The 57,671-nt window shown below is 43.2% G+C and carries 52 protein-coding genes (1 of these 52 only partly in view); 5 read left to right on the top strand and 47 right to left on the bottom strand.

Going from position 1 to position 57,671, the window contains the following annotated elements; all coding sequences use genetic code 11:
* The 26 genes from LEP1GSC050_RS17720 to rfaE1 form a co-directional block, all read right to left on the bottom strand.
* Positions 1-426 carry the beginning of an HD-GYP domain-containing protein gene (locus tag LEP1GSC050_RS17720; RefSeq protein WP_010569693.1) on the bottom strand. It extends 759 nt beyond the left edge of the window, so only the first 426 of its 1,185 coding nucleotides appear in the window; the start codon lies at positions 424-426; its stop codon lies off the left edge, out of view.
* 15 nt (positions 427-441) lie between these two features.
* Positions 442-708, bottom strand: coding sequence for an EscU/YscU/HrcU family type III secretion system export apparatus switch protein (locus tag LEP1GSC050_RS17725; protein WP_010569694.1), 267 nt, complete (start codon positions 706-708; stop codon positions 442-444).
* Complete coding sequence (locus LEP1GSC050_RS17730; protein WP_010569695.1) at positions 696-1,505, bottom strand: hypothetical protein; 810 nt, start codon at positions 1,503-1,505, stop codon at positions 696-698. Before LEP1GSC050_RS17730 ends, LEP1GSC050_RS17725 begins: the two co-directional genes overlap by 13 nt.
* Positions 1,502-2,167, bottom strand: coding sequence for a ribonuclease HII (locus tag LEP1GSC050_RS17735; protein ID WP_010569696.1), 666 nt, complete (start codon positions 2,165-2,167; stop codon positions 1,502-1,504). The genes LEP1GSC050_RS17730 and LEP1GSC050_RS17735 overlap by 4 nt, the downstream gene beginning before the upstream one ends.
* Positions 2,168-2,173: 6 nt before the next feature.
* Complete coding sequence (gene rplS, locus LEP1GSC050_RS17740) at positions 2,174-2,602, bottom strand: 50S ribosomal protein L19 (RefSeq protein ID WP_010569697.1); 429 nt, start codon at positions 2,600-2,602, stop codon at positions 2,174-2,176.
* Positions 2,599-3,267, bottom strand: coding sequence for a tRNA (guanosine(37)-N1)-methyltransferase TrmD (gene trmD, locus LEP1GSC050_RS17745; RefSeq protein ID WP_010569698.1), 669 nt, complete (start codon positions 3,265-3,267; stop codon positions 2,599-2,601). The genes rplS and trmD overlap by 4 nt, the downstream gene beginning before the upstream one ends.
* Positions 3,257-3,775, bottom strand: coding sequence for a ribosome maturation factor RimM (rimM, locus tag LEP1GSC050_RS17750; protein WP_010569699.1), 519 nt, complete (start codon positions 3,773-3,775; stop codon positions 3,257-3,259). The genes trmD and rimM overlap by 11 nt, the downstream gene beginning before the upstream one ends.
* On the bottom strand, positions 3,768-3,998 hold the full coding sequence (locus LEP1GSC050_RS17755) for a KH domain-containing protein (protein WP_010419390.1): 231 nt from the start codon (positions 3,996-3,998) through the stop codon (positions 3,768-3,770). Before LEP1GSC050_RS17755 ends, rimM begins: the two co-directional genes overlap by 8 nt.
* The gene (gene rpsP / locus LEP1GSC050_RS17760; RefSeq protein ID WP_010569700.1) at positions 3,998-4,264 is read right to left on the bottom strand and encodes a 30S ribosomal protein S16; all 267 of its coding nucleotides are present in this window, start codon (positions 4,262-4,264) and stop codon (positions 3,998-4,000) included. Before rpsP ends, LEP1GSC050_RS17755 begins: the two co-directional genes overlap by 1 nt.
* A gap of 161 nt (positions 4,265-4,425) precedes the next feature.
* Positions 4,426-5,076 carry a ribulose-phosphate 3-epimerase gene (gene rpe, locus LEP1GSC050_RS17765; protein ID WP_010569701.1) on the bottom strand — a complete coding sequence of 217 codons (651 nt, stop codon included), beginning with the start codon at positions 5,074-5,076 and terminating at the stop codon, positions 4,426-4,428.
* Complete coding sequence (locus tag LEP1GSC050_RS17770; RefSeq protein WP_010569702.1) at positions 5,073-6,074, bottom strand: PASTA domain-containing protein; 1,002 nt, start codon at positions 6,072-6,074, stop codon at positions 5,073-5,075. Before LEP1GSC050_RS17770 ends, rpe begins: the two co-directional genes overlap by 4 nt.
* The gene (gene fmt / locus LEP1GSC050_RS17775; protein WP_010569703.1) at positions 6,071-7,015 is read right to left on the bottom strand and encodes a methionyl-tRNA formyltransferase; all 945 of its coding nucleotides are present in this window, start codon (positions 7,013-7,015) and stop codon (positions 6,071-6,073) included. The genes LEP1GSC050_RS17770 and fmt overlap by 4 nt, the downstream gene beginning before the upstream one ends.
* The gene (gene priA, locus LEP1GSC050_RS17780) at positions 7,015-8,958 is read right to left on the bottom strand and encodes a replication restart helicase PriA (protein ID WP_010569704.1); all 1,944 of its coding nucleotides are present in this window, start codon (positions 8,956-8,958) and stop codon (positions 7,015-7,017) included. The genes fmt and priA overlap by 1 nt, the downstream gene beginning before the upstream one ends.
* Positions 8,955-9,803, bottom strand: a complete 849-nt coding sequence (locus tag LEP1GSC050_RS17785; RefSeq protein WP_010569705.1) for a hypothetical protein — start codon at positions 9,801-9,803, stop codon at positions 8,955-8,957. The genes priA and LEP1GSC050_RS17785 overlap by 4 nt, the downstream gene beginning before the upstream one ends.
* Positions 9,796-11,139 carry a sigma-54-dependent transcriptional regulator gene (locus LEP1GSC050_RS17790; protein ID WP_010569706.1) on the bottom strand — a complete coding sequence of 448 codons (1,344 nt, stop codon included), beginning with the start codon at positions 11,137-11,139 and terminating at the stop codon, positions 9,796-9,798. Before LEP1GSC050_RS17790 ends, LEP1GSC050_RS17785 begins: the two co-directional genes overlap by 8 nt.
* Before the next feature lie 6 nt (positions 11,140-11,145).
* A complete protein-coding gene (locus LEP1GSC050_RS17795; RefSeq protein WP_010569707.1) occupies positions 11,146-12,939 on the bottom strand; it encodes an LIC_11548 family sensor histidine kinase in 1,794 nt (597 codons plus the stop codon).
* The gene (locus LEP1GSC050_RS17800; protein WP_040911918.1) at positions 12,936-13,202 is read right to left on the bottom strand and encodes an HPr family phosphocarrier protein; all 267 of its coding nucleotides are present in this window, start codon (positions 13,200-13,202) and stop codon (positions 12,936-12,938) included. Before LEP1GSC050_RS17800 ends, LEP1GSC050_RS17795 begins: the two co-directional genes overlap by 4 nt.
* Positions 13,177-14,139, bottom strand: coding sequence for an HPr(Ser) kinase/phosphatase (gene hprK / locus LEP1GSC050_RS17805; protein WP_010569709.1), 963 nt, complete (start codon positions 14,137-14,139; stop codon positions 13,177-13,179). Before hprK ends, LEP1GSC050_RS17800 begins: the two co-directional genes overlap by 26 nt.
* A 4-nt stretch (positions 14,140-14,143) precedes the next feature.
* Complete coding sequence (rpoN, locus tag LEP1GSC050_RS17810) at positions 14,144-15,574, bottom strand: RNA polymerase factor sigma-54 (RefSeq protein ID WP_010569710.1); 1,431 nt, start codon at positions 15,572-15,574, stop codon at positions 14,144-14,146.
* On the bottom strand, positions 15,571-16,296 hold the full coding sequence (gene lptB / locus LEP1GSC050_RS17815) for an LPS export ABC transporter ATP-binding protein (RefSeq protein WP_010569711.1): 726 nt from the start codon (positions 16,294-16,296) through the stop codon (positions 15,571-15,573). Before lptB ends, rpoN begins: the two co-directional genes overlap by 4 nt.
* 7 nt (positions 16,297-16,303) lie before the next feature.
* A complete protein-coding gene (locus LEP1GSC050_RS17820) occupies positions 16,304-17,641 on the bottom strand; it encodes an LptA/OstA family protein (RefSeq protein ID WP_010569712.1) in 1,338 nt (445 codons plus the stop codon).
* A 6-nt stretch (positions 17,642-17,647) separates the two neighbouring features.
* Positions 17,648-18,208 carry an LPS export ABC transporter periplasmic protein LptC gene (gene lptC, locus LEP1GSC050_RS17825; protein ID WP_040911971.1) on the bottom strand — a complete coding sequence of 187 codons (561 nt, stop codon included), beginning with the start codon at positions 18,206-18,208 and terminating at the stop codon, positions 17,648-17,650.
* Between the two features lie 86 nt (positions 18,209-18,294).
* Positions 18,295-19,149: a 3-deoxy-8-phosphooctulonate synthase gene (gene kdsA, locus LEP1GSC050_RS17830; RefSeq protein ID WP_010569714.1), complete on the bottom strand. Its 855-nt coding sequence runs from the start codon at positions 19,147-19,149 to the stop codon at positions 18,295-18,297.
* Complete coding sequence (locus tag LEP1GSC050_RS17835) at positions 19,146-20,765, bottom strand: CTP synthase (protein ID WP_010569715.1); 1,620 nt, start codon at positions 20,763-20,765, stop codon at positions 19,146-19,148. The genes kdsA and LEP1GSC050_RS17835 overlap by 4 nt, the downstream gene beginning before the upstream one ends.
* A 123-nt stretch (positions 20,766-20,888) precedes the next feature.
* Entirely contained in the window at positions 20,889-21,377 is a 489-nt protein-coding gene (rfaE2, locus tag LEP1GSC050_RS17840; protein WP_020987951.1) for a D-glycero-beta-D-manno-heptose 1-phosphate adenylyltransferase, read from the bottom strand.
* Positions 21,374-22,384, bottom strand: a complete 1,011-nt coding sequence (gene rfaE1, locus LEP1GSC050_RS17845; RefSeq protein WP_020987974.1) for a D-glycero-beta-D-manno-heptose-7-phosphate kinase — start codon at positions 22,382-22,384, stop codon at positions 21,374-21,376. Before rfaE1 ends, rfaE2 begins: the two co-directional genes overlap by 4 nt.
* A 54-nt stretch (positions 22,385-22,438) precedes the next feature.
* Between rfaE1 and LEP1GSC050_RS17850 the strand changes: the two genes are divergently transcribed.
* The gene (locus LEP1GSC050_RS17850) at positions 22,439-23,062 is read left to right on the top strand and encodes an LON peptidase substrate-binding domain-containing protein (protein WP_198012867.1); all 624 of its coding nucleotides are present in this window, start codon (positions 22,439-22,441) and stop codon (positions 23,060-23,062) included.
* Between the two features lie 50 nt (positions 23,063-23,112).
* Here LEP1GSC050_RS17850 and LEP1GSC050_RS17855 read toward each other — a convergent pair whose 3' ends face one another.
* From LEP1GSC050_RS17855 to LEP1GSC050_RS17865, 3 genes are read right to left on the bottom strand one after another with little or no spacing between them, the layout of a single operon-like run.
* Positions 23,113-24,366: a C40 family peptidase gene (locus LEP1GSC050_RS17855; protein WP_010569717.1), complete on the bottom strand. Its 1,254-nt coding sequence runs from the start codon at positions 24,364-24,366 to the stop codon at positions 23,113-23,115.
* Positions 24,363-25,676, bottom strand: coding sequence for a peptide MFS transporter (locus LEP1GSC050_RS17860; protein ID WP_010569718.1), 1,314 nt, complete (start codon positions 25,674-25,676; stop codon positions 24,363-24,365). The genes LEP1GSC050_RS17855 and LEP1GSC050_RS17860 overlap by 4 nt, the downstream gene beginning before the upstream one ends.
* Positions 25,649-26,206 carry a cob(I)yrinic acid a,c-diamide adenosyltransferase gene (locus LEP1GSC050_RS17865; RefSeq protein ID WP_010569719.1) on the bottom strand — a complete coding sequence of 186 codons (558 nt, stop codon included), beginning with the start codon at positions 26,204-26,206 and terminating at the stop codon, positions 25,649-25,651. Before LEP1GSC050_RS17865 ends, LEP1GSC050_RS17860 begins: the two co-directional genes overlap by 28 nt.
* Before the next feature lie 312 nt (positions 26,207-26,518).
* Here LEP1GSC050_RS17865 and LEP1GSC050_RS17870 point away from each other — a divergent pair, with 312 nt between their 5' ends.
* Both LEP1GSC050_RS17870 and LEP1GSC050_RS17875 read left to right on the top strand, forming a co-directional pair.
* Entirely contained in the window at positions 26,519-27,370 is an 852-nt protein-coding gene (locus LEP1GSC050_RS17870) for a flagellin N-terminal helical domain-containing protein (protein ID WP_010419434.1), read from the top strand.
* 144 nt (positions 27,371-27,514) lie between these two features.
* Positions 27,515-28,894, top strand: a complete 1,380-nt coding sequence (locus tag LEP1GSC050_RS17875; protein WP_010569720.1) for an MBL fold metallo-hydrolase RNA specificity domain-containing protein — start codon at positions 27,515-27,517, stop codon at positions 28,892-28,894.
* 69 nt (positions 28,895-28,963) lie between these two features.
* Here the strand turns inward: LEP1GSC050_RS17875 and LEP1GSC050_RS17880 are convergent, their stop codons facing one another.
* From LEP1GSC050_RS17880 to LEP1GSC050_RS17905, 6 genes are all read right to left on the bottom strand, one after another.
* A complete protein-coding gene (locus LEP1GSC050_RS17880) occupies positions 28,964-29,275 on the bottom strand; it encodes a hypothetical protein (RefSeq protein WP_010569721.1) in 312 nt (103 codons plus the stop codon).
* A gap of 258 nt (positions 29,276-29,533) precedes the next feature.
* Entirely contained in the window at positions 29,534-32,953 is a 3,420-nt protein-coding gene (locus tag LEP1GSC050_RS17885) for an efflux RND transporter permease subunit (protein WP_010569722.1), read from the bottom strand.
* A 13-nt stretch (positions 32,954-32,966) separates the two neighbouring features.
* Complete coding sequence (locus LEP1GSC050_RS17890) at positions 32,967-34,088, bottom strand: efflux RND transporter periplasmic adaptor subunit (protein ID WP_010569723.1); 1,122 nt, start codon at positions 34,086-34,088, stop codon at positions 32,967-32,969.
* On the bottom strand, positions 34,085-35,488 hold the full coding sequence (locus tag LEP1GSC050_RS17895; RefSeq protein ID WP_010569724.1) for a TolC family protein: 1,404 nt from the start codon (positions 35,486-35,488) through the stop codon (positions 34,085-34,087). Before LEP1GSC050_RS17895 ends, LEP1GSC050_RS17890 begins: the two co-directional genes overlap by 4 nt.
* A 40-nt stretch (positions 35,489-35,528) precedes the next feature.
* Entirely contained in the window at positions 35,529-36,017 is a 489-nt protein-coding gene (locus LEP1GSC050_RS17900) for a hypothetical protein (RefSeq protein WP_010569725.1), read from the bottom strand.
* Between the two features lie 36 nt (positions 36,018-36,053).
* A complete protein-coding gene (locus LEP1GSC050_RS17905; RefSeq protein WP_010569726.1) occupies positions 36,054-37,166 on the bottom strand; it encodes a CehA/McbA family metallohydrolase domain-containing protein in 1,113 nt (370 codons plus the stop codon).
* Between the two features lie 194 nt (positions 37,167-37,360).
* On the opposite strand from LEP1GSC050_RS17905, the gene LEP1GSC050_RS17910 reads away from it, so the two are divergent.
* Positions 37,361-38,308, top strand: a complete 948-nt coding sequence (locus LEP1GSC050_RS17910) for a glycosyltransferase family 2 protein (protein ID WP_010569727.1) — start codon at positions 37,361-37,363, stop codon at positions 38,306-38,308.
* Positions 38,309-38,380: 72 nt separating this feature from the next.
* Here LEP1GSC050_RS17910 and LEP1GSC050_RS17915 read toward each other — a convergent pair whose 3' ends face one another.
* Together LEP1GSC050_RS17915 and LEP1GSC050_RS17920 are read right to left on the bottom strand one after the other, a co-directional pair.
* Positions 38,381-40,027 (bottom strand): ArnT family glycosyltransferase, encoded by a 1,647-nt coding sequence (locus tag LEP1GSC050_RS17915; RefSeq protein WP_010569728.1) that lies wholly within the window; start codon positions 40,025-40,027, stop codon positions 38,381-38,383.
* Between the two features lie 330 nt (positions 40,028-40,357).
* Complete coding sequence (locus LEP1GSC050_RS17920) at positions 40,358-41,206, bottom strand: flagellin N-terminal helical domain-containing protein (protein ID WP_010569729.1); 849 nt, start codon at positions 41,204-41,206, stop codon at positions 40,358-40,360.
* Between the two features lie 253 nt (positions 41,207-41,459).
* Between LEP1GSC050_RS17920 and ispH the strand changes: the two genes are divergently transcribed.
* Positions 41,460-42,398 (top strand): 4-hydroxy-3-methylbut-2-enyl diphosphate reductase, encoded by a 939-nt coding sequence (ispH, locus tag LEP1GSC050_RS17925; protein WP_010569730.1) that lies wholly within the window; start codon positions 41,460-41,462, stop codon positions 42,396-42,398.
* A gap of 5 nt (positions 42,399-42,403) precedes the next feature.
* Here the strand turns inward: ispH and LEP1GSC050_RS17930 are convergent, their stop codons facing one another.
* The 10 genes from LEP1GSC050_RS17930 to LEP1GSC050_RS17975 form a co-directional block, all read right to left on the bottom strand.
* Positions 42,404-44,575, bottom strand: coding sequence for a DUF1577 domain-containing protein (locus LEP1GSC050_RS17930; protein WP_010569731.1), 2,172 nt, complete (start codon positions 44,573-44,575; stop codon positions 42,404-42,406).
* The gene (locus LEP1GSC050_RS17935; RefSeq protein WP_010569732.1) at positions 44,541-45,881 is read right to left on the bottom strand and encodes a sensor histidine kinase; all 1,341 of its coding nucleotides are present in this window, start codon (positions 45,879-45,881) and stop codon (positions 44,541-44,543) included. Before LEP1GSC050_RS17935 ends, LEP1GSC050_RS17930 begins: the two co-directional genes overlap by 35 nt.
* A gap of 1 nt (position 45,882) precedes the next feature.
* Entirely contained in the window at positions 45,883-46,245 is a 363-nt protein-coding gene (locus LEP1GSC050_RS17940) for a response regulator (protein ID WP_010569733.1), read from the bottom strand.
* A gap of 3 nt (positions 46,246-46,248) precedes the next feature.
* Positions 46,249-47,106, bottom strand: coding sequence for a CheR family methyltransferase (locus tag LEP1GSC050_RS17945; protein ID WP_010569734.1), 858 nt, complete (start codon positions 47,104-47,106; stop codon positions 46,249-46,251).
* Positions 47,106-48,200 carry a chemotaxis-specific protein-glutamate methyltransferase CheB gene (gene cheB / locus LEP1GSC050_RS17950; RefSeq protein ID WP_010569735.1) on the bottom strand — a complete coding sequence of 365 codons (1,095 nt, stop codon included), beginning with the start codon at positions 48,198-48,200 and terminating at the stop codon, positions 47,106-47,108. The genes LEP1GSC050_RS17945 and cheB overlap by 1 nt, the downstream gene beginning before the upstream one ends.
* A gap of 2 nt (positions 48,201-48,202) precedes the next feature.
* A complete protein-coding gene (locus LEP1GSC050_RS17955) occupies positions 48,203-49,816 on the bottom strand; it encodes a methyl-accepting chemotaxis protein (RefSeq protein ID WP_010569736.1) in 1,614 nt (537 codons plus the stop codon).
* 10 nt (positions 49,817-49,826) lie between these two features.
* Positions 49,827-50,270: a chemotaxis protein CheW gene (locus LEP1GSC050_RS17960; RefSeq protein WP_010569737.1), complete on the bottom strand. Its 444-nt coding sequence runs from the start codon at positions 50,268-50,270 to the stop codon at positions 49,827-49,829.
* Positions 50,267-52,795 (bottom strand): chemotaxis protein CheW, encoded by a 2,529-nt coding sequence (locus LEP1GSC050_RS17965; RefSeq protein ID WP_010569738.1) that lies wholly within the window; start codon positions 52,793-52,795, stop codon positions 50,267-50,269. The genes LEP1GSC050_RS17960 and LEP1GSC050_RS17965 overlap by 4 nt, the downstream gene beginning before the upstream one ends.
* A gap of 429 nt (positions 52,796-53,224) precedes the next feature.
* Positions 53,225-55,969, bottom strand: coding sequence for an ATP-binding protein (locus LEP1GSC050_RS17970; RefSeq protein ID WP_010569739.1), 2,745 nt, complete (start codon positions 55,967-55,969; stop codon positions 53,225-53,227).
* Between the two features lie 6 nt (positions 55,970-55,975).
* Positions 55,976-57,631, bottom strand: coding sequence for an acyl-CoA carboxylase subunit beta (locus tag LEP1GSC050_RS17975; protein ID WP_010569740.1), 1,656 nt, complete (start codon positions 57,629-57,631; stop codon positions 55,976-55,978).
* Between the last annotated feature and the right edge of the window lie 40 nt (positions 57,632-57,671).

The following is a 57,671-nucleotide window of genomic DNA, read 5'->3' on the forward strand; positions in this document are numbered from 1 at the left end:
AAGGCGGACGAAATCCGATAGACTCTCCGCTTGATCCCGAATTGGGCCGAAATCAAAAATTTTATCTTCTGCCGCCTTTCGATAAACGTCCTGGACGACGTTAAACGTGGATTTGTACAAACTGGAAAATTGAATTTTAATTCGATTTAAATTATCGTAGATCCCTTTTAACGGGAGTAGATCCTCATCGACTACCGTACTTACGATGATATCTTCGATCTGAGTTTCTAGAAAATCGGGATCGGCGATTAACTGCAGCGGATCTCCGTGAGTCAAGACCTCGGTAATTCCAAAGCGTTTTAGTCGTTCTAAGTCCGAGTCCGTAATGGGTGTATTGGAAGTGATAAAGAGATTTTCTTTGTCCAGATAAACCGGCTTAGAAAACCGCATTCCCGGCTTAAGTTCCGCAACACTTACTTTTTTCATTTTTTCAATTCCTTATTACATTTCACTTGGCACGTTTTCTACTAACAAGTATGCGAAAACAGCTGCAACTGCCCGATATAAATTCTCCGGAATTTCCTCTCCTAAGGGTAATGGGGATAAAGCTTCGGCCAATGGAGCGTTCGCTACGATTGGAATCTTATGACTCTCGGCTACCTGGCGAATTCGATCCGCTAAAAAACCTTCTCCGGTTGCTATGACTTTAGGAGCCGATTCGTTATCCGGGACGAACTTAAGAGCAATTCCTAATTTCACGCGTTCCATTCCCTCCTCTGATAGGAAGGTTTGTACGAAATTCTGACTTCTTGGAATCGTACACCGTATTCTTCCAGAAATTGCATGAATTTTTTCCGATTTTCTCCCATATGCAAGTACATTTTAAAGCTACTATAAGTGGCCCCTAGAATCAAGTCCGATGCATCCTTCTTTTTCCATTGAAGGCGGTATAGACTCGGGTCCCCTGTTTTGTTTTCAATTCGCAAAATAAAAACTTTGCCCTGAACATCCTCTCCCAAATATCCTTCCGCATGTCCATCTTTTGGAAGCTCCCAAGAAAAAACGAGGGTATCCGGCTTCCAATTTAGAAACGGAAAATACGTTTTAAGGAACGAAAGGATTCCTTCCTGGGACTGCGGACCATCCTCATGTTTTAGTAGTTTTTCCAAGGTTCCTAGTAACCCCGTTTTCGAAGGGGAGAGAATTTCGTTTGATTCCGGTTTCTCCGTTAGTCGTCTTTCTTGAATTCTCCATTTGGTGCCTTGGCTGGTCAGGAAGCGTTCCAATTTCAGCTCCTCCCCCTCAAGCAAGTGAGTTTCGGTACGAACTTCGTGAGTCTCGCCTTCCCAAAATAGTTTTGCTTTTCCGTCTCTACTTCCCTCTCTAACCCAGACTCTAAAAAACGGGGCTTCCTTCGATTCACCGTCAAACGTCTCAGGCGGTGAAATCAGATGTATGAATCCGATCGAGTCTACACTTCGGACCGGTTCCGCGTCGGGATTTCTGACCTGTGGTACCTTCGGAACTTCTCTTGGATTGAATGGAACGGGAGGGATTGGACTCATTGGAATTTCTTTGTAAAGGAGCGCCGGTGAATTCGACAGAGACCTAGGGTTCTGATCGCTTCCTCATGTCCGGCACTACCATACCCTTTATGCGATTCGAATCCGTATCCGGGAAACTTACCGGCAATTCCCTTCATCCAACGATCCCGAGTTACTTTTGCGATAATGGAAGCGGCCGAAATGCTTACAATACGGGAATCCCCCTTCGTATAATAATGAGACTTAGACGAAATGAACTTGGATTCAGGATATTTTGAAAAATTATAATTTCCATCGATAAGGAGAGTCAGTGAACCGCCTACTATCGCTATCGGCGTCCGAAGCGCCATTCTATAACACTTCCATATACCTTCAAGAACGGCTCGGTTGATTCCGTTGCGATCGATAAATGAGTGGGATACGAAAGTGTGACAGCAAATACTTGCTACATCCCTTATCTGAGAATAGAGCATTTCTCGTTTGGATTCGGAAAGTTTTTTGGAATCGTTCAATCCCGATAAGTTCTTACCGACCAGGATAGATTCTAGAATTTCCGGTGAAAATGCAACGAGTGCGAGCGATAAGGGTCCTGCATAAGGCCCCCGGCCCGCTTCATCAATCCCACAGGGAATCCCGTGGGGGAAAAAACGGGACTCTTCCGGCTCGAAGTTTCCCGTCGACAAGGGTTTTTATTCCGAAGCCGGAACTCCAGACGAGGTGGCCGCCGCGTCGGCAGCTGCTTGACGTTTTTTATCTTCTGCCACTAACGTTTTTCCGCCTTTCAGTTCGCGTATACGAGCAGATTTGCCGGAGCGTTCGCGAAGGAAGAAGAGCTTAGAACGACGAACTCGTCCTTTGCGGATCAGTTCGATTTTTGCGATTCGAGGTGAATACAGAGGAAATACTCGTTCGACACCAACGTCATAAGAAATGCGTCGGACGGTGAAAGATTTTCCGTTACCGCCGTTCGCGATAGAAATCACGACTCCCTCATACACCTGAATACGCTCTTTTCCGGATTCTTGGATTTTATAATGTACTTTAACGGTATCCCCGACATTGAAATTCAGGGTGCGGTTAGCGTCAGTGGGCAATCCGCCCTTAAGAAGTTCTTTCATAGATTCCTCGTTTTATCGGGGTTGATTCTCTTTCTGTTAGTTTCGCGCCAAGATTCAATTGCAGCGTGATTTCCGCTAAGTAGAACCTCGGGAACTTTCCACCCGTTATATTCGGAAGGCTTCGTATATTGGGGATACTCTAGTACGTCCCGATCATTATGCGACTCGTCTTCCAGACTTTCTTGGTCGCCCATAAATCCCGGCAAAAGCCTGGACACTGCATCTACTATACAAAGGCTGGCCAAATCTCCGGCTGAGATTACATAATTTCCAAGGGACAGTTCTATGTCAACAAGATGTTCGGTAACTCGATGATCCACACCTTCGTAGTAACCGGAGATCAGAGTGATAGGACCTCCTTTCTTTGCCAGCCTAACTGCAATTTCCTGTGTGAAGGGAATTCCGGACGGAGTCGTCATGATCACCAATCCTTTTTCCTTTCCTAAGGATTCTAGAGCGAGATGTACCGGCTCAACTTTTAATAGCATTCCCGGTCCTCCGCCGTAGGGAGTATCGTCAACTTTAAGATGTTTATTATTGGAATAGTCGCGGAGATGTACGATTTCGATCGAGAAAACCTCGTTTCGAATCGCTTTTTCTTGAAGCCCTTCGGCAAAGTACGATTGAATTTTCGAGGGAAAAAGAGTGATAAAGTTAAACTTCATCCCAGATCTCCGGATTCTTAAGAAATATTTTCCCTTCGGTCAGAAGTATCTTTCCAACAAACTGATCTATAAAAGGAACTAAAATCTCTTTTTCCCCTTCTCGAAACAATAAGATCGGATGTGCCGGGTTTTCCATGATATCCTCCAAAATCCAATTCAAATCCTCGCCGGATTCTGCAATACCGCGAAGACCTTGGAGTTCGAACAGATAATATTCATCTCCTTCACTCGCCGGAAATACAGAACGATCCACGAATACGCTTGCACCGGTTAATTTTGTAGAGTCTTCCGGTGTACTATAGTCCTGGAAACGAAGATGAATTCTACCAGAATGAATTTTCGTTTCCAATAATACGAGAGAAAGGTCCGGTTTACCGGGAAAACGAAGAATGACGGATAAGGGATGTTTGAGAGTCGGAAGGGAGCTTTCTTGGGCGACAAGCCGGATAAAACCCTTTAGTCCAAAGGGTTTCCCTAGCTTACCTGCAAGGATTTGGTTCTCAGTCAATAATTTCCAGGGAGATATTCTTACCTGCTTTAATGGAAGCAGCGGTCAAAATTGCGCGTAGAGATTTTGCAATCCTGCCGTTTTTACCGATCACCTTCCCCACGTCTTTCGGAGAAACCCTCAGTTCTAAGACTGTTTGCTCCTCGCCTTCTATTTCCGTTACGGAAATCTCCTCCGGAAAATCTACCAGGGAAGTTACGATGTAGCGGACTAGTTCTTCCATTACTTCTTAGCGGCTTGTTTGTATTCCGCCCAGATCCCCTCGTTCTTAATGAGGTTCAGCACGGTTCCCGTAGGTTGAGCACCCTTTTTTAGCCAATCCAAAACTTTCGTTTTGTCTAAAACGGTTTGTCCCTTGATTTCTGCCGGGTGATAATGCCCAAGAATATCAATGAATTTTCCGTCGCGCGGAGAGCGGCTGTCCGCTGCTACAACCCGGTAATGGGGGTTGTTTTTGGCTCCAGTTCTCTGTAATCTGATCTTAACCAAAATAAAAATCCTTCGTTGGATACGGTGGCAAACTGAAGCACAGTTTGCCTTAATAAGCCATTTTTTAGAGCCGTTACCGACTGTCAAGGTTTTACGGCATTATGTACCTTGTTTCGCTTTGCCTTAAGCGAAAGCCGATTTTCTATGGGGGCAGTTAGTCCTCAGATACCGGAAGCAAGTTTCTTTAAATTTTTTCCATTATCGTTCGGATGTCCGGACTTAAACAATCCAGCACCTACTACACAAATATCCACTCCGGCCTTTGCGAGCTCTCGAATATTCGAGTCGTTAATGCCCCCGTCTACTTCCAATTCAATTCGGTAAGGAGAGATCAGAGATTTTACTTTCTGAATCTTCTCGATACCCCCCTCGACGAACTTCTGGCCGTAGAAACCGGGTTCAACCGTCATAATCAGCACTAAATCGATATAAGGTAGTAGAGTTTCTAAGGCAGAAACTGGAGTGCCTGGATTTAAGGAAACTCCCACTTTGGGACCATTCTTCCTAATTTCTTGGGCTAGACGAATCGGGAATCTGGTCGTCTCCGCATGAAACGTAATGCAGTAGGGATCCAGTTCGTAGTACTTAGGAACATGATTTTCCGGTTTTTCTACCATTAGATGCACATCTAACGGGATCGAAGTCATGCCCTTTACTTCTTTGGTGATCGCTTCTCCAAAGCTGATTTGGGGTACGAAATTTCCGTCCATCACATCCATATGAATCAAATCGATGTTTTCTTGCCGGAAGGATGGGATCTGGGAGGAAAGCGAAGTTAGTTGTGTCGCTAAGATGGAAGCGGAGATTTTCAAAATTCGTTCTCGTAGTCTTTGGATTTTACTTTCGAGCCGGATTGATCCAATAAGACCAGGGTGACATCGCCTGCCCGATAAAATACAGTCTGGATTTTTTCCCCTTCTTGATACGGGGTTGCAGCGGATAATTCGACTTGTTTCGATTCGTCTTTTTGGTCTTTGAGAATTAATTTATAATTTCCATTGTCTCGGATCTTATATTCAAAGCTTTCATAGCCGCTTTCCACCCGATCTTCCGGTTCGAAATAAAATACTTTGAACCGATATTCGGAACCGATCTTTTGCACCGATTCGATTTTTCCGCTTTCGGGGCGAAATTTCGTTTCGACTATATCGGCTTTCGACGGAATTCCTGCCCGAGCTAACGTTCGTTGGGCAAACACGAAGGAGTCACCGGGTTTAAAATCCAGAGTCTGCGGCTCACCTTCTTTCTTTTTCGCAGGGGCTTTCGTGACTAACAGAAAGACTTTCTCCCGTGCAGTTGTATTTTTTCCGGCTTCAGGAATTTGATCTACGACCGTATCCGGAAGTTCACCTTCCTTAGGTTCCACATAGGTTACCCCACCTAGTTGAAGAGATACGTAAGTTTCTCCGGATAGGACTTTTTCAAGAGCGTTTTTGGCCGAAGCCAATGTTTGTCCTTTTAATTCGGGCATAATGAGTCGATCCAATCCGATATTCACCGTTAAGGATACTTTTGATCCGGCCTCTATTTCTCGACCTGGGCGGATGGATTGATAAATAATGATTCCGTCCGTTTTATCCGGATATCGTTTGGATTCGAGTCGAATCTTCAACTGAAGACGACTTAATTCATTATGCACTTCGTTATAGGACTTCCCGACGACATCTGGCATGACAACCAAAGTAGAACTTTTGGTTCGAACAAAAACGACGAGAAAGGCCGCGATAAAAAAAACGACCAAACCGAATGCGATAAAAAATAGATAACCTCCGATTGGGAGGTATTTGGAACGGAGTTCTTCCTGAGTCACTGGAACCGATCCTCTTCTGTGATGCGGAAGCCGTTCAGGAAATCCGCCGCGCTCATGCGGTTTTTATTCTCCGGTTGGAGAGAAATGATTTCCAAGAATCGACCATCTCCACACTGAAAAAGAAGGCCTTTTCTGTCCATTCGTTTCAATCTCCCTGGTACGGTAGGCGATTCTAAGATATCAGTCCAAGCAGTTTTGCGTAGAACTAGTCGTTTGTCTCGAAAATTGCAAACCGCTCCGGGATCGGGAGCTAGGGCGCGAATACGATTATGAACGTCAATTGCAGGAAGAGTAAAATCTAGGATTCGATCCTCCGATTTCAGTTTAGTACAGTAGGTAGCTTTAGAATGATCTTGCGCAATCGCCGGAAAGCATTCCGATCTATTTTCTTTAAGCAAGGACTTTAAACATTCGATCCCCGTTTGGGTAATCCGGTCCATTAGAGTTCCGGTATCATCTTCCATAGAAATCGAAATTTCTTTCTCTTGAATGATATCTCCTTCGTCCATTCCCTCCCCTATATATTGAATACTGATTCCAGTCTTCGAATATCCTTTCCAAAGGGCGGTTTGCACCGGCGATGCGCCCCGCAATTCAGGTAGAAGCGATCCGTGTAAGTTAATCGATCCGAATTTGGGAAATTGAAATACTTCTTTCGGAAGGATAGATCCGTAGGCAAAGACTACGTATAGCTCGGCTTGGAATCTGGAAAATTCTCGGACGGCTTTTTCCTTTTCCTTTTTAATCGATTCGAATTGAAATACCGGTAATCCTGCGCGTTGAGCGACTTCTTTTACGGGACTTGGACTCGGGGTTTTACTACGACCTTTTGGACGATCGGGGTTTGTTACGACGAACAGAATTTCGATATGTTGTTCTTCTAAGAGTGAAGAAAGAAGTTTAGCGGAATGTTCCGGTGTGCCGAAAAAAGCGATTTTCATCAGACGAGGTCCACTGGATTAAAATCCAATTCTAAGTAAACGTTTTTAGGGATTTTTATCGTTCTTACTTCCTCACGCAAGACGTCTCTCCATTTACTCGGAGTAGTCGTTTTGATGAGTAAATGATTCCGAAAGTTTTTATCTATCTTATAGAAAGGACAAGGTGCAGGGCCGAGAAGGATTGTGTGGAGGTCAGGAAGATGTCGTTTAATGATCGTAGAAGCTGCTTCGATCGCTTTCAGAGAAGCTTGTTCATCCGGCGATCTAGAGAGGATTCGGATAAGTCTTGAATACGGAGGATAGAACAGCTCTTTTCGAATCGGAAGTTCGGATTCGTAAAATTTTACGTAGTTCTGGTCAATTGCCATGCGAATGATCGGATGGTCAGGCGTATGAGTTTCTATAATGACTTCTCCGAGTAAATCGGCTCTTCCTGCCCGTCCTGCGACCTGGGTTAAGAGGGAGAAAACTCGCTCTCCAGCCCGGAAATCGGGCAGACCTAATCCAATCCCTGCATTTAAAACTCCTACCAAAGTAACTCTTCCGGCATCCAATCCTTTTGATATCATTTGAGTTCCGGTTAGTATATCGATTTCTCCATGAACGAGTCTGCCTATCACATCCGTCAACAAGGACCGATCCTGGATTGAATCTTGATCTAGACGTTCGATCTTGGAGCCGGGAAACGCCTCCAATAAATGTTCCTCCAATTTTTGGGTACCGGTGCCTAGTAATACTAACTTTTCTCCTCGGATTGCCTCTAGATGCGCCAAAGAATCCGTATAACCGCAAAGGTGGCAAATGACGGATCCTTTTTTATGAAAGCAGAGATGCGACGTACAGTTGGGGCATGGAACGTACGACTTTTCATTTTCTGAATATAATAAGGGGCTATAGCCTCGCCTATTTAATAGAAGGATTACTTGTTCCTTCTTGTCTAAACGTTGCTTTATTGCAAAGCCGAGTTCTGAAGTTATGAGTCGTGAGTCTTTCCGATTTTCCACGATCCTCACGATAGGCGGTTTTGCATTCCCCGGGCGTTTACTTAGAATCTGTAAACTGATTTTACCTGTGACAGCTAAGTGGTAGACTTCCAAGGCGGGAGTTGCAGAGCCCAAAACTAAAACAGCCTTGCTCTCCCTGCATCTTTGAAGAGCTACCTGACGAGCATGGTACCTGGGAGAGGAATGCTCTTTAAAAGAACCGTCATGTTCCTCGTCTATAACGATTAGACCGAGTCTTTGAACAGGGGCGAAGACTGCGGATCGTGTTCCTACCGCGATCCTCTTCTTTCCCAGCATTAAATCCATGTACGCTTTAAATCGTTCCGAAACTTTTAATGCGGAATGCAATAGTGCAACTTGTCCGGGAAACACTGCTTCCAGTTTTCGGATAATATGATACGTTAATCCGATCTCGGGAACCAGAAGTAAGACACCTTTATCGCTTTTCTTTAATAAATCCCCGATTAAATGTAAATAGATCTCCGTTTTTCCGCTTCCGGTAATTCCGAAAAGTAGATGAACTGCATCTTTGCCGAAATCGTCTTTAATATTCTCGAATGCTGTCTGCTGCTCGTCGTTTAACGGTAACGGTAGAGACTCAGTTTCTTCTCGATCGAAGGTAACTTTAGAATGCCTTCTTCCCTTGGGAATCATCTTATGTATGCACTCGCCCAAAGAGGAAAGATACTGTTCCTTCATCCAGTATGCGAGCTTTATCTGCTCGTCCGTGATGATAGGAATCTTATCGATGATTTTTTCGATCGGAAGAACCTTGTAGTTAGGCTCGTTGGAATGGACTGATATGACGATGCCCTCTTCTTTCCGACCTCTCAATTGCGCTCTAACTCGCACTCCGATAGGCGTTTCCGGGGGAACTTCGTAAGTGAAGGTGTCTTCTTGGATAGGAAGGTCAAAGGCGATTTCGGCGTAACGAATCAAATCCGATCCTTAACCTCTTGGTGAAATAGATTCAATTGCGAAAGAACGCTTTCTTTCACTTCGATTTCTTTTTTCTTCGCCTCCAGGAACTCCGAACTATTCGGCGAAGCTTCTTTTCTTTTTTGTTCCGACGAAAGAATCGCTTCAGGAGAACGTAATATAACCATGGGAATTCCCGGTTCGAACTCTACCGTCTTTCCAAGAAGCTTAGCTGCCTCTTCTTTCCCGAATGCCAACGTGGCCGCCGCGCCGAGCAATATAATACCTTTAATTCCTTCTTTTTGAACGGTTTCCTTTACATGAACTCGGCAATTTTCGACTCGTCGTTTCCAATCGAGTTCGCTCGACCGATCCTGAGAAAAAAGGCAGGCCGGATATTCTTGATAATAGAATTCCCGCATTGAAAATCCGAATTCCTTTTGGATCATCCGATCGAATAAATTCTCCGCTTCCGGCGTTCTGAAAATTCTTTGGGGTGAAGTCTTGGCATACGAGGGCTTGTTCGGCTGAAATTCTCCGGTATAATGAAGAACTAAAACTTTCTTTCTGCCGCGAACGATAAAATGCCGAACGGCGCTTAAGCGCTCCGGGCACAGTTTGCAGGAAAAATTCCTATCCTGTTCTTTCGGAGGTATTCTAACTTGAACTCCACGGGTTTGAGTTGGGACCCCTGATTCGGTCGATGTGTATCCAAAATTCCAATTTTCTTTCCAAACCAATTCCATTGTTTGAGGATCGGGTTCTCCTCGTTTTCGAAAAATCGGGAAATCCTCCTTCTTTATTAGAAATCTAAGGTCTTGTAGGATACTCTTCAATTCCTGAAGAAGAGTCGGTTGGCTAGTCATGGATATCCTCCGCTTGGATCCCAAGGGATTTCATTTTGCGGTAAAGATGCGACCTTTCTATTCCGAGAGTCTTGGAGGTCTTTGAGACGTTACCTTCGTTCATCTGCAAAGTTTTAACTATGTATTGCCTTTCAAATTCTTCCTTAGCTCTTTTGAAATCCCCTTTTTCGACCAGGTCGTTCGCCTTTAGGAAACCAGTCAGCGAATCTTTGACATCTTGGGATCGAATCGTATCTCCTACGGTCATAATGCAGAGACGTTCGACGACGTTTTTCAATTCTCTGATATTACCCGGCCAGAAATGATTCTCAAGAATTGAAATTGCCTCATTCTCAATTTTTTTAGGAGATAAATTATTCTCCGTTAAGGTGAGCGCGACGTAATAGTCGACAAGTAACGGGATATCGGATTTGCGATCTCGCAACGGGGGAATCACGATAGGAATTACGTTCAATCGATAGTAAAGGTCTTCACGAAACTTTCCTTCCTTGATCGCTTCTTCAACGGGTATATTAGTCGCGGCAATAATTCGAACGTCCACAGAAATTGTCTCCGTACTTCCCAGTTTTTCGAATCGCTGCTCTTGGAGAATTCTAAGAACCTTTGCTTGCGTGGATAAAGACATATCACAGATTTCGTCTAAGAATAAGGTTCCTCCGTTAGCGGCTTCGAATTTCCCGATTCTCGATTCGGTGGCTCCGGTAAAAGCTCCTTTCACATATCCGAACAATTCGGATTCGATTAGTTCTTCGGGAATAGCCGCGCAGTTTACTTCAACATATGCCAGATCTCTTCGTTTGGAGTTTTTGAATATAGTTCTTGCGACCAATTCTTTGCCCGTTCCGTTTTCTCCATAGATGAAAACGCGAGCATTCGTAGCTGCAGCCTGTGCTATTGCAAATTTCACCTTTTGTATTGCCGGAGAACTTCCTAAAATTTCATCATATTCCAGTTTCACTTCCGGAATTTCGACTCTTCCTTGGCCTACAATCGCTCCTTCTACGGCTTCCAATACCTTATTTATCGACAGCGGTTTTTCAAGGAAATCGACAGCCCCTTTCTTTGTCGCTTGTACGGCAAGTTCGATCGTTCCATGACCCGAAATCATTAAAACGGGCAATGTGGGATACATTTTCTTGCATTCGTCCAAAAGTGTAAGCCCATCTTCTTTTCCTAACCATACGTCTAAAAGTACAAGACCAGGCCGTTCGGATTTAAGTTGTTTCAAAAAAGATCTACCGTTCGCGAAATGTTCGACTTCGTAGTGCTCGTCCTCCAAGATATCCTTGAGGGATTTTCGGATTTCGAGTTCGTCGTCTACGATGAAAATTTTCATACTGGCTTAAGCAACAGGGAGTTCGATTCGAAATTTACAACCGCCCAGTTCGGATAAATCTACTGAGATATGACCGCTATGGTCAATCACTGTTTTTTGAACTATCGCGAGCCCTATTCCAGACGTATGTTCGTCCTTTGTCGAATAATATGGTTCGAATACTTTGGCTCGGTATTCACTCGGTATTCCCGTTCCGTTATCCTCCATCGTTAATACGACAGACTTTCGCATGATTCTTCTTTCGAGTCTGGTCGATACGCGAATTCTTCCTGCATTGGCTCCTAGTTCGCCTTTCGATTTCTTTCTCTCGATTGCCTCTACGGCATTCTTAAAGAGGTTATTCATTACCCCTAAAAACAGCTTTTTATCCAAAAATATTTCAGGTAAATTCTTAGATAGATTCAATTCTATTTGAATTCCCGGAGTATGCTCGTATAATTTTTCGCTCTCCAATATGATGGGTTCCAAATTCTGATTGATCAGTCTCGGCGCAGGCATCCTGGCGAATTCTGAGAATTCGTTTACTAAATGTTGTAGTATCTTCACTTGGCCGACGATTGTCTCGGTTCCTTTGTTTACGATTTCATGAAACGGTAACGGAACACTGGAATCCAATTTTCTCCTGATTCGTTCGGCTGAGAGTTGAATGGGAGTCAACGGATTCTTAATTTCGTGGGCCATTCTTTGGGCGACTTCTTTCCAGGCGGCTACCCTTTGGATATGCATCAATTCTCGATTTTTGGACTTTAAGTCCTTAACCATTTGATTAAAGGATTCCACTAATGCCCCTATCTCTCCTCCCTCCGTTAAAGGAAGATTAATATCGGTATCTCCCAGAGAGACTTTTTGGGTGGCGTTTGCTAAGTCGATAATCGGACGGGAAATTTTTCGGGCGAAAACTAAAGAGAAAAAAATCGAAAGAAGAAACACTACGATGATCATAAGGCTAATCGTAATTCTGAGTTCGTACGGAAGTTTTTCTTTTGCAAGATCCGCCTTATGATAATTCTTTCTTGTGTTTAAAATCGAATATGCTTTTTCCTCTTCTCCGACAAAGATTCTTTTTCCGATAAGAAGATATTTTGAAGGATCCGGAGACGGAACTTTTAGAAAATAATACGAGTGCGCCGGGCTTACGGAAAGATTCTCAAGAATGGATTCTCCATTGAGAGGTAGGAATCCGGAACGGTCAGGAGGTAACCTGAGCGAACGGTTTTCGATAATAGGAGTTTCACGCTCGTACCATCCTATATAATAGCCGGGGTTTGAAATTAGATTCAATTCATGGGCACGCAAAGTGAGAAGATTGGTGTTTGTATTTTCCTTTTTTACTAGATTTTGAAGCAGATGGGCCTTGATCAGTAGGTCCTTACGATCTTCCTGATATTCCTTCGTAATGAAATAATCTCCGGCATCCAAGGCCTGACCGATATCCAGCCCGTAAAATCCTTCGAATAGACGACTCGTAACGTTCGAGGAAAGGAAGAATACCGGAATGGACGGAAGCATCGCCACAAATAGAAAGGCTAAAGACAATCGATATCGAATTGAACTTCTCAATCTACCGGTTTCTAAATTTCTCTTATTCCTATATAAGTATGAAATTGCGAGAGCGAGAGCGAATAGAGGAATAGTGTAATAGATATACACTAACACTCGATCCACGAATGTAGATTCATCGGATCGTCGAAAATGAAGCAGTTCGGCTAAAATTATCGCAACTACGATGACGCCGCACAGGATAAAGAGATCGCGCAGATAGTAGCGATTTTCCTCATTCCTAAAAGGAAAAAGGTTCATATCGCAAAATCATCGGCCACAAGTCTGGCTAGAGCGTCGATCGCCTCTCCTTCTTTTTCCCCCGTAGCCTTGATGGAAAATTCTTGCCCGGGCGCTAACGCCAACATCATCAATCCCATGATACTCTTTCCGTTAACTTCAACGCCTTCTTTAGAAACCAAAACTTCGCAGGGAAATTTTGACGCACAATTTACGAAGACGGAGGCAGGGCGCGCATGCATGCCCGTGCTATTTTCATTAATTTTGAGGTGGATTTCTCTCAACTTTACCTTGCTGCAAATAAATATTTAATTTTTGACTGAATTCCGCCGCCGCATTTTTGCCTAATTTTTTTAGTCGCTGATTCATTGCGGCGGTCTCTACGATAATCGGAATATTCCGGCCTGGACGAACCGGTAGTTTGATCAAAGGAATTAAAACCCCTAGAACTTCCTCGGTGCGATTTTCCAATCCGGTTCTGTCGAATTCCTTATCATCCGACCATTCTTCTAGATGTATGATTAATTCGATTAGCTTATGGTCTCGTACGGATCCTATTCCAAATATATCTTTAATATTTAATATTCCGAGCCCTCTGATTTCCATATGATGCCGAAGCAGGTCCGAACAAGTACCGATTAAGTAACTTTCCGAAAGTCGTCTAATTTCAACCATATCGTCCGCGACAAGTCTATGACCTCGTTCGATTAATTCCAATGCGGTTTCGCTCTTCCCAACCCCGCTTTTGCCGGAAAGAAGGATTCCGATTCCGAAAACTTCTATTAAGACTCCGTGTCTCATCGTCCGAGGAGCCAGACTCCTGTCTAGAATTTGCGAGATTAAGGTGATAAATTTATGAGTGGAGACATCGGAAATCAGCAGCGGAATATTTAGACGATTGCAATATTCGATAAAGATCGGCGGAGCCGAATTCCCGTGCGTAAAGATAATACAGTTTAAATGAAAGTGGAAGAATTCGGTTGCAATTCTAGTTAAGCCGTCTCCTTCCCTGGAGATTAAATATGCCCATTCTCCTTTCCCGAAAATTTGAATGCGATCGTGAGCGAAGCTTTCGTAAAATCCGGTAAGAGAAAGCCCGGGTCGGTTTATTTCAGAGCTATGAATTCGGTTCTGCAGGCCGGCTTCTCCTGCTATCAATTTTAACCCGAGTTCGGGATGATCTTTGAGTATGTTAGCGACGTTAATTCCCGGGACGGACATCGACCTATCTTGCCTCCAAAGATTTAACTTTCTTTCTTTGGTTCGATGGAAGTATTCTTAAAATTTTACGGTATTTTGCAACCGTTCGTCTTGCGATTTCGATGCCTTTTTTCTCGATATGCTCGACAATTTCCTGATCGGATAAGGGATTTTCAGGATCTTCTTCTTTTACTAAATTCCGAATCATTTCATGTATCGTTTTGGAAGATTCCATTCCTCCTTCGGAGCTTTTGGATTTAAGCCCGGAAGAGAAAAACCATTTTAATTCTAGAATTCCCCAGGAAGTCTGAACATATTTGTTCGAAGTGATTCTAGATACGGTGGATTCGTGAAGTTCGAGTCGTTCCGCGATATCCTTTAGAGTAAGAGGCCTGAGAAAGCGAACTCCCTTACGAAAGAATTCGGTTTGGAGTTCGATAATTGCTGATACGACCCTATATAAAGTTTGCCGACGTTGATTGACGGAACGAATCAACCATTCGGCGGAACTTAATTTAGTGGAAATATACTCTCGATCCGAATCTTTTGCTCCCTTCTTTAAGAAACCCTTATATTCCTTATTAATTTTCAGCTTCGGAAGCCATTCGTCGTTTAGTAGAATATTGAATTCTCCGCCGATCTCCCTTACGATAACATCGGGAAGTATATAATCCGGTTTTTTAGGGGTATATAAAGTCGCGGGGAAAGGTTCTAGTTTCTTAATCTCCGCAGCCATTGCCTCTACATTTTCCACGGGAATTCCCATCTTTTTTGAAATTCCTTTATAATCCAACTTCTCCAAATCTTTCAAATGGTTTTCGATTAAGTCATGTAGCTTAGCGTCTTCGGGCTTTAAAATTTTAGCCTGAACCAATAATGTCTGTTGAATATCTTTCGCTCCAATTCCAAGGGGATCTAATTGGTGAATCTGATCCAACACCTTTCGAATCATCTTTATGCTGACTCCGATCTCTGCGGCCAGTTTGTCGTGAGTTTGAGGAATAAAACCTCGGTCGTCCAGCATGGAAATGAGCATTTCAGCTATCTCCATTTCCTTTCCTTTTAAGGAGGAAATGCGCAATTGCCAAAGAAGATGCTCCGACAAAGATTGAGTATTGGGAGAGGATTCGATATATTTTTGATTTCGATCGGATGCGTCTGACCCGCGTGTTTGGGGCCTATCTATACTAAATGATTCCTGCCAGCCGACATCCGTATTTTTAAGGAAATCGTTTTTTTCTTTTCTGCGAAGGTCGTCTACCGAATATAATTCCGGATTTTTGCTCCTTTCAGAAGAGGCTTCCTCTTCTAGCATAGGATTTTCCACCAACTCTGCACTGATTCTGTCCGCAAGTTCGACTGTTGAAAGCGGCAATAGCTCGATGGACTGGCGAAGGTCCTGAGTCATTACCAGTTTCTGAGTTTGCTTTTGGACGAGTTGGTGATTTAAATTCACAGTTTGAAATCCTCGCCTAAGTACATTCGCTTTGCTTCTTTATCGTTCACAAGTTCCTTCGGTGTTCCGGCGATCAGAATTTTGCCGCTATGCATTATATATGCTCTATCCGTTATTTTTAACGTCTCTCGCACATTATGGTCCGTGATAAGTATTCCTAACCCTTTTTCTTTTAGGCTATTGATTACCGTTTGAATATCCTTAACCGCTATAGGATCTACCCCTGCAAAAGGTTCGTCAAGAAGGATAAAGTCCGGATTCGTAACAAGTGAACGAGCGATTTCGCATCTTCTTCGTTCTCCACCCGAAAGCGTATACCCTTTTTGATTGGCAACGCGCATAATTTGAAGCTCTAACAGTAGTTCGTCTCTTCTTCTGACGATCTCACTTCTGGGAATTTTTAAGGTTTCTAGAATAGCTTCCAAATTTTCAGCGACAGTCAACTTACGAAAAATAGAAGCTTCCTGTGCTAAATACCCGACTCCTAATTTAGCGCGGGTATGCATCGGAAATTCCGTTACGTCTTGGTCGTCTATGAATACGTGGCCCGAGTCGGGTTGCACGAAGCCGACGGACATATAAAATGAAGTAGTTTTGCCAGCCCCGTTGGGACCTAATAATCCGACGACTTCTCCTTTCCGAATATCGAAGGTTACCCCGTCAACGACCTTGCGTTTATTATATATCTTTACGAGGTTCTGGCAACGGATTGTCGTACCCATGCGTCTCCTAATTTCCTAGATGGACTCCTTCCGTCAGGATCGCCCGGCCTTCCCTAGGATAAAAGAGGATTTTTCCCGCCCGTAAAATCTTGCCGGATCGATCTATCCTTGGATTCCCTTCCAGATAGATCGTCTCATCTTTTTCATAGTAAGTCGCATATTCGCCCATCGCTTGGGAGCCTTTTGCCTTTATGAACACATTCCCGCGTATTACGGTTTCGTCTTTATCAAGAAAACGTTCGAATTCTTGCGCCGTCATAGTAGTCGTAACAGCTCCGGATTTCGAATCTAAGAATTCCATCTTACCGTCGTCGGTAACATGCATATATTCTTCTTTGCGAAAGTAATCCAATACGTTTCCGGAAAGAATTAAATAATTCTCTCTGTCGTGGATCCGGACGTTTCTCCTTCCTCGAATCGTATGCGAATCCGTCCCTAAAGATTCCAATACGTCTGCGGTTATTTTTACGTTCTTTCTGAAAATAGTGGAGTTCCCCTTTAAACTAATCACTCTTTCCTTATTTTCGTCGTTGCTGCTCTCCAATCGATCGCCCTTTAGAATAGTAATAACCTTTTCCGTCGTTTCCTTACCCTCTTCCGTTTGTCGTTTCTCGTAGGAAGTCTGGAAAAGAACGGTATTTTGCTCCAATAGAATTCTATTCTCACTTGTATAGAAAGAAAGCTTCGTGCCTGTTAGATATCGATCTTTGGAGAGTAAAAATGGGTTCGGATCCGTAGTTATCACATTTTCGGATTCTTTAAACAATGCTTCCTTACATAAAATAGTTACATCAGGGTGAGTGATGATCACTCCGCCGATCAGCTTCGTGATTTTCGTACTAAGCTGCCTTTCGATCGTCTGAGCGGCAATTATAGTGGTTTTTCCGGTTTTATCCTTAAAGAATAACCTTGGTCTATCTTTTATGATGACAATTTCCGCATATTTATCGTATTCGCCCGTGCCTGCCTTAAGAGTTGTTCCGTTTTCCTGATCGTCCACTTCGACGCCGTATTTTAAGAATGCTTTATATGCTTCTTTCCCTATCACTTCAATTCTGTTGGCGGAAAGCTTTACCTTTTTATGTTGGATCCAGGCGCCTCCTTCAAGAGTAAAAGTCGTGACTTTCAATCCTTGGATCTGCTTATCCTCTTGGGTCAGCGTGCTGCCTCCCCAATACGTCGGAAAACTTTCCTTCTTTGTCGGATCGGATTCACCGATTCCTTGAATAGGCTTTCGTTCCAACGATTCCGGTGAGAATAGCAAAGGGGGACGTATATGGGGAAAAAGATCGTCTACGAACAGAAGAGCGAATATGAAAAGAAATGAACAGAGTCGATTTTTCATCGGTACTTACTCCGGTGCGGAAGACAGAGGATTGGATCCTCCCTGCGTAATTGCAGTCGGATGCAGAATAGTGAATTTATTTAGATCCTTATCCGCTCGCAGACCGATTCCTCTGATTTTGGTACCGTCGGCTTCCACCACTACCTCTTCGTCCGAGGAAAGTTTTTTGGATTCGGTATTGTATTCCAACGACTTAGCCAGCAGTGTTCTACCTTCGTCGGTACGAAGATGGATATTACCGTTCAAAACCATTAGCTTTGAAGTATGATTGATCTCGCCCTTATCGCCTGTGAGCTTCGATTTGAACTTACCGTTTTCGTATTGATCGAAGTCGACGGCGTAAAAGACGGTTCTGCCCTCTCCTACAAATACGTATGATTCTTCGGCCTTGAGTTTCCAAATTAAAATTCCGCTTTCATCATACTGATCCCTTTCGAAATTCTTAAAGGATATCGTAGCTCCGCTTTCTTTTTCGTTTTCGACTCGAGTGTATTTTGCCTCTTTCTTGCCCGTAACTAGAAAGAAAATTACGATCAATCCGATGCCGGCCAATATTCCGGCGAACATCCTATATTTCTGGATGGTTTCCGCGTCTATATTTTTCAGAAAGGCGAGCTGAAATTTCAAAGTTCCGCCTGGTCGACCGGGGACGGTCAACCTTTATTGAGAATTTCCCGTTTTACGTATCGATCCAATCCGATCAGTTCCTTTAATAGAGCTTTGATTTTGGAAATCGGATATTGGGTTGTCGCATCCGAAAGCGCTTTCTCAGGATCGGGATGGACTTCCATAAAGATTCCTTCGATACCGAGAGCGACGGCGCTTCTTACCATGCTTGGAATAAATTCCCTCTGCCCCCCGGTAATATTTCCGGCTGCACCCGGAAGCTGCGCGGAGTGAGTCGCATCGAAAACGACAGGAATATCGTACCCGTGGAGTATGGGAACGGTTCTGCCATCGAATACTAGATTTCCGTAACCGAAAGTGGTTCCGCGTTCCGTTACCAGATATTTTTCGGATCCTGATTCTTGGATCTTCGTTTTGATATGTCTGCAGTCTTGAGGAGCCAGAAATTGTCCTTTTTTGACATTCACCCATTTGCCGGTTTTTGCCGACTCCGAAATTAAATCGGTCTGTCTGCATAGAAACGCAGGAATTTGGTAGATATCTAAAATGTCTTTTAACGGAATAATATGAGAAGTCTCATGGATGTCGGTTAGCACAGGCACATTGTACTTTTTCTTGATGAATTCTAAATGCTTGATTCCTTCGGCAAGGCCCGGTCCCCTATACGAATTCACCGAGGATCGATTCGCCTTATCAAAGCTGCTCTTAAATATATAAGGAATTCCTAATTCTCCGCAAATTTCCACCATCTCGCCGCATACAAAATCGAGAAGCTCCCGATTCTCCATTACGCAGGGACCTGCGATTAAAAAGAAAGGACTGCCCCCGCCGATTTTAGTTCCGTTCAAAAACTCCCTTGTGCTTGCAGTTTGATCGCTCATGAAACCTTCCTTGTTAGTTTGACGGCAGCACGAATGAATCCGGCAAATAGGGGGTGAGGTTTGGTCGGTTTGCCGGTAAATTCCGGATGAAATTGCACTCCGATAAACCAGGGATGATCGGGAATTTCCACAATTTCGATCAAATTTTCATCAGGAGAAATTCCGGAGAAAACCATGCCTTTCTCTTCGAAAGATTCCTTAAAGCGATTCGTGAATTCAAAACGATGTCTATGACGTTCGTAAATTGATTCTTGCTTGTACTCCGCAAACGCGAGAGTGTTTTTACGGATTCTGCATGGGTACGATCCAAGACGCATCGTGCCCCCCATTTGATCGATATCCATCTGCTCCTCGATCAACGAAATAACCGGATCCGAAGAATCCGGTCTAAATTCGGTGGAATTCGCATCCTTCAAACCTAGAACGTTTCTGGCATATTCGATGACTGCACATTGCATTCCTAAGCAGATTCCGAAAAATGGAATGCCTTTGGTTCTAGCGTATTGGATGGCCAGAATTTTTCCTTCGATTCCTCTATCACCAAAACCGCCGGGAACTAAAATTCCGTGAACACCCTTAAGGACTTCTTTCACGTTCGTCTTATCCACTTTTTCAGGATCGACCTTTACGAATTCAACGTTTGCCTCGTTAGCGATTCCGCCATGAGAAAGACTTTCGTAAACGGAACGATATGCGTCATGGAGAGAAATGTATTTTCCGACTACTGCGATCTGGACGGTATGCTTTGCGGATTGAAGACTTTTAATAATCTTTTCCCATTCCGAGAAATTGGATTTTCCGAGCTCCATACCCAGCGTTTTTAAAACGACTTGATCTAATTTTTCTTCTTTATACATTTTGGGAATTTCATAAATGGAAGTACTGATGTCCGACGCGGAGATCACGTTTTCTTCCTTTACGTTACAGAATAAGGAAATCTTGCCTTTCATATCCTTACTCATAGGTTGGTTTACTCTACAAATCAGAATATCAGGTTGAATTCCTAAAGCCAGGAGTTCTTTCACAGAATGTTGAGTCGGTTTAGTTTTTGCTTCTCCTGCTACGGTAATCGTCGGGACCAATGTCACATGTATGAATAAAACGTGGGTAGGTCCATGCTCGTATCTCATTTGTCGAATGGCTTCCAAAAATGGAATCGACTCTATATCCCCTACAGTGCCTCCGATTTCTACGATTACAAAATCGGTAGCATTCTCTCGTGCGAGAGTATAAACCCGATTCCTGATTTCATTCGTGATATGCGGAACGACTTGTACGGTTCTTCCTAGGTAATCGCCTTTTCGTTCTCTCTGAATAACGGTATTATAAATTTGGCCGGTGGATACGGAATTTTTTCGGGTGAACTTGGATTTAGTAAAGCGCTCGTAGTATCCTAGGTCCAGATCCGTTTCTGCCCCGTCTTCCGTCACATAAACTTCTCCATGCTGGTAAGGGCTCATCGTTCCAGGATCTATATTGATATATGGATCCATTTTTTGAAGAGAAACGGTATATCCCCTGCTTTCGAGCAGGCAACCTAGGGCCGCTGCGGAAACCCCTTTTCCTAAGGAAGAGCAAACTCCTCCGGTAACGAAAATAAATCTGGTCTTGGACAAGTCCGTCTCCTTCCTTGCTGAACAGGGTTTTTCTCGGTTCGTGAAAAACCAACTCCGAAATTCAAAGAATTTCCGGGAAAGGACAACGATTGGATTTGGATCGGGGAAATCCCGCCCTTTTTGTTAGACTCCTCGAATCTTACGGATGATTTCTGTGCTCGAAAAACCTTGAATAAAGGGAAGAATTTGGACTTCTCCGCCAAGACTACGAACAAGCGGGGTTTCCGGTAGTGTCTCTCTATCGTAGTCTCCACCTTTGGTATGAATATCGGGACGAATCCTCGAAATCAGTTCGATAGGGGTTTCTTCCGCAAATACGGTAACGGCACTCACGAAAGAAAGACACACGAGAAGAAAAGCCCTATCCTCCTCCGGATTAATAGGTCTTTCCGGCCCCTTGATTTTTTTCACTGAAGAATCGGAATTGAGACCGATCCAAAGAAAATCGCCCAGTTCTGAGGCCTGGGCAAGGTACGTTAGATGTCCTTTATGCATCAAATCGAAGACACCGTTCGTAAATACGATTTTATGAGTTTTACGAACGCGATTTGCAATCGCCGAGGCCTCCGAAAACGATATAATTTTATCCAAACAGGATTGAATTATGTTCAACGAAGCAGACCTCTTTTTTCCAAGGCTAATTGCAGCTCTTCCAGTGAAACGGTTTCCGCTCCTAGTTTACCTACGACGACTCCGGCCGCCACGTTTGCAATTAATGCCGATTCCAATTCCGTTAAACCCGCGGCGCAGAAGGCAGTGTATGCGGATATTACAGTATCTCCTGCGCCGGTAACGTCGAAGACTTCCTTGGCAACTGTCGGTATATGATGAGTTTTTCCTTCCTCAGCTAGATAGAGGCTCATTCCCTTTTCTCCGCGAGTGATCATCATGGATGGGGACCGGAGACGTTCCGCGATTTCCTTTGCGGCGATCTCTACTTCCTGATCCGAATCCAATTTTCTTCCTAGAGCGCGCCCAGCCTCGTGATGATTCGGAGTCATGATGCTTGCAGTTTCGTACTGAAAAAAATGAGAAACCTGCGGATCGACGGTGACGATTTTCCCTTTTTTTACCGCTAATGAAATGACTTCATGAATTAATCTAGGAGTAAGAGTCCCTTTATCATAATCCGATAGCACAACCCCGTCCACTTGGTCGATTCGGTCCGCGAATGCTCGAATCAATTCGGACTCTTCCTCTTGGGTTAAAGAAAGTGTTTCTTCTCGATCGATTCTACAAACTTGCTGATGACCTGCTATCACTCTTGTTTTCAGTATCGTTGGTACTCTCTCGGAACGAATCACTTTGTTTTCTCTTGCGTCCGTCTTTTCGGCGGTCAACAAATTACTCAATGTTTTAGCGGTCTCGTCGTTTCCGGATCGTCCTAGAACGACGGATTGCACTCCGAATCTAGATAAATTTTTGATCACATTCCCGGCACCGCCTAAAGTCGTTTTTTCTTTTCGAATCCAGACGACGGGAACCGGGGCTTCGGGAGAAATTCGATTTACTTCGCCGAACAAATACTCGTCGAGAATTAGATCTCCTAAAACGATAATCTTTGTCTTGGAGAGCCTTGAGGAAGCGGCGGCATACTGATGTTTTTTTATAGAGTACAATTTCAAACCGAGATTAGCAAATTCGTTTGCGTTTTCTCTTCAAAAGGTTAGGATATTCCTTCGGTGTCAACAACTACAATCCCTATCTTTCCCCTTCCCGGCATCATTCTATTTCCGGGAACGTTTCTTCCTCTACATATATTCGAACCCAGATATCGAATGATGTTGGATTATTGTTCCGAGTCGGGGGAAGAAATGGCGGTGGCTCCTATTCGAATGGATTCCTTAAAGAAGCAAGATCCTCATCCGGAGATCGAATCCGTTTTTGGCTGGGGAACGATTATCCGACGGGATCCCCTTCCGGATGGAAGATCGAATATTCTTCTCGAAGGGAAAGGTATCGCTAAACTAAGCGGATACGAGGTTATGGATCCGTTTCGAATCGGAATCATCGAGAAAATTCCCTCTGAGACTAAATATACTCAGGAAGACGTTTTTCGAGACGTTTTCGATAAGATACTTTCATTAACGAAGCGAATCCTCTTAGCCGAAGGCGCACAGGAAGATCTGATTTTGCGAATGAACGAACTCTGGAATCATCCCTTTCCGATTGATTTCATTTCTTCAATTTTAAATTTCGAATTCCAGAAAAAGCAGGAGATTCTCTCTCATCCGGATCCGATCGCGAAAGCGAAAGTATTACTCTGGATCGTAGAGGAAATGAATTTGGGAGAATGAACTAAGAATTTTTCTTTTCTTCGTCGTCCTTCACCGAAGCTTCAACCGACTTAATCGATCACAGTCCGAAATAACCGTCTTGAGAGTACGAAGCGATCCAACCACCACTTCGAATTGACCTTATCGAAAATTACTCCGCGAGAAGAGGAAGCGTGTGCAAACTCAGTTTCCGAAAGCACTAATCCGACATGCGTTACTTTCGTTTGGTTGGGCGATGCGGAAAAGAAAATTAAATCTCCGGCCCTCATTTCATTATGAGTGACGGAGATTCCGAGTTTTGTCTGAGCGCCGGAGGCGCGGGACATTCGATTTTCAGGGACTCCGATTCTACCATCGGTCAAAGCTCTATACGTAAATCCGGAGCAGTCCGTGCCTGTTTTTGCAGCCCCTGCCCATTTATAAGGAGTTCCCACCCATTCTCCGGCAACTTTACGTAACATAGATGCCGATAAGGTTTGCCAATTTTGTTTTATAATGCTCGGTTCGGGCGACGGTTCATTCGGTTCGGGAAGATTCGGAACTAAAGGCGGTTCGCTAACCGGTTCGAATTTCGGACGATCTCCGATTATAATTTGACCTATTTCGTTTAACGAGCTTTCTATCGCTCTCGCTTTACCTAATGCAGGTTCTTTCGAGTTCAAACCTTGGTTGTACACCGTCTTCAGATTTGAAAGAAGAATGTACGACCCTCCCTCCAACTTATCGTCCAAAACCGATTTATAATCTTTTTCCCAACGCCCGAAGCTTTCCTTTTTGCCACGCGGACTAAATTGTTTCAGAATCCTTGTCGCAAGTCTATTTTGCGGAAAATCGACCAGCTTTCCGGCGGAAAGGGCTCGTCCACCCGCTAGAACGGAAAATCCGGACCATTGTTTCTCTAACGCGGCTTCCAGAAATCGATTTCGAACCTCCTCTCGAATACCCGCCAATTTTGTTTCTTTTAAATACAACGCAATGTAAGGAAAATCTTCATCGCTAAGATCTCGAGTAGCAGAAGGAGGAATTGCGTCTTCCGCTTCTTCAAAACTAAGTCCCGCAGTTTGCGCGATATCAATTTTTAAAATTAGATCCGCTACCTTCTCCGGCGGCAAACCTTCCAAAATTGCCCAAGGGATGATTTTCTTAGTGATTGTCAGGACATCTTTATCGCCGGATCTTTTTCCGATTTTTTGAAAGACAGTATTCTTGATCAGTAAGGTCTGCCCTCTGGAGAAATCATCCTTTAGTAGATCTTGAAACGAATCTGCAAGCAAGGGATGCTGAAAAATACAAAGCAGAATAAAGATAGAAATTCTTGATTTCATCTTACCCCGTGCATCCAATATTCTAATTTTTTCCGAAATAGAAATAAGAAGATTCCTACGAGTCCCGGGAAAATGACGAAGATCAAAAAGAAGACGGATAGGTTTTCCCGTCCACCCATAAGGCCGGCCAACTCGCCGGCAATAACGTGTCCGAAGAAGCTAGAAAGAAAAAAAATTCCCATCATCATGGATGCCATTCTAGCCGGAGCAAGTTTTGTGATCAAAGACAAGCCGACTGGTGAAATCAAAAGCTCTCCGATTGTATGAAATAAAATCGCAAGAACGATCCACCCGGAAGAGAATTTACCTGACGATACCGAAGTTACGACGGAAAGAATCAAGAAACCGCAGGCTAAGGTGATTAATGCCGAGCAAAATTTAGTGACGCTTGAAACGTGAATTCCCGAGGCCTCTAACTTTCTCCAGGCCCAAGAGATTCCTAACGAAAATAAGATTACAAAAATAGGATTTAAGGATTGGTAATTAGCTGCCGGAATTTCCCAACCGTAGAAATTTCGATCCACATATCGATCAATGATTAGGTTCAAAGAGGAACCCATCTGTTCGAACGACGCCCAAAAAACGATCGTCACGCTGGAAAAAACCAGAATGGCCCGTATTCTTCCGGCGGTAACAAGGCCAGTCGATGAACTATCCAGTTGCGAACCTTCGGATCCGATCTTCGAATTTTTATCTTTTCCGGGAAGGAAGGCTTCTCCTGCGATCTTCCTCCCTAGAAAGGCGAAGATAAGTAATCCGGTCAGCATTCCGACGGCTGCGACTCCGAATCCGTAGTGCCAACCGTAAATGTCGGCGATATTAGCGCAGGCCCAGGTTCCTAGTACGGCGCCAGTATTGATTCCGAAATAGAAAATCGTAAAACCTGAATCTTTTAAATCGGACTTTCCTTCCAATTCGTAAATTCTACCAACCACAGTCGAAATACAGGGCTTAAAGAATCCGTTCCCTAGGATCAAAAGAGCCAAGCCTAAAAAAAAAGTAATGCTTCCATCGATGGCTAAGGAGAGGTGTCCGAACATCATCAACAGTCCTCCAAGAAAGATGGAGGATCGATAACCTAAAAAACGATCCGCTAGAAATCCTCCGAAGATCGGAGTTAGATATACAAGTCCGTTGTAGACTCCGTAAATTCGGTTTGCCTCAGGATCGGAAAGCAGCCATTCCTTAGTCAGAAACAAAACGAGCAATGCACGCATTCCGTAAAAGGAAAATCTTTCCCACATCTCGACTAAGAAAAGAATAAAAAGTCCTTTCGGATGTCTTAATTTCCCTTGGCTCTCGACTGCCATTGAGGCTCCTTTATATTGGATTCGAAATTTGCATATCTGGCGGCTACGAATAAATGATCCGAGAGACGGTTTAGGAATTTCAGAGTTTCCGGATAGATCTCCACGCCCGAATCCTTCGCCTTTACTAATTCTCTTTCGAGCCTACGGGTAAGAGTACGACTTACATGTAGAAGCGCCGAGGCCTGAGAACCTCCTGGCAGTATAAAATGCTTGAGTGGGGAGAGGGAATTTTGCCAATCATCGATTTCTCGTTCCAACTGGAGAGTATCTTCTTCCAACAAGCAGGAAGTGCCGTCATCCTTTTTGTAACCTGCGAGTTCGGATCCTAATTCAAATAAAAGATTTTGGATTCGTTCTAGGCTAATTCTTAATTTAGAGTCCGACTTCAGAAATGAAGTCGCCACACCTAAGGAAGAATTCAATTCGTCTGCGGTTCCGTACAATTCAACGCGGTCGTCTGCTTTGGAAACTCTCAATCCGTTAGCAAGGGAAGTTGTCCCAGTGTCGCCCTTTTTAGTGTAGATTTTCATATAAATAAGGAATTAGGGGACAAAATCTCCGGAAGCGGCAGAAATTTCCCTAGGAAAAGGGTTAGTTATTGGAAAAAAAGTTGCAGATTGATTAAAAGGGAGTATATTTAAATCAGAATTTCCCTTATAGGATATATCGTCTTCGATGGTTTAGTCCTTTAGGAAAAATTATAAAAAAAGTCCGCCCCTTCGGAAAATTAGGGAGCGGAAATTCGCAGTGGAACCCGGTGAGCCCGGGGGGCTCCCCTCCCCCCAAAGAGCCGGAAATATAGGTACGGACGGATCCGTACCTCATCTACAGGGAGGTTGTTGATGATAATCAATCACAACATCAGCGCTCTTCGTACGAATAATGTACTGAAGACAGTAAACCAAGATCAAGATAAAGTCGCAGAAAAGCTTTCTACCGGAATGCGTATAAATCGTGCCGGAGATGATGCATTAGGATTTGCAGTATCGGAAAGAATGAGAACTCAAATTCGAGGTATCGCTCAGGCGGAACGAAACGTAATGGATGGGGTCTCCTTTATCCAAGTTACGGAAGGAAACCTGGAGCAAGTGAATAATATTCTGCAAAGATTGAGAGAACTTTCCGTTCAGACTTCAAACGGAATCTACTCGGACGATGATCGAAAATTGGTTCAACTTGAAGTCGATCAACTGATAGACGAAGTGGATCGATTGGGAAAAACGGCCGAATTTAATAAGATTCGTCCGTTAAGCGGAGCTTATTCGAAGGAATCCAAGAATCCCATCCAGCTTCACGTCGGCCCGAATCAGAATGAGAAACTCGAAATTTTCGTGGACGCCATGAATGCCGCTGCTTTGCAATTAGAAAGCAACGGGAAAAAGCAGACTTTATCCACTCCGGCTTCTTCCAATTCGATGATCGGCATTTTGGATAATGCAATCCAAAGAGTCAATAAGCAGAGGTCCGATTTAGGAGCTTACTACAACCGATTAGAGATTACCGCGGAAGGTTTGCAGGCAAATTACATTAATATGGTTTCGGCGGAAAGTCGTGTTCGAGACGCGGACGTCGCGGAACATATTGTGGAATTTACGAAAAATCAAATACTGACTAAGAGCGGCGTTGCGATGCTTGCGCAAGCAAACATGCGCCCCGAACAGGTCGTAAAACTTTTGAGTGAGAGATTCGGCTGATTTTTTATTTTAAAGCTAACTTGAAGCTTGAAAAAGGAGTCCGCTCGGATTTTCTTAGTTGAATGTCAAACCATGAACTGCAAGCCCGCTAAATCAAGCGGGCTTTTTTACGCTTAAAGATATTAATAAAGGATAATTCTTTCTATGAATTCCGAAATCGCAAGCTTACGATTTTTAGGAGCGGTAGGCACGGTCACCGGGTCCAAATACCTACTTACCGTATTGGGCAAAAATATTCTGATCGATTGCGGATTATTCCAAGGCGTAAAGGAATTGCGCTTACGAAATTGGGACGTTCTTCCGGCCGAGGCGGAAAAAATCGACGTTATCCTTTTGACCCACGGACATTTGGATCATACAGGTTACTTACCTAGGCTGGTAAAATCGGGATTTTCAGGAAGCATTTTGGCAACTGCTCCTACCCTCGACGTGGCCGAAATCATTTTGAAAGACAGCGCTCATCTTCAAGAAGAAGATGCTGAGGCTGCGAATCGTCACGGTTATTCCAAACATTCACCCGCCTTACCTCTTTATGAAATGAAGGATGTAGAAAAGACCATTTCATTCTTTCGAAGACAGGAAATCGGAGTTTGGTTCGACTTATTCCCTAGGATACGGGTCCGTTTTTTTTATGCAGGGCATATTCTAGGCGCCAGTTCCATTGAGATCCAGGTGAACGGGAAGACGTTTCTATTTTCCGGAGATTTGGGAAGAAAAGACGATCCGCTTTTGTTTCCTCCCGAGAAGCCGAAACATGCCGATTTACTTTTGATCGAATCCACTTACGGAAACAGACTTCATTCAGGAAAGTCTGAGGATAAATTCGCGTCGTTGATAAACGAATTCGCGGAGAAGAAAGGAAGCATAATCATTCCTAGCTTTGCAGTCGAGCGGACTCAACTTCTCATGTATCTCCTTTGGAAATTGAGGATTGAAGGAAGAATCCCGTCGACGCCGGTTTATATGGATTCCCCAATGGGGCTTCATATTCTGGAAATCTTTCGTCGTTACGGCGCAGATTGGCATAAGATAAATAAATCGGATTTGGACGCAATGTGTGAACAAATTACGATCGTTCAGCACGCGGATGAAACTAAGCATATTTCCGCATTGAAAGGTCCTAAGATAGTAATAGCCGGAAGCGGAATGGCTACCGGAGGGCGCGTGCTTACATATTTGGAGGAGACTTTGAAAGATCCTAATTCATTGGTTTTACTCGCAGGATACCAGGCGGAAGGGACTCGCGGAAGGAATCTCTTGGACGGGAAAAAGGAAATTAAAATACGAGGGAAATGGCATCCTGTCCGGTGTAGCGTTGATATTATAGATGGATTCTCCGCACACGCGGATCAAGCGGAACTTGTCGATTGGTTATCGGATCTAAAAGGATCCGACCCTAAAATATATATCGTTCACGGGGAAAAGGATGGAGCCGAAGGATTGGAAAAGAAGATTAAGGAAACCTATGGTTGGGAACCGAAAATTCCCGAGTATAATTTCGTTGCTTATCTTACTCTCGAATGAATAAACGATTTGAATAAATCGGTTTCCCGAATTTAAAAGAATCCGGAAAACCTTTACGCTTGGATTCCCTTACAATTTATCCGCTTGAGCCTTATACTTTTCGGCTTCCTGCGCGACTTGCTCGGAAAGTTGCTTGTACTTCTTTCTATCTGCATCCTCGGAGGTCGACTTCCCGCCCCGATTCAGGTTGCTTAAGGTTTTATATTTTTCCGCCAGCTCTTTTTGATCCTGAGCTTTCCGGAGAAAATAATCTTTCGCTATTTTCTTTAACTCGGGTGTGGTCGCTTCCGCGATTAGCAGTTTTTCCAAATCGCTAAATGCATAAACGCCGATCGTTGGAACGATTGCCAACAACAGGATGGTTGCGAATAATTTTTTCATAGTGTCTCCACGGGCTTTTGTAAACATTTTCTCGGTAATAAATACCGAATTGATTACATTATACGGATGGCGAATTCCTCGATCAAGATGAAAATTTTATTCGCTTAACATTTAAACTCTTAATCGTCTTTTGCAACGCAAAAGACGATTAAGAGAAACGTAATTTCCTTATTGCGTATTTTTGACAAATACTCTTGGCAAGATTGTCCGAATCAAAGCTCTATCCCTCGATGTTAATCCAGAAGAAAGTGAGCGAGTCTATGAAAGTGTCTTTTTTTTAAGCTTCTTTCCTTTGATTTGGGCCGACTTTCGAATCTCATCTTCGTACAAGTCTCCCTCTATCTGCGTTTCGTTTTCCGATTCGGTCTGCGATATTAGAACGTCTTTTTTCTTCGATTCGTTTTGGCCGAAATATTTGGAAACTGCCGGTAGAGATTGTCCAAAAGTAAGCTTCCCTTCTTTCCATAATAAATAGATAGGCGGATACACTAAGAGTTCTAGTAAGAAGCTCGTTGCAAGTCCGCCTACCATTGGTGCAGCGATTCGTTTCATTACGTCCGAACCGGTCCCGTTGGACCACATAATCGGAAGTAGACCCATCATTGCCGCTAGGACGGTCATGATTTTGGGGCGAACCCTGTGGACGGCTCCGTGTATGATCGCTTTTATGCGATCTTCTCTGGTTCGAACCATTCCTTTTCGTTCGGCAGAATCGTAGGACAGATCCAAATAGAGCAGCATAAAAACGCCCGTCTCGGCATCCAGGCCCATCAAAGCGATCATTCCTACCCAAACTGCGACCGATACATGATAATCCAAGATGTACAATAATCCCACTGCGCCGATTAATGAAAAGGGAACGGCCAGGAGAACGATTAAAGTTTTGGCATACGACTTCGTATTAAAATACAGCAGTAGAAAAATAATAAATATTGTTAGCGGAAGAATGTATTTCATCCTTTCTCGAACTCTTAACATATTTTCGTACTGACCGCTCCAAAGGATGGAATAGCCGGCGGGGAGCTGGATCGATTCGGAAACCTTTCTTTTTGCATGATCTACAAAGCCTCCAATGTCGGACGTGGAAGGATCTACATAGACATAGCCGGCTAAAAATCCGTTTTCGTCCCGAATCATCGACGGTCCGGTTTTGGTTTTGATATCCGCAATTTCTCCAATCGGGATATGGCCGAATTCCTGAGTCGGGACCAGAATCGATCGTATTTTTTCCACCGAATCCCTGAGTTCCCTGGGATAGCGAACGTTCACGGAAAAACGTTCCCTCCCTTCTATCGTTTGAGTTACCTGTTCCCCACCGATAGCTGCTACTATAATTTGTTGGGCTGCCTCGACGGAAATGTTATATCTAGCTAACTTTTCTCGCTTTAGTTCTAAATCCAAAAAGTAGCCCCCTGCCGTCCTTTCAGCAAAAACGCTTCTCACGTCCTTATCCGTCTTCAGCAAAGTTTCGATCTGAATTCCTATTTTTTCAATTTCATCTAAGGAAGAGCCGAGGACCTTGATTCCGATCGGCGTTCTCATCCCGGTGCTTAACATGTCGATCCGAGTTTTTATGGGCATTGTCCATGCGTTCGTCGCTCCAGGAAATTGCATTTCTCGGTTCATCAACTCGATAAGCTCGTCCTTACTTAATCGTTCGTTTACAAAAGGTAAAAACGGGTATTGTAGAATTCGCGGCCAATTGGAATAAAAGCGATTCGCAGTTCTCCATTCATCCTGCGGCTTTAGTAAAATCACCGTCTCCATCATTGAAAAGGGAGCGGAATCCGTCGCGGTATCGGACCTTCCTGCCTTTCCGAATACTCGTTTTACTTCTGGAAAGGATTTGATCTTCTTATCCATCGCCACCATCAGTTTTTCAGCTTCAGCTACGGAGATACCAGGAAGTGTTGTGGGCATGTATAAAAGGGATTCTTCATAAAGTTGAGGCATGAACTCCGACCCCAAACTCAAATAGACAGGAATCGTCAAAAAAACCAAAGCCAGCGCCGAAGCGATAATGGTTTTGGGTCTTTCTAAGACCCAATGACAAGCCGGTTCGTAAAGTCGGAAAAGAACCTTGCTGACCGGATGTTTTTCTTCCGGATAATATTTTCCTACAAATAATGTAGTCGCGACCTTTGAAAGTAACGCGTTCTTGAACCTAAACGGTTCCATCCGTGTAAATAGCATTCTAAAAGCAGGATCTAGCGTTATCGCAAGTAAGGCCGCCACGGCCATCGCGATATTCTTAGAATAAGCTAATGGACGAAAGAGCCTACCTTCCTGGTCCACAAGAGTAAAGATCGGGAAGAATGCCACCGCAATGACTAATAAGGAAAAGAATACTGACGGACCGACCTCTAGCAAAGCTTCTAGGCGAACCATATGATAATCACCTTTTCTTCCTCCGGATTCCCATTCCTCCAACTTCTTGTATGCGTTTTCTACCTCGACTATCGCGCCATCCACTAATACGCCGATAGAAATTGCCATCCCTGCTAAGGACATTATGTTTGCGTTCACATCCAAAAGATTCATAGGAATGAATGCGACGATGACGGAGATCGGTATGGTAAGTATTGGGATGATTGCCGACGGGAAGTGCCAAAGAAAAACGAGAATCACCAAGGAAACTATGAGCATCTCCTCCATTAGTTTAAATTTCAGGTTAGAAATCGCGTGATCGATCAATTCCGATCGATCGTACGTAGTTACGATCTCGGTCCCTGTGGGAAGGCTGGTCTTGATATCGTTGATCTTGGCCTTAACCCTCTCGATGACTGAAAGTGCATTCTCACCGTGTCTCATAACGATAGTTCCGCCGACCACATCTCCTTCCCCGTTTAGGTCGGCGATTCCCCTTCGAATATCGGGTCCGAATTGTACGGCAGCTATATTCTTTAAAAGCACCGGCGTTCCGTTAATGTCCGTCGATAAAGGAATATTCTCTATATCGGTTATCGATTTTAGATACCCTCTTCCCCGAACCATATATTCGGCGCCGGAAATTTCGAGGAGCCTTCCCCCCGTCTCTTGATTGCTTTCCCGTATTTTCTGAACCAACGTCTCGAATCCTATATTATAGGAACGAAGAGCGTTCGGGTTGATGGTGATTTGATATTGTTTTTTGAATCCGCCGATTCCTGCGACCTCCGAAACCCCCGGCACCGAATTTAACAAGTATCGAAGATGGAAATCTTGGTAGGTCCTTAAATCGGCGAGGGAATTATTCCCGGTCGTATCGACTAAGGCATACTGGAATACCCATCCGACTGCGCTTGCATCCGGTCCCAATTCGGTTTTCACGCCTGCGGGAAGCTGAGATTGAATTCGGGATAGATATTCCAGAACTCTTGAACGAGCCCAATAGATATCGGTACCGTCCTGAAAAATCACGTAGACGTAGGAAAATCCGAAATCGGAAAATCCTCTCACCACTTTAATCTTCGGCGCCCCCAGTAAGGAGGTTATGATCGGATACGTTACTTGGTCCTCTATGATATCAGGACTTCTGTCCCACCTTGAATATACGATAACCTGAGTGTCCGAAAGATCCGGAATTGCATCCAACGGAATCGTTTTCATCGAAACGTAGGATGCTACAAGGATGCCCAACGTAAAAAGAAGTATAAGAAATTTATTATGAGCCGAAAAGCGAATGATATTCTGAATCATGAAAATTACAACCTTAATGACTGTGAGCGTTATTCCCGAAACGGATTTTCGCTTCGGAATCGATTAAAAAGGTCGATTCGGCTACAACGCGTTCACCTTCCTTTACTCCGGAAATGACCTCGGTCCAGGAATCGACGGTCCGACCCGTTCGAATTTCGACCGGTCGAAACCGATCCGGACCGGTCTGAACGTAAGCCATCTTACGCATTCCGGTATCAAGAATAGCCGAAGTCGGTAAGGTTAAGATGGAAGGTAGCGAGACTTCGATTCTTGCTTCGCCGAACATCTGAGGCTTTAACAGGTGTTGAGGATCCGACACTTCGCTTCGCAGTCGTAATGTTCTGCTATTTTTATCCAGAATCGTATCGATACTTTTGATTTTACCTTTGAATTCCTTATTAGGATAAACGTCCGTCTTGAAGATAAACGGTAATCCCACTTTGGCGGTCGATAGGTCCGATTCGTAGATTTGAGAATAAATATGTGCCCGCCCTGCCTTACCGCCTAGGATTAATTCGGAAGGATCTCTCTGTTGAGAAGACCAGACCCGAATTTGATCCGTGGACAAACCCAATTGTCTAAGACGCATCTGTAAATTTGTTAAGCTGATCGAGGATCCCGCCTCGGATATAACCTCGGAAGTTCGTAGAGCTTCCTTATACTCGGTAAGAGCCGCATAAAGATCCGGATCATAAGCGACATTCGAATAAACGCTTAACTTCTTCGTCAAATTTCTACGAAGTACCAAATCGGTCTTAATTCCGATGGATTGTTGTTTTTCGGCGGAGAGAAATATTTCGGAGGTAGTTTCTTCCTGATTCGACTTATCACCCTTCCCGTGAAATGAGTTATGATCCGCGACATTGTTCGATGATTCCGCAGTTCGGGAATTTTTCGAATGATTTTGGCGGGACGGATCGGCTTCTTTTTTCACTAAATCCATCCCGCAGATCGGACATGTCCCGGGACGGTCCGAAGTGTAAGTCGGATGCATCGGACAATAGTACGTTTCCTTTTTCTTTCCACAGGCAACCAACATTAGGAATAAGAAAATGAGGCTTGTAAAAACGACGAATCTCTTAGAATATTTGCTATATCGCAAATCTTGCATATTGATCGAATCCTTTCCTTTCATTCGCGGCCTCTCCCCAACGTAACTTCGGGCTGATGCTTTTCATGCCGAGGAACTTTCTGATCTTGATAAATTAGGCTGAGAAGTTTGAGCATATTTAAGATGGTTTCATTTTTACGCTCGCGCAAATCCTCCAATCTTATCTTTGCATTCAATACTTCCGTTTGGGCAAGAAGAGTGTCTTGGATATTGGCCTTGCCGGGAGCGTAAAGAGAGGCGCTTGCTCTCGCTGCTTTTTCCATTTCCGGAATCAGTTTTTTTTCAACGATTTGAATTTGATTGGAAGTTCCTCGGATGACCTCTATGCCTCGATTGATTTCGGAAACCATTTGGGCCCGAGTCTTGTCTACCGAATCCTTTCCGACTTCCGCCAGATGTTCCGTTTCTCCGGTTATGGAATTCCACTTCAAAGCAGACCATACGGGAACCCGCATATTTACTCCGAAGCTGAATAAATCGCCTCTATATTCGGTGGTATCCATCAAACTGTAGTTTAACGGGCCGGTGTCCGCCGAGAAAGTTTGAGATTTTCTCTTCATATATGAAAAGAATACCTCCGTTTGAGGCGCTATGGAATATTTTGTCAATTTAGTCTGCTCTTTTAGTCTTTTTTCTTCCGCCAACAAAATCTTATAATCGGGAGTATCTTCGACTGCAGGAACTCCGGAATTTGCCAAACTATTTAATCTCTGAAGGCTTTCTTCTAAAAACGAATCCAGATTGATCTGAAATAAATCCGAGAGAGAAACCCGATCTAACACCTTATAGTATTCGAGCTGAGACGTTAAATCCTTTAAATTTGTATTATACTCCGCTTCCTTCTCCATTGCATCCGTCTTTGCGATCGAAGCTTTCAAGGCTCCTGTCAAAGGCACGGTTCCCGCGGAATAATACCCTTCGGTAATGGATTTCTGAGCGTTGAGTAGATCCAAAATTCTACCGTTGATTTGCTTTTTCTTTTCAATTCTTTGAAAACGATTTAAACGAATAAAGAAATCACCCAGCATTCGGTTGACTCCGACTAGATAACCGAGAGTTGCTTCGTTCTCCATGATTTTGGAGATCCTCTTTTCGGTTCCCAATTTTCCGGGAAAAGGAAATTCCTGAGAAACGGAGAATTCCATCCCGGTCATGGTGGGCGTATCTAAAGCCCGATTCCCGTTGAGAGAATATCCGTTACGAGTCGGATAATTTCGATATGCAAACCCGATCTTCGGATCGGGGAGAATGCCGGAGGCGTCCGAATGCGATTTATGTGCATGCGAAACTCCTGCCAGAGATTTTGCTTCGGGATGTTCCTTTGCAAGAATCTCAAGGATTTCTTCTAGTCGTTTCGCTTCTGAGAAGATCGGAAGTGAAACTAGGAAAATAATAATAATAGAAAATGTGCGTTGTGCGCTCATAAATCCTCCTAAAGTTCGTCGGGGAATTAAGAGCTAGGTATTAAATTAAAAAAACTTGAAGAATGCTAGGAGAGTGGGTCGAGGAAAAAAATCCGATTCCAAGCGAGTGAATTTGCCCTTGATCGGAGATCATTTGAGAGGCGAGTCGGATTTGGGGCATTGAAAATAAGTAAACGAAGTGAAACTTTATTTTTTCCGGCGATATCCTATGATTTGGGGTTTCGAAGGATACGGTCATTCCTTTTTGGCAACAATCGGTTCCGGAGGAATCTGAGGAGGAAGATTTTTCTTCAGTCGATGTAGATTTATGACAAGGTGGGAGCCTGTCCTCTAACGATGAACTTTCGATACTTGCCGGTACAGTCCCAACCGGACAGACTCCAAATAAGATAGTTAAGGAGGCACAAGTTACCTGCACTGCAAAGCCGAGTGCGAGGGTAAAACCGACTGTCTTTTTAGGAGAAAACTCCATCTCAACTAATCTGACTGTTTCTAAAACGGATCTGTCAAGAAAAAAAGGTCTGTCCAAATTCCGGACGCGATACCGGCCGATCTAGTTTGAAATTTACTTTCTATAGAAAGGATTACTTAAGATTAAGCCTGTCGGTAAAAAGGCTTGGATTCGAACGTACAAGTCGTCTGGACGAAATCGGTAAGTCCCTTTTTTTTGGCCGTACGATCTAGAAAGTGTTTCTCCATTCCTACCTATAAAATCCACCGTCAAAGGAGTTTCGTCAAATTCGTAAAAGACCTCTGCCCCATTTCGGATTCCGAAGGCTTTCACCTTCGGATCACTGAGAACTCGGGACATTTTTCTAACGCAGGCATAATTACCCTCCTTGAGGGCCGCGAGGATATCCTCCTTGTCCGTAGAGTTGGCATTTAAAAGGATATACCGCATCAGGGATTCCCCATCCTCGTCGTACCATTCGGTGGCGATTTGCCTTAAACTAGGAAATCCTGTTTTTGCGACTTTCAAATATTCTTCTTTCGGAAGATAATGTAAATCGTCCCCGGCCATGCAAAAAGAAGACACACCCAAACTTAGCAATTGATCCCAATACGTGAGTATATCCCCGAACGGCGATAGTACTTCAATCGCATTATACCCGCTTAATTTTTCGAGAATCCTGAGTGGGAAACTATCATTTAATAGAGGATGATTGATTGCGACAAATGCTCCTTTTTTTTGGAGGCTATCGATCTCCCATTGTATGTTTTCGGGAAATGCGAATAAGGGAAAAAAATCATGATCGGCTTCTTCGATACCCAATACGGTAAGATGTCTCTTTACGAGATTCCTGCCCCACTCGTAACCGGGTATTAGAGCTGTCTTTTTTGATTCTAGCTTCGTTACGATTTCATAATCCGTAAACGCGAGAATTTGATATCCGTTCTTGGAATATACTTCTTGGATTTCTTCAGGTGAGTTTCGGATGGGTGTGAACCAAGCACGGTTGCTATGCAAATGAATTGCGGTTTTTATCCATTTCAGTTTAGTCGATCTGAGATACGGATCGTGGATTTCTCGTCCTATGGATTGAATATTGTTCGACGCCTGTTTAGGTCTGATATCGGAACGTAAGAAAAAGAGACTCCAGGCATTGAAGCTTAAGACGGTTACGATGATTGTGACGAAAAGACCGAGTAAAGATCGTTTCCAGTTTCGGAAATTCATTTAAATTCGATCCATTCTGGACAATATAGGTTTGCTAATCATGGCGGTGTATTGACCTAATTCCTGCCCATGGGCTTTTTAATAAAACTTTTTTTCGGCTTTAAAAAGGTCTTTGCTTATTCCCGCTAACTCACTTTTTGGTTTCTACGAAACCTCGATTCTCGAGTTCTTAAAGGTAACGGATTAGCAATACTATGAAAGACAAGCGTATAGCGGTGATCATTCCCGCTTACAACGAAGAGATCACGATTCGCGAAACGATTCTCTCCTTTTACAAAGAATTACCTAATGCCGTTTTTTGGGTGGTGGATAATAACTCCAAAGATAAAACAAATCGAATCGCGATGGAGACATTTAAGAAACATAAAATAAAAGGTTCCGTTTTGTTCGAAGATAGGCAGGGAAAGGCTAACGCGATCCGAAAGGCTTTTTTCTTAGCGGACGCCGATATTTATGTAATGTCCGATGCGGATACGACTTATCCGGCCGATGAAGTCCGGAAATTGACGGACGAATTAGTTAAGAACGATCTAGATATGGTAGTCGGCGATCGATTAAGCCGAGGAGATTATAGTCGGGAAAATAAGAGAATGTTCCATTCTCTCGGAAATCAGCTCGTCATTCGGCTGATCAATTTTCTGTTTAGCGTGAAATTGCGGGATGCGATGAGCGGATACCGCGTATTTTCCAGAAAGTTCGTTAAGAATTATCCGATTTTGGCTTCCGGTTTCGAGTTAGAAATTGAAATGACCTTGCATGCCTTGGATAAGAGGTTTGCGATTCGGGAGATTCCGATTCAGTACAAAGATAGACCATCCGGAAGCTTTTCGAAATTAAATACTTTTCGAGACGGCTACCGAGTCGTAAATAATATTCTCTGGATTTTTAAAGATTATAAACCGATGCATTTTTTCGGTTTCCTTTCGGTTATTGCGTTTATTGCTGCGATCGCTTCGGGAAGCCAAGCGATATGGGATTATTGGAAATACAAATACGTCTATCATGTCCCGCTCGCCATTTTAGCCACCGGTTTAATGATCGCATCCATACTTAATTTTTCGATCGGTTTAATCCTTCATACCGTCGCGAAAATTCAACGATTCAATTTCGAACTTCAATTATTGAAATATAAAGAAGAGTAGATTCTGCTAACGATCTCGATATTTGTGTGTAACGGCGAGATCGTAATCGAGTTATAGGGTCCGTTTCCGCTTCTATAATACCTGCAATAATACCAATCCACCTTCCGTTTCTATCGTGATAAACTTACGCTTCGGGTAAAGAAAGATCAATTCCGCTTGGCTATTCGCATTTCCGATGATGAAAAGTTTCTTTCCTTCCGGTGGACGATTCAATAAATCCGTTTCGTCCTTAAATTTATAGCTTCCAATAATATGGATAGGTTGGTTCCTGTAGAACATCGGATAAAAGGAAAGATATTTGTAAAAAATGACCTCCCCTTGTTCTTCTCTAACGGCTCTATCAAATAATCGTAATGTTTTTCCCTGGAGAAGGTCGATTACTTTCGGGGCCAGCGTAACCGAAAGAGAAATTAGGAACATGAGCAAGGTCATCCAAACCGGAAAGATGAATTTCAAAAGTAAATCGTCCTGAACGACCTTTCTACCGCGAAAGTAAGCGAATAAAATTCCAGTTAGAAGAATTAAACCCGGAATCGAATCGACTATTCCGAATTGTGGATATATTTTCTCATCGGAAAATCCGGACTTTATCAGATAATTTGCCAATACGGGAAGTCCTAAAAATAAGACGCTTAACAGGGTACCGAATAAAAGAAAGGAAAGTGTAATCCCTTTTTTAAGCATGAGTTCCGAACCGAATCTCTCTAGAACCAAGGCGGTAAAAAATGACAGAGGAAAATAAATCGAAGAAGAATAATGGGGAAGCTTAGTTTGGACGACGGAAAAAATAATAAGTACGATTGCAGTCCAAGCGATCATTAGGAGCGAAACCTGACGGACCCCCTCTTCCTTCAAAATTTCTCGTTTATCCTTGGAAATATATGCGAATAGAAACGGAGTCCAGGGAAAGAAACCGATCAAGGCTACGATGAAATGATAAAACCAAGGACCCGTATGAGATTCCAGGGATTTAGTTAACAACTTCCTTTGGAATTCCAGAAATCCTTGTAGAAATTCATCGCCGTGAAGAAGGTAATCCGTCAAATAGTAGATCGATACGGATCCGAAAAAAACGGTTGCGCCGATGGCCATATCGACGATCGAGATTTTGTATCTTCGCTCGAAGATTCTCATCACAAGAAAGGATGCGACCGGAATGCCAAGGCCTAAAGGACCCTTTGCAAGAACCGCTAAGGCCATGCTCGCAAACGCGGCAACCAGCCATTTCCAAGCTCCAGGAGTTTGTTTCCTTATATCAGTATCATATAAACAAAGTCCGACGGCGCCCAAGAAGATGAAGGTATTAAAAAGGTGATCGATATACGCGGTTCTTGCAAGAACCAAGGGAAGTAAAGAAGACGAGTACAAGAGAGCCCAAAGAATTCCGAAGGAGGATGATCGAAGCCGCTTCCCGAAAAAATAAATCGTCCCGAAGGCTAAAACCGCGCTTAAAACGGAGGGAAACCGGGTCCCGAATTCGTTAAGCCCGAAAGCGGAATAGGAAATTGCGGCCAGCCAAAAATACAATGGCGGCTTTTCCGTAAATAATTGCTCGTTTACAGTGATCCTAAAAAAATCTCCGGATAAGAACATCCCTTTGGATGCTGCCCCGTAGATATTCTCGTCCCAGTCAATCAAGGGAAACGAGCCTAAGCCTAAAATCAAAAAGAGAAAATATAAACTAAGTAAAAGGAAAACAGAGTCGAATCTGAACTTCAAAGAATTCTCCCGGGACGGAGCCCAATTAGGAATTTTCCGGATTGCAGGTAGTCTTACCCTATTCTATTGAAACGAATGGGCCCGGTTTTATCCTAAATTGAAGTTCTTGCATTTGCCGGACAGAGCGAAAGGAATTTTTAGATTTTTAACGGAAGAAATTTTAGGCAAAAAAAAGCCCAACGGTTCTATGAAAGAACGTTAGGCTTCAGAGTCGTACGGCGATTTATAACAAAATTATAAATCCGTCGGTCCCGTCGAAAGAACCTGCATTCGCTTAAGGACGTGCCCGACCGGTCCTCATACTAAGAAACCGATCGGTGAGCCATTGAATTACTTCAATAGCTGCAGCACGGTTTGCGGCTTCATGTTCGCTTGAGCGAGCATCGCAGTCGCAGCTTGAGTCAAGATCTGATAGCGGGTAAAGCTGGTCATTTGTTCAGCCATATCCGTGTCACGGATCCGAGACTCTGCGGCCTGGATGTTTTCGTAAGCGTTCATTAACCCCTTAGCGGCATGTTCCAAACGGTTGTAATAAGCTCCCAGATCCGCTCTCTGCTTGGAGATCAGTCTGAGTGCATCGTCCGCCAATCCGATCACGGAGTTGGCTTTTCCCGCCGTAGAAAGAGAGATAAAGGTCAACACGGTCGGGTTTCTAAGACCCAAAGACGCAGTGTTCATCGTTTCGATGTATATTCTTTCTCTCTGGTGCATATTCGCACCCATGTGGAACCACATACTTGCGGTCGGATTCAAACGAGCAAAAGCTCCGGTAAGAAGCTTCATCTTGTTGAATTCGGCCTGAGAAGCTATCCTGTCGATCTCGTCGACCAACTGAGAGACTTCTACTTGAATTTGTTGGCGGTCTTCTTCCGAATAGATTCCGTTCGCGGCTTGTACTGCGAGAACGCGAATCCTTTGAACGACTTCATGAGTTTCTTGCAAATACCCTTCCGCCGTTTGAATCAGAGACATACCGTCTTCAGTATTTTGTTCCGCCCTGCGTAAACCGCCGACTTGAGTCCGCATTTTCTCGGACACTGCCAAACCGGAAGCGTCGTCACCTGCACGGTTGATTCGCATACCGGAAGACAATTTTTCAATGTCTTTAGTCATGCTTTCGCTATTGAACTTCAATGTTCTATGAGCGAAAATGGCGCTTATATTGTGGTTAATAATCATTCGGTTCCTCCTTGAATCCGAATCCTCTTTCGAGGAATGTGACTTTCCTAGAGGTCTTCCTTGACCTCTTCACCATTTGGATCGTCCAATTCGTAAAATCCGAGTAGATACTTTTTTCCCGACGGTTTCGATAAAAGAAACCTTCCTAGTTTCTCCGGATATGTCCCTTTCGTATTCAAGCTCCTTTCGGAGTCAAAAACACTCTGCGAAAGTACTTGCCCCGGGTGGATATCCGGTACAAGCTGAAAGGAGTATGCTTCAGACCATTTACTTAGCCAATCCCAGAGGTTTTTGTGCCGGTGTTAAATACGCAATTTCGTATGTGGAGCAAGTACAAGCGCAATCTTCCGAACAAATTTATGTTCGTAAGGAGATCGTCCATAATCGGCGCGTAGTTGAAGATATGAAAAAACGTGGAATTCGTTTCATAAGCGAATTGAACGAAGCCCCCGACGGAGCAACGGTGATTTTTTCCGCTCATGGAGTTTCTCCGGCAGTCGTTGAGGACGCTAAACTTAGAAATATGCAGATTGGCGACGCAACCTGTCCTTTAGTGACAAGAGTTCATCGTAAAGCAAGAAGATACAAAGAAGAATACCAGATCATTTACATCGGTCATCAGGGACATGACGAGGCGATCGGAACCATGGGCGAAGCGCAGATGTTTCTAGTTGAATCTCCTGAAGACGTAGAAAAGCTCGTAGATAAAATCAATCCGGAAAATCCGATTACATATCTGATGCAAACGACCCTATCTGTCGCGGATACCCAACTAATCGTTAAGAAAATCGCCGAATTATTCCCGACAGTCGAACATCCGGCGAAAGACGATATTTGCTACGCTACGACCGAACGTCAGGAAGCTGTCGCTCAAATGATGGATTCAATCGATGCAATGCTGGTCATTGGTGCGGATAATAGTTCCAACTCGTTACGGTTATTGCAATTGGCGCAAAAATCCAAGCCTGCTTCGTTTAAAGTTACTTCGGCGGACGATCTGAATAAGGAATATTTGATAAACAATCGAATCAAGACCCTTGGGATTACCGCAGGAGCATCGACTCCGCAGATTTTAGTGGATGAAATTATCGATAAGCTATGTCATTTTTATCCGGATGTAAGCGTTCAGCTTTTTCCCGAATCCAGGGAAGATTCGATGAGCTTTAAACTACCTGCGAAATTACTAAATTAATTTCTTTAACGGCCGTTTTCAATATGAGTCCGAGTTGAGTCTTCTTCGGGAATATTCTGTTCTCCCCGCCTCGAAAGAATCGGTAATTGTATTTCGGTCGCAATTTTGTTTGCAAGTTTCGCAGTTGAATAATCTTTTATTTCGGATATTCGAACATTATTATCGATTTGTTTTGCCAGGTTTTGAACTAAATTTAAGCCGATTCCGAAGCCGAAATCCTCTTCCTGAAACCTTTCGTCATACGTATGATTCATTCTGAAAAAAGGTTCGAATAGTTTCTCAGAATACTCTTTCGGAATTCCGTGAATGCCGGTTTTGCCCGCTTCGATTTCATTGATGATATCGATATTTAACATGGAGTCTTCCGGATACATTATGATTTGTATCTTTGAATGCTCGGGAGAAAATTTCATTGCGTTTACTAGAATTTCTTTGATAGAAAAGGAAAGGAATTTTCGGTTACATTTTACTTTGTATTCCAGATGTTTATCCTTAAAGATAATATGATTGTCCTTTATTTTCGCCGCTTTGTGTAAATCGGAGACGGTTCGTTTGATGATAGATTGAATTTCTAAAATGTCTAATGCTTCAGGAATAATTTTCAAGTCAAACAAGCTCTTTAACTTGTCCAATTTTTCCGTCCAGCTCCGCATCATGTTTTTGTTTTCGACGATTGATTTCATTAAATCCTTCGGAATCAGGCAGTCGGTTCCTTCCCGTTTAAGGGAAAGTTCGGTCAGATCTAGATACGTAAGTAAGGAGCCGAGACCTATTCCCTGGGAAGAACTATGAGAAATACTGTTTAGAATATTTTTTCCGACGGTCATTTGATCGGAATTTCTTTGATAGTCTTTCCAGATTAACCAATCGATTTCTCCCGCTAGATGTCTTTCATCCTGAAAAATATTTTGATAAGTACGAATCTTATCCTTGTACCAGGTTAGGGCATTTTTGACAGCCTCTAATAATTGCTTTTCCTGTTTCTTCTTTAAGAGTTGGGCCCATATCCAATTAAAGGAGCTAAGGCTCAATGTCGTATGTTCCATTTTGGAATAGGTGATAATCAAACTTCCAGGAGTGATTTTTCGCATAGCTTTTAGATAATCTAGGACGTGAATTTTATCGGATTCGATCTCAGTCACGACTATTGCGGGAGACCATTTTGCACATTGTACTAGTCCTTCCGTTAAAGAACTTGCGAAGATCAGAACTAATTCTTCGTTTTTAAATAGTTCATTCGCCCTCTTAGTGAAATACGGATCCGGATCAATATATAAGAGAGAGCTAGAAGAATTCATTTTATAGTCGGAGACCCGAGATTGGACTACACGTTCTGTAGAATGGGAATCCGATTTATCCAGCGACCTCTCCAGGTGTTTTACTACGATTTCGAATCTATGTTTTTCTATTTCATCTCGGTCCTTCCGTTCCAGTTTCAATCCGACGTTCATATTTCCACTTTCCGACTTTGCCCACCATCTTAAAGTCCCCTCCAGAAGAAACGGTTGCTGATTAGGCAACGCCAGTTTAAACGCATATTTTTTAAAGCGACTTAAATTATCTTTCGAGACGGCGGGAGGAATCTCGAAACCTATTCCGTTTTGTGAAAGATCGCTGACGATAAACCTTTGTGATATTTTTTCCCGGCTCCATTCCTCTATATTTTGAGAAATTTCAACTGCAAGGGATTCAAGTTCTAGAGCTGTTTCTTTTGTGAAATGTTGTTCCCCGGAAACCACATGAATGTAGGCAAGCGGTTTCCTTTTCGATTCTCCGTCTTGAACCAGGATCGGAATAATCAGCTCCGAAGAAACTCCTGCGGAAAAATAACGATCGATCGAGGAGGAAATACTTTCCTTTACCGCCGATGAATAACTGAGCATGGAAGGATCGTTTATAGAGTATGAATCTCTGTTCGACGTATCGGATAATAACAAAGTCTTTCCGGTAGCCTGAACCGAATGAAAGCGCTCTTCTTGTTTTGCCCGAAAGACATCGATTGAAACAGTACCGACGGGTGTCTTCTGAAGCATGGTTGAATATTTTTCGAATAAACTCCTTAGATATTCGGATTTTTCGGTATCCCCATCCAAATTTTCGGAGAATTCGGATGATTTAAAATTAGTTACGTAGATGTCGTCCTTAAAAAGGTGAATGCGTTTTTCTGATCTTCCCATCGTCGTAAATCCTCAAAGAATTTTGTTCCTTTTTTAAAGAAGCCAATTTGAACTTTAATTCGATTGCAACCCTTCTAGTTTTATCTTCCGTATTCGCCTTTTTAATTTCATACAGATAAGTCCTGCAGTCGATTTGCTTCGCAAGATTTCTAACAACATTCAATCCGATTCCCATTCCTAATTCGTTAGAATAGAATCGTTCGTCGTAAAGATTATTAAGTCGGAAGAAAGGTTCAAATACCTTGTAATAATATTCATCCGGGATTCCCGACCCCCCTTCGAGAAAGGAACTAACGTCATTCTTGAACAAAAGGCTGCAGGTATCTTCGCTCCTTACAAAGGAGACTACGATTTCCGAATTATCCGGCGAAAATTTCATAGCATTCACAAGAATTTCATTTATGGAAAAATGTAAGAAATCGCGATTGCAGATCAAATCGACCGATTCGAATTCGTTCATAATTACGATTGATTGATTTTTTATTTCAAGCAGCGGGCCAAGAGTTCGTATTATTTCCTCTATATAAGCCTTAAGGTCGGAGGATTTCATCGTTTGTTTTTCGATGGAACGATCTAAATATGTTTTAAAATATTCTATTTTTTCGATTCTATTCCTTAATAGATTTTTAGTATTAAGAACGACTGAGAATAATTTTTCAGGGATTCTTATGAAGCCGTCCTCTTCCCGCATAAAAAATTCGCATAAATCGAGTTGGCCGACTAATGAACCGATCCCGAGTCCCTGAAACATGCTTCGAGTCAGGCTAGTAAGGATTCCTTTGCCAAGTTCCAATTCCGTGATACCCGAAAGAGATTCCTTCCAAATTAACCATTCTAGCTCGGAGGAAAGATTCTCGCTCCGTCTACTTCCTAACTGAATACGTTCGGAGTTTTCTTTTATAAACTGTAATGCCTCCAAAATTCTATCCTTTAGATTCTCTTGGAGTGTATCGCGCTTGATATAGGACCAAATCCAATCGATATGACTTAATTCCGATATCGACTGGTTGTTTGAAACTATCAGAATAACGAGTGCATCCGAACATAATCTACGAAGCAATTTCAAGTTCGAATTCAAATCAGGGCGAATTAAATCCAAATCGAGTAGAATTATTTGCGGGGGAAAATTTATGCATTTTTCTATCACTTCTCCGATCGACGAGGTTGAAATCAACCGTATCTGACCTAAGTTCGATATCTCTCTGCATAATATATCCGAAATCGCAAAGCCGCTAGCGTGTATAATCGTCGTTAACGTTTGTAACGAAACGATATTGTCAGAATCCTTTTGTTCGACGGTATTCATATTAGTGAAGAACTTGCTTGATAATATCCAAAAATTGAACCGGACGAAATGGCTTTATGATCCAACCATTGGCACCTGCTTCTGCCCCTTGTCGTTTAACATCCTCTTCCGATTCCGTTGTCAGAGTCAGAATCGGAACTGTTTGATTCCTTTTTCTGACTTCCTTGATAAATGAAATTCCATCCATCACCGGCATATTGATGTCGGTGATCACTAGATCGACGGGTTCTAAATCGAGTTTCTCCATTCCTTCCCTGCCGTTAACGGCAAGGATAACTTCATAACCTCCTAACCCGAGAGTTTGTTGTACTAGACTCCTCATTGTAGCCGAATCGTCGACCGCTAGAATTTTTGCTGTAGCCATATCTCAAGCTCCTTTCGAAAAGAATGTTACATTTGTTGGATTTAGTTCGTAATATCGAAATTTACCGAATTCACGCACTATGAACGTGGATGAGTAATCCGTAATGGATTCGGCTGTACCGAGGATAAGAAAGCTATCCGGATTCATCGATTTTTCGATCTTCTTAAATAATTTTCTTCGATCGTCATGATCGAAATAGTACGATACGTTCCTGCAGAGAATCAGATCGAATCCGGTCGGAAAATCATCAGATATTAAATTTTGGTATTTAAATTCTACTATCGACTTGATCTCGTCGTTGATTTGATATTCCGTATCCGATATTTTAGTAAAATATTTATTAAGATATTTTGTATCGAGTCCGCGACTTATTTCGAAATTGCTGTATATTCCGCTTTTCGCCTTTATGAGGGTATCATACGCGATATCGGTAGCGAAAATTTTGGTTTTCTTAAATATTTCCGGTGCCTTTTCTTTAATTTCCATTGCGATCGAATACGGCTCCTGTCCCGTCGAACAAGCGGCACACCATATTTTTAGGTGGCTTCCTGTCGAATTCGCATTGGATTGCGCACGTTGTTCTAACAGCTCCGGAATAATTCGAGATACTAGAGCTTCGAAGAGTCCATCGTCGCGAAAGAATTTGGTTTCGTGAGTCGTGATTCTATCGATGACTTTCTCGCGGAATTCCTTATCCGAATGATTTTGAAATCGATCGGTTAATTCCTGGTAGGATGACATTTTATAATCTTCCATCAGTCCCGAAAGTCTACTCTCGATAAGATAGATTTTCTCCTCGTTTAAGGAAAGCCCGGTATCCTTTTTTAAGGCGCTCATAAATTTCAAAATTTCTTCGCTCATTAGGTTAAGTCCTTAGATAGAAAATTTGAAATTCGTTCCGCGATAGAATCGATGTTTAGAACTTCGTCCACGATGCCTTCCTTCACTGGTTTATTTGGCATACCGAAAACAAGGCATGTTTCTTTACTTTGCGCAATTAGGTATGCTCCCTTTTCTTTCATTTCCTTCATACCGAGATATCCATCCTCCCCCATTCCCGTCATAATCACCGCCATAGATTCGTTCGAAAAATTCTCAGCGAGCGATTTGAATAGAATGTTCACCGAAGGCTTGCATAGCTCTCCTATCGGTCCTTGATAAACCTTTCCTACCGCTCCTCGCTTATCTTTTATTACTTCTAATTGCATACCGCCCGGCGCGATATAAATGGCTCCTTCTTCTAAAATTTCTTCGTCCGAAACTTCTTTTACGATGAAGTCGTTATTTGCAGCAAGATGCTCCGCCAAATATTTCGTAAATCTAGGCGGCATATGCTGAGCTATTACTATAATTCCTCTTAAATTTGTTTTTAACTTTGAAACAAGCTCTCGCAAGGCAACTGGGCCGCCGGTTGATATTCCAATTCCGCAGATATTGAATTTTCTCTTCGGTTTTAATTTCGATTCGCCTTGATGCTTTCCGATCTTACGATCCTGAAATCGCAGCAACTCTTGCGCGTAAATAGCTTTGATCTTATCCGATAATAACCCCAGCGTTTCGGTTATATCGACGCTACCTTCGGTCATGTGTGACGGTTTAGCGACGAAATCCAATGCCCCCATATCTAATGCTTGTAATGTCGTTTTTGCTCCTTCTGAAGTTAAAGAACTGAACATAATTACGCGAGTTTCCGGATTGCTCTTTTTGATTTCCGCTAAAGCGTCCAACCCGTTCATTTGAGGCATTTCGACGTCCATTACTACGAAGTCGGGCTTTAAGTAACTTATCTTTGGTAAAGCGAATTTACCGTCGATTGCCGCCCCCAAGAATTCGAATTCTGGTTCGCTCGTGATTGCGGATCGAAGTAAATTACGATAAATTAATGAATCATCAACGGCAAATACAGTTATTCTTTTTTTCTGATTCATCGATTCCGCCATATTTGCAGCGACCATTTTCAATTCGCCGTGTTCGAAATTTTAAACTGTGCAACTAATGTGGTTAAAACTTCCGCCAAGGATTGAAGCGATTTTGCGAGGTTCGATACGTTGTTAGATTCTTTCGCACCGTCTAAGGAAGCCGTAGAAATACCGTTTATGTTCTTCGTTACCTCGTTGGAGGTCATGGATGTTTGACTAACGTTGGCCGCTATTTCCTTAGTCGTAATGGATTGTTCTTCCACGGCGGAGGCAATGCTACCGCTGATTTGGTTCACCTCGGCGATGACGGATGTGATCTTTCCAATCGATTCCGTAACTTTTTCCGTGCTTTTTTGAATGGCTGAGATTTTATTTTTAATTTCTTCCGACGATTCCGCCGATTGTCTGGCTAATTCTTTGACTTCCGATGCCACTACGGCAAATCCTCTTCCTGCCTCCCCGGCTCCAGCAGCTTCGATTGCAGCATTTAGCGCTAAAAGTTTGGTTTGTGCGGCTATGTTTGAAATGCTCTCTATTACATTACCGATCTCGCGTGCATTATCGCCTAGTTCTTTAACGACTCCGCCTGTCTCAAGAGCAGTACTGTTTGCTTCTCGAGCGATCTTTGCCGAATCCGCCGCTTTCTTGGCGACTTCGCCCACCGAAACGGACATTTCTTCGATCGAGCTTGTGATCATATTCAGGTTTTGATTCATCTGAGTAGCGGCAGCCGCGATCGTTTGGGACTGCTGCGACATCTGTTCGATGCCTGAAGACAAATTCAAGCTTGCGCCGGAAAGATCGCTGGAAGACTGAAAGAGTATGTTTCCGTTTTCTTTCAATCGAGAGATCAGGGCAGCCGTATTGATCAACATATTGAGTATCGATTTTTCCAACTCACCGATTTCATCATTTCGATTATGCGCAATGTTAACTGAAAGGTCTCCGCTTGCGATTCGGTTGGCGATATTGCTAGCGTTCTGAATCGGTTTTAAAATACTGTAGCTGAGAAAATACGGAGCTACCGTGCATTGAAATAGGATCGTTACGGAAGCTAAAATGTAGGAATAAATTGGAAGGATTCCAAAATGAGGAAAGACTACCAATGCAGCAACAACGAGCGAACTTAAGAATGCCGAAGATAATAGTTTGAGCTTAATTGATAGTTTTTTGGAGTTCGTCGCCGGAAATCGCTTTATACCGGCCAAGATGTCTTTGTAAAGTTTTGAGGCTTCATCAATTTGTTTACGGTTCGGCTTTCTCCTTACGGACATATATCCGACGATGCTACCGTTTTCAAATTTAGGTGCGACGTTCGCATCCACCCAATAATGGTCCCCATTCTTACTTCTATTCTTTACGATTCCTCGCCACGGTTTTCCACTTTGTATTGTGGACCAAAAATCCTGAAAAACACTACGAGGGATATCCGGATGTCGAACGACATTATGGGGTTTATCGATAAGTTCCGATTCCGTTAATCCGGCTATCTCTAAGAATTCCTTGTTGGCGTAAGTGACTTTCCCTTTTAAATCCGTCATCGACACCAAAGTAGTGCCGTCGATCATCATGACTTCTTTGTCAGTTACGGTTACCGAAAGTTGTTTTCTTTCGGATTCAATGTTCTTTTTCTGTGAAGTTAGTCCCAACATTTTCTAATCCTTATTCGTCTGCTATTCGTAATAGTTCTTGTTGATTTACAATTATGATTGTTTCATTCTTAATGATCGAAATATGATCGATGAACTTGCTTTCTTTCTCATTCAAGTGAGAAGGACAAGGTTCAAGATTCTCTTCAGGAATCTCTACTATGTCCGAAATGCTATCAGCGAGAATGGCGAATGATTCCTTTTTTCCTTTTAATCGAATTAGAGAACTTTTATTCTCGCTAAATTTCCAATCTCTTCCGAACAAAGCCATTAGGTTTAGTATGGTAACGACATCCCCTCTTAAATTTACGATTCCGAGTACATGTTCGGGGGAATGCGGGACTTTTAATATGGTTTTATTGTGGTCTACTTCTTTGCAGCCCTCTAACGCAATTCCATAAAGTTCCCCCGCTAAGGTAAAGGACAACAGTTGTTTGATAGAACCGCCCTCCTTCATTTCGACTCCACTTCAACTTCTTTTTCAACGGACAAAAGAGAAGTGGATAGTTCGGATAAGAGTACTGTCGGATCTATTATTATGATGGTTTCGCCGGAAAGAATTCCGCTTCCGATTATTCCTTTTTCACTGTCTTCGCTTTTTGTGAACGAAGGAATTTCGTCGATGACGTTATGAATTTCATTAACGACAAGGCCTTTTTTTATTCCGTTGATTCGAAAGAGAATCATGACGTTTCCTGTCTGTGATTCGGCCTTTGATAGATTGAAGTAATTTTCCAATCGGCATAGTTCCACGACTTCTTCGCGGTACTGAATGATTTCCCTATCTAGGATTCGTTCGGTCTTTTTCGGATCGAATATTTCTAGCCTTTGCACATCCTTGCTATCGATTCCGAAAAGTTGTTTTTGTACGGTGAACAATAAATAATGTTTTTGTAAATTTATATTGCCGATAGAATCGGATGTTCGATCCTCAATCAAGGAGCTTTGTAACTTAAGGAATTTTGCGATACCCGAAATATCCAGAATCAGTGCTAGGTTTCCGTCACCTAGGATCGCCGCCCCGGTATATAAGTTCAGTACGGACAAGGCTCTAGATAACGGCTTTACTACTATTTCTTCGGGGTTTTCTATCTCCGTAATAAGTAATCCGAAAGAGTGCCTTTCGGTATGGACAGCTACTATATATTTGTTTTTTAATGTATCGTCTTTCGAAATGTCTAACATCTCGTCTAGATTGATAATCGGTAATAAATGACCGCGCAGGAGATAGACCTGTTTATTCTCGACGTTAGAGACTGCCTTAGGATCTAGAAGCAATAGTTCGGTGATATTTTGCTGAGGAATCGCAAAGAGCATATTGCCCGCCCTAACCATCTGGCAATTGAGAATGGAAAGAGTTTGCGGTATTGTCGCCGTGATTGTAGTTCCGGAGCCGGTCACGGATGAAATTGCGACAGATCCACCCGCCTTCTGAAAGTTCATCTTAACGACGTCCATTCCGACCCCTCGACCGGAAGTGGAGGAAACCGTTTCCGAGGTGCTGAAACCGGGAACAAAGACTAATTCGGCGAGTTCGACTTCCGTTTTACGATGTATTTCATCGATCGTTAATAAACCTTTCTCGATCGCCTTTTCGCGAATGCGATCATAGTTAAATCCTCTTCCATCGTCTCGGACTTGTAGAATAACGTTACCGCCTCTTAAAGCTGCCGAAATATAGATCCGTCCTTTTCTAGGCTTGCCTGCCTTACTCCTTTCCTCCTGAGATTCCAAGCCATGATCCGCCGAATTACGAATCATATGGGTAATCGGATCCGAGATCGTATCTATAATCGTTTTATCCAATTCGACGTCGCCGCCGTCCAGATGCAGTTCGATCTCCTTATTGGTCGTCCTTTCCAGATCGTGAATAAGCCTGGGAATTTTTTTAAAGAACGTCTCGAGCCTTTGTAGCCGAGTTCTCATGATACTTTCTTGCGAAAGCGTGATCAATTGACTTAGATTCCTTACCGTAGAGAGCAGAGAATGCTCCTGGATCGCTTCCATTTTTTGTAATAATTGGTTTCGGACTATAATGGTCTCTCCGGCTAAATTAATCAGATGATCTAAAAGATTTAAAGGAATTCTTAAATAGTTATCAGAGAGTTCCGTCTGCGGTTTTACTCCATTTGCCTCGATATCTCCGGACCCGACCGATTTTGAATACGCTTCCTTAATCACAGCGCGCTTGCCTTCTTCCGACCTCTGAAAAATAATTTGGACGGATTGTACGAAACCTAAATGAGAACATTCTTCGCTGATTTCGGTTTGCGTCGATCGACTCAAAAGAACAAGATAATCTATTTCTTGAATTCCGTTACCGTTTTGCTCTGTTCGGGATTGTTCGAGCAGATTCGATTGCAACACTAGGGCTTTACCTTCCAAAGATTGAAACGATCTACCTTCATCGCGCAAAGCTAACGTTTGATCATTAAACGTATTGAATCGAACTACATAGAGTGATAAATTTTCTAGTTTTGCCCGCTCTAAATATTTCTTGGGAATTATTACTTTAGCTCTTTGGTTTACACGAGGGGAAATATTGGAATCGCCGATAGCTGAATTCTTCGGGAAAAATCCCCAAACCTCTTTCTGCGCCGAATTCGAATCGGATAATTCGGAATCTATTCGGGAAATTATTTGCTCTTCGTTTCTATTTTTATACAGGTCAACATTGCTCAGTAGCAGCCTAAGTTCATCCAGACATTCTAATATGAGCGAAACTTCATATTCCCCGGGAGGGGCATTGGATTTTCTCCATTGATTCAATAAATTTTCTAACGAGTGCGAAAGTGAGGAAATAGCGGGGAACTCAAATATTCCGGAATTGCCTTTGATCGTATGTATCGCTCGAAATAGCGTATTGACATACTCTGGATTAAATTCCATTTTCAAAGAAAGGGCGGTTTCTTCCGCCGAATCGAGTAAATCCGCCGATTCGGCGAGGAAATCATGCAATAACGCTTTTAAATCAACTTCCACGTAGTCCCCCTTATGACTCATTTGATATAATCACAATATTTTAAATTCCATTACGCAATATGGAGAATATTGAAATTATATAGCAGTATATTATCATTTACGAAAATTTAACATATTTAATGAAATATTGTCAACAGTTAGGCTAATAAATCTGATTATATTTTTATCAGTGGCTCCGATGGGACATATTCGGCTGAATTTTCTAGGACGGCAGGGATCAATTAATCTTTTCTAATTATTTATTCTCAAACTCTATACCCTTTGGAAGAGTTTTGTCTAAAAATTATTGCCATTATGGCACTTTTAGCCTTGAGTGAACGTCGATCTGGATAATAGATTTAGTGTGTTATAAATAAATCAAAAGGGGCTCCTTTGCTTCCGTGGGCAACGAGCAAAGGAACCCCTTTTTTAAGTGATTCTAAAGTAAGATCAGAGCAAAGAGAGAGTCACTTTATTCTTTCTTTCTTGTATTTCTTGAGGGGTTTCGACTTTTAAGACTTCATCCGGAACGATCTTGAAGATCGTTTGACCTTTTTGGATGATTTTCCCGTCGCTATCTTGAAGAATTATTTCCTTAATCGTGCCGGAGAACGGAGCAGTGATCTTATTGAACATCTTCATAACTTCTACGATAAAGAGAGATTGCCCTACTTTAAAGTGATCTCCCTCCTTGATCATCGGAGGAAGATCCGGAGATTCTTTCGAATAAAACATTCCGCCCATAGGAGACACGATTTCATCCGAACTTGCTTTTGGCGGAGGGGCAAGAACTTTGATAAGCGCGTCTCTAGTTTCCGCCTTTTTAAATTCATCCGGGATGACCGGTTCCATATTTTCGTCCATCGTCAGAGTATAGAAACGGGATTGATTCCCGATATTCGGAATGAGTTTCAGAAGTTCTAAACCGATTTGAAATCCTTTATGCGCGGCGACCGACTTGGCCCATAGCGTTTCATCGAATCCCGCTTGGGGCTTAGATGACACGAAGAATTCTTCCCAGCGATTGGAGTCCGCCTTTGTTCCCGTCCTTTTTTCAAGTTCCGAATAGAATGCCAGACCTGCTTTCAAAATCTCATCGTCGTGATCCCAGATCTTTTCGGACGGCGACTGATGAGGTTCACCTTCCATATTCAAATAAGTATAAAGGTCGGAAAGAACGTATAGCGGGTTTCGCAACCAGATCACGTTTCCTTTTTCGAGTTTCCAGGAAAAATCCAAATGGTATCCTAAAAATCCCGCCAATAGATGAGCATCCGAGAGTAAATCGCCAACCGGACGAGTGAGAAGGGTTAGTTTTCTAGAGAGGGTTTTCTTGCCGTCAGCGGGAACGGAAGCCAGCAATTTTTTCCAAGCGACTTCCAAGTCAACGTCCTTTGATAGTTCTTCCAGCGCACCTACCGCCGCTAGATAGGAAATCATAAAAGCTGTGGAAGGTTTGAACATTGCGTCCTTACCTAGAATCCAATTGATCAAACCGTAATGAACGATCAGATTTGTCTGTAAATCCTGCCCTCTAAGTTCCGTCCTGCGAAGAATATTTGCTAATCTGCGTAAGTTATCTTCACGATCCGTCCCGTACGTTATCAACAAGGCGATATTCGAATCATAGGCACCGGCTACACGGTAATGAACGAATAAGCCGGTGTCGGGATTGCGTACCGAAATTCCCTGATCGTCTCGAATTTCCTCAGGCAATGGTTTGGACCAATTAAGGATAATTCCGCCTGCGTGAGGTTGAATCGCTTTATTCGTGGCATTGATACGTACTTCCGCTCCGGAAATATTTCTGACGGTGCGTTCCGGCTTAGGCAATCTCTTTCCATGCAAGGAGATTAATGCCATAGCTTCGATCAAACTATCTACTACGAAGAATTCGGCATTATTTTCAGGATTGAAGAACTTCAAGGTGTAAGCCATCTCGGTGACTCTATGTTCCACTTGAATTCTAGTATTCATTTCCATGAAAAAGTGATTTGTGCCCTCTACGATCAGCTCGAACGTGGAAACGCTATTGAGTTTGACAGCTTCACCAAAACGTTCCGACTGTTCTTCCATCTCTTTCAGAACTTTCAAATCCGCCTTGAGAATCTCCGCTTTTTTCGGAGATTTTTTTTCGGCGGCTGCGATCTCTTTCTGCAATAGCTCCTGAGTGAGAGAGATTTCGAGCAGCTTCTGTTCGTGCATTTGAACCGAGCAATCTCTTCCGCCTAACGCCACACACCAATGACCGTTCCCGATCAATTGGATTTCATTATGACGGGTTTTCTCGATATTTAATTCGATCAAAAAGTTCCGATTCGATCCTGGCGCAGTTACTTTCGATTCGGATAAAATTTCTTGAACTGCAGATTTGACTTCGTCAGGTTTAGCAACGACTCGCTGCCCCTTACCCCCGCCACCGCCTACGTATTTAAAACGGATTCGATTAGAAGGGTATTTTTCCCATATCTTAGAACATTCGATTTCGGCCTGTGCTTGCAATTCCGCAATGGTTACTAATTCTACGATTTTATCATAACCTAGATATAATAAAGCTTCCGCATTTTCTTCGGGAGATTTGGACGAATCGAACGAAAAAGAAATTCCCTTTTGTTTTGCCAACGCTTCCAAGGCGCTTGCATCTTTTGCTTTTTTTAGAAGGCAGGTCGCTGAAATCGTATCGACTCCAGGAGTTACTGATACGTTTAATTTTCTAGCGAGCTTCTTAGCCTCGTCTTTAGAACCCGCTTGATGCGCTACGTGAGCGGAAGGTCCCATGAAAATAATACCGTTCGTTTCGATTGCTTCTATGAATTCGGCGTCTTCCGCCATAAAGCCGTATCCGGCGAATATATGAGTGTATTGGTTATCTTTCGCGATCGAAATAATTTGTTTTATGCGTGCCGCTTTCTCCTCAGCCCCGCTTCCCATATAGTCAGGGACCCGATGGATATTGGAAGGGAATCGGAACCCTCTTAATTCCGGAGCCAAAGACATCGGATAAACGACCGAGTCTTTTTCGGATAAAAGAATCCCATATTCGCGGATTCCAATCAGATCGAAAATCTCCATTGCTTCCTTCCGCACAGGACCTCGGCATACGATCAAACATTTGATCGACTCGAGTGTGAATGAGCGGATCCAAGGGGAAGATGATTCGTGAAATTTAATACGTCTATTTTGATAGTCGATCATCGGTTCCTATTCGAACTCCCTTTGTGGCCCGGACATCGGGGCTGGTTTATAGTGGCGAACTAGATAGTCTAGATTTTGAAATAAAATGCTTCTCGTGGTTCCGGGTAAAACGATACGGGAGACGGAACCTAGAGACAATGCTTCTTTAGGATTCATGAGTTCCTTCTCATACTGCTGTGATAAAACTTGGAATTTTTTATCGCGGATGGCCGATGCTTCTTTTTCGGGGGTGCCTTTTTTTATATTCTCTTGGAATTCCTTGTGAATGGCGGCCATCTCGTCTTTATAAACGTAATCCTTCCCTGCGGGACCCATGACAGCAATTCTGGCGGTAGGTAACGCAAAAACCATACTTGCTCCGGTATGGTATGAATTGAAGGAAGCATACGCGCCCCCGAAGGCATTTCGGATAATCAATGTCAATCGAGGTGTGCGCAGATCGATAATGGAATCCAGAAGCTTCCGTCCTTCTAAAACGATTCCGTGATGCTCCTGTTCTTTTCCCGGTAAGAAACCGGTCGTATCCTCTAAGAATATTACGGGAATATTATATACATTACAAAAGCGTATAAATCGAGTTCCTTTTCTGGCGGCGCCGATGTCGATTTGACCGGATGATACTGCCGAATTATTCGCGACGAAGCCGACGACGTGACCTCCGATTCTTCCGAACGCGGTGATCAGGTTTCTGGAACGTTGCGGTTGAATTTCGAAGTATTGTCCATGATCGCAGATATTTTGAATATAAAGGGTGATATCGAAAGGGGTGTTCATTCCTGTCGGAGAATTGAACGTTTTTCGAAATAGGATTTCTTCTTCGTAAATAAAACGGTCCGTCGGATCCGAGGTGGGATGAAATGGCGCAAAGCTATGGTTATTGTCCGGCAGATAAGATAAAAGGCGAAGGGAAGTACGTAAAGAACCGAGTTCGTCACTAGTCACCAGATCGACAACCCCGCTCTGACCATGCACTTTCGGTCCGCCCAGATCATCCGCGGAAATATCTTCTCCCAACACCGATTTTACCACTCCGGGACCGGTAAGGCCAAAGAATGTATTCTCGGATTGAATCATAAATGACCCTTGGCGAGGGAGATAAGATCCTCCCCCGGCATTAAATCCGAACATGAGCATGATACTCGGAACTACGCCGCTAATTTTCCGCAGCGCAGTAAATGCTTCGGAGTATCCGTCTAGTCCTCCGACTCCCGCCGGAACGTAAGCACCTGCAGAATCGTTCATTCCGATTAAAGGAATGCCGTGTTCGCCTGCCGTATAGATTAATCTCGCTAATTTGCTACCGTTAGTAGCATCCATTGAACCGGCGCGAAGAGTAAAATCATGACCGTAAACCGCCACGTCTCTTCCGTTAATATTAAGAATCCCTGTAACGAGAGAAGCTCCGTCTAAATTCTTTCCCCAGTTTTGGTAAAGTATATTAGGCTCCGATTCGGTTAGGACCTTGATCCTTTCCCAAACGGTCATTCTCGATTTAGAGTGTTGTACTAGAATTCGATCAGTGCCGCCTCCCTGAAGAGGTTTTTCTAGCAACTCCCTGCCCATGGCATTGGCATCTTCGTAAATGCCCTTAGGAGATGATTCGACATCCGTTCCTGATTTGTTCTGGAAGGGATTTTCCATGGAGTAGGTTGGTTCCGACATACTTGGTCCTGTCCGTTAGGAAATAAAAAGGCGATCCCAA

This window comes from Leptospira broomii serovar Hurstbridge str. 5399 (genome assembly GCF_000243715.2).
Lineage (GTDB): Bacteria > Spirochaetota > Leptospiria > Leptospirales > Leptospiraceae > Leptospira_B > Leptospira_B broomii.

Excerpts from the sequence above, each read along its gene's own strand:
- LEP1GSC050_RS17725 (WP_010569694.1), bottom strand. The coding sequence starts at position 708 with ATGGAACGCGTGAAATTAGGAATTGCTCTTAAGTTCGTCCCGGATAAC.
- LEP1GSC050_RS17730 (WP_010569695.1), bottom strand. The coding sequence starts at position 1,505 with ATGAGTCCAATCCCTCCCGTTCCATTCAATCCAAGAGAAGTTCCGAAG.
- rplS (WP_010569697.1), bottom strand. The coding sequence starts at position 2,602 with ATGAAAGAACTTCTTAAGGGCGGATTGCCCACTGACGCTAACCGCACC.
- trmD (WP_010569698.1), bottom strand. The coding sequence starts at position 3,267 with ATGAAGTTTAACTTTATCACTCTTTTTCCCTCGAAAATTCAATCGTAC.
- LEP1GSC050_RS17755 (WP_010419390.1), bottom strand. The coding sequence starts at position 3,998 with ATGGAAGAACTAGTCCGCTACATCGTAACTTCCCTGGTAGATTTTCCG.
- fmt (WP_010569703.1), bottom strand. The coding sequence starts at position 7,015 with ATGAAAATCGCTTTTTTCGGCACACCGGAACATTCCGCTAAACTTCTT.
- LEP1GSC050_RS17785 (WP_010569705.1), bottom strand. The coding sequence starts at position 9,803 with ATGACTAGCCAACCGACTCTTCTTCAGGAATTGAAGAGTATCCTACAA.
- LEP1GSC050_RS17790 (WP_010569706.1), bottom strand. The coding sequence starts at position 11,139 with ATGAAAATTTTCATCGTAGACGACGAACTCGAAATCCGAAAATCCCTC.
- LEP1GSC050_RS17795 (WP_010569707.1), bottom strand. The coding sequence starts at position 12,939 with ATGAACCTTTTTCCTTTTAGGAATGAGGAAAATCGCTACTATCTGCGC.
- hprK (WP_010569709.1), bottom strand. The coding sequence starts at position 14,139 with ATGTCCGTCCCGGGAATTAACGTCGCTAACATACTCAAAGATCATCCC.
- lptB (WP_010569711.1), bottom strand. The coding sequence starts at position 16,296 with ATGGGTACGACAATCCGTTGCCAGAACCTCGTAAAGATATATAATAAA.
- LEP1GSC050_RS17820 (WP_010569712.1), bottom strand. The coding sequence starts at position 17,641 with ATGAAAAATCGACTCTGTTCATTTCTTTTCATATTCGCTCTTCTGTTC.
- lptC (WP_040911971.1), bottom strand. The coding sequence starts at position 18,208 with ATGTTCGCCGGAATATTGGCCGGCATCGGATTGATCGTAATTTTCTTT.
- kdsA (WP_010569714.1), bottom strand. The coding sequence starts at position 19,149 with ATGAGCGATCAAACTGCAAGCACAAGGGAGTTTTTGAACGGAACTAAA.
- LEP1GSC050_RS17855 (WP_010569717.1), bottom strand. The coding sequence starts at position 24,366 with ATGAAATCAAGAATTTCTATCTTTATTCTGCTTTGTATTTTTCAGCAT.
- LEP1GSC050_RS17860 (WP_010569718.1), bottom strand. The coding sequence starts at position 25,676 with ATGGCAGTCGAGAGCCAAGGGAAATTAAGACATCCGAAAGGACTTTTT.
- LEP1GSC050_RS17865 (WP_010569719.1), bottom strand. The coding sequence starts at position 26,206 with ATGAAAATCTACACTAAAAAGGGCGACACTGGGACAACTTCCCTTGCT.
- LEP1GSC050_RS17870 (WP_010419434.1), top strand. The coding sequence starts at position 26,519 with ATGATAATCAATCACAACATCAGCGCTCTTCGTACGAATAATGTACTG.
- LEP1GSC050_RS17875 (WP_010569720.1), top strand. The coding sequence starts at position 27,515 with ATGAATTCCGAAATCGCAAGCTTACGATTTTTAGGAGCGGTAGGCACG.
- LEP1GSC050_RS17880 (WP_010569721.1), bottom strand. The coding sequence starts at position 29,275 with ATGAAAAAATTATTCGCAACCATCCTGTTGTTGGCAATCGTTCCAACG.
- LEP1GSC050_RS17885 (WP_010569722.1), bottom strand. The coding sequence starts at position 32,953 with ATGATTCAGAATATCATTCGCTTTTCGGCTCATAATAAATTTCTTATA.
- LEP1GSC050_RS17890 (WP_010569723.1), bottom strand. The coding sequence starts at position 34,088 with ATGAAAGGAAAGGATTCGATCAATATGCAAGATTTGCGATATAGCAAA.
- LEP1GSC050_RS17895 (WP_010569724.1), bottom strand. The coding sequence starts at position 35,488 with ATGAGCGCACAACGCACATTTTCTATTATTATTATTTTCCTAGTTTCA.
- LEP1GSC050_RS17905 (WP_010569726.1), bottom strand. The coding sequence starts at position 37,166 with ATGAATTTCCGAAACTGGAAACGATCTTTACTCGGTCTTTTCGTCACA.
- LEP1GSC050_RS17910 (WP_010569727.1), top strand. The coding sequence starts at position 37,361 with ATGAAAGACAAGCGTATAGCGGTGATCATTCCCGCTTACAACGAAGAG.
- LEP1GSC050_RS17920 (WP_010569729.1), bottom strand. The coding sequence starts at position 41,206 with ATGATTATTAACCACAATATAAGCGCCATTTTCGCTCATAGAACATTG.
- ispH (WP_010569730.1), top strand. The coding sequence starts at position 41,460 with ATGCTTCAGACCATTTACTTAGCCAATCCCAGAGGTTTTTGTGCCGGT.
- LEP1GSC050_RS17930 (WP_010569731.1), bottom strand. The coding sequence starts at position 44,575 with ATGGGAAGATCAGAAAAACGCATTCACCTTTTTAAGGACGACATCTAC.
- LEP1GSC050_RS17935 (WP_010569732.1), bottom strand. The coding sequence starts at position 45,881 with ATGAATACCGTCGAACAAAAGGATTCTGACAATATCGTTTCGTTACAA.
- LEP1GSC050_RS17940 (WP_010569733.1), bottom strand. The coding sequence starts at position 46,245 with ATGGCTACAGCAAAAATTCTAGCGGTCGACGATTCGGCTACAATGAGG.
- LEP1GSC050_RS17945 (WP_010569734.1), bottom strand. The coding sequence starts at position 47,106 with ATGAGCGAAGAAATTTTGAAATTTATGAGCGCCTTAAAAAAGGATACC.
- cheB (WP_010569735.1), bottom strand. The coding sequence starts at position 48,200 with ATGGTCGCTGCAAATATGGCGGAATCGATGAATCAGAAAAAAAGAATA.
- LEP1GSC050_RS17955 (WP_010569736.1), bottom strand. The coding sequence starts at position 49,816 with ATGTTGGGACTAACTTCACAGAAAAAGAACATTGAATCCGAAAGAAAA.
- LEP1GSC050_RS17960 (WP_010569737.1), bottom strand. The coding sequence starts at position 50,270 with ATGAAGGAGGGCGGTTCTATCAAACAACTGTTGTCCTTTACCTTAGCG.
- LEP1GSC050_RS17970 (WP_010569739.1), bottom strand. The coding sequence starts at position 55,969 with ATGATCGACTATCAAAATAGACGTATTAAATTTCACGAATCATCTTCC.
- LEP1GSC050_RS17975 (WP_010569740.1), bottom strand. The coding sequence starts at position 57,631 with ATGTCGGAACCAACCTACTCCATGGAAAATCCCTTCCAGAACAAATCA.